At 72.3% G+C, this 55332-nt stretch carries 55 protein-coding genes and 1 pseudogene (1 of these 56 only partly in view); 27 read left to right on the forward strand and 29 right to left on the reverse strand.

All coding sequences use genetic code 11. The annotated features are described in order from the left end of the window. The first annotated feature begins 257 nt into the window (after positions 1–257). The 3 genes and pseudogenes from AC07EQ_RS02860 to AC07EQ_RS02870 all read left to right on the forward strand — a co-directional run bounded on the left by AC07EQ_RS02860 (position 258) and on the right by AC07EQ_RS02870 (position 1953). On the forward strand, positions 258–938 hold the full coding sequence (locus tag AC07EQ_RS02860) for a FadR/GntR family transcriptional regulator (protein ID WP_478386240.1): 681 nt from the start codon (positions 258–260) through the stop codon (positions 936–938). Positions 939–944: 6 nt separating this feature from the next. Further along, positions 945–1085, forward strand: a pseudogene (locus AC07EQ_RS02865) (AsnC family protein); the annotation flags it as partial. A gap of 70 nt (positions 1086–1155) precedes the next feature. Continuing rightward, the gene (locus tag AC07EQ_RS02870) at positions 1156–1953 is read left to right on the forward strand and encodes an Lrp/AsnC ligand binding domain-containing protein (protein ID WP_478386241.1); all 798 of its coding nucleotides are present in this window, start codon (positions 1156–1158) and stop codon (positions 1951–1953) included. 14 nt (positions 1954–1967) lie between these two features. Here the strand turns inward: AC07EQ_RS02870 and AC07EQ_RS02875 are convergent, their stop codons facing one another. Continuing rightward, positions 1968–2204 (reverse strand): hypothetical protein, encoded by a 237-nt coding sequence (locus AC07EQ_RS02875; RefSeq protein WP_132491312.1) that lies wholly within the window; start codon positions 2202–2204, stop codon positions 1968–1970. Positions 2205–2346: 142 nt separating this feature from the next. Between AC07EQ_RS02875 and AC07EQ_RS02880 the strand changes: the two genes are divergently transcribed. From AC07EQ_RS02880 to AC07EQ_RS02890, 3 genes are all read left to right on the forward strand, one after another. Continuing rightward, positions 2347–3555 (forward strand): dipeptidase, encoded by a 1209-nt coding sequence (locus AC07EQ_RS02880; protein ID WP_478386242.1) that lies wholly within the window; start codon positions 2347–2349, stop codon positions 3553–3555. A gap of 96 nt (positions 3556–3651) precedes the next feature. Continuing rightward, entirely contained in the window at positions 3652–4545 is an 894-nt protein-coding gene (locus AC07EQ_RS02885; RefSeq protein ID WP_478386243.1) for an oxygenase MpaB family protein, read from the forward strand. Further along, on the forward strand, positions 4542–5153 hold the full coding sequence (locus AC07EQ_RS02890; protein ID WP_478386244.1) for a TetR/AcrR family transcriptional regulator: 612 nt from the start codon (positions 4542–4544) through the stop codon (positions 5151–5153). The genes AC07EQ_RS02885 and AC07EQ_RS02890 overlap by 4 nt, the downstream gene beginning before the upstream one ends. On the opposite strand, the gene AC07EQ_RS02895 is transcribed toward AC07EQ_RS02890, so the two are convergent. Genes AC07EQ_RS02895 through AC07EQ_RS02935 form a run of 9 tightly spaced genes read right to left on the reverse strand, consistent with a single transcriptional unit; the run spans position 5150 to position 13688 of the window. Further along, complete coding sequence (locus tag AC07EQ_RS02895; protein WP_478386245.1) at positions 5150–5665, reverse strand: hypothetical protein; 516 nt, start codon at positions 5663–5665, stop codon at positions 5150–5152. The two genes, AC07EQ_RS02890 and AC07EQ_RS02895, sit on opposite strands and share 4 nt — an antisense overlap. Beyond that, the gene (locus tag AC07EQ_RS02900; RefSeq protein ID WP_478386246.1) at positions 5665–6783 is read right to left on the reverse strand and encodes an MlaD family protein; all 1119 of its coding nucleotides are present in this window, start codon (positions 6781–6783) and stop codon (positions 5665–5667) included. Before AC07EQ_RS02900 ends, AC07EQ_RS02895 begins: the two co-directional genes overlap by 1 nt. Next, a complete protein-coding gene (locus AC07EQ_RS02905; RefSeq protein WP_478386247.1) occupies positions 6780–7805 on the reverse strand; it encodes an MCE family protein in 1026 nt (341 codons plus the stop codon). Before AC07EQ_RS02905 ends, AC07EQ_RS02900 begins: the two co-directional genes overlap by 4 nt. After that, entirely contained in the window at positions 7802–8875 is a 1074-nt protein-coding gene (locus AC07EQ_RS02910) for an MCE family protein (RefSeq protein ID WP_478386248.1), read from the reverse strand. Before AC07EQ_RS02910 ends, AC07EQ_RS02905 begins: the two co-directional genes overlap by 4 nt. Then, entirely contained in the window at positions 8872–9849 is a 978-nt protein-coding gene (locus tag AC07EQ_RS02915) for an MCE family protein (protein WP_478386249.1), read from the reverse strand. The genes AC07EQ_RS02910 and AC07EQ_RS02915 overlap by 4 nt, the downstream gene beginning before the upstream one ends. Beyond that, a complete protein-coding gene (locus AC07EQ_RS02920; protein ID WP_478386250.1) occupies positions 9846–10847 on the reverse strand; it encodes an MCE family protein in 1002 nt (333 codons plus the stop codon). Before AC07EQ_RS02920 ends, AC07EQ_RS02915 begins: the two co-directional genes overlap by 4 nt. Next, a complete protein-coding gene (locus tag AC07EQ_RS02925) occupies positions 10844–12052 on the reverse strand; it encodes an MCE family protein (protein WP_478386251.1) in 1209 nt (402 codons plus the stop codon). The genes AC07EQ_RS02920 and AC07EQ_RS02925 overlap by 4 nt, the downstream gene beginning before the upstream one ends. A gap of 2 nt (positions 12053–12054) precedes the next feature. After that, on the reverse strand, positions 12055–12879 hold the full coding sequence (locus tag AC07EQ_RS02930) for an MlaE family ABC transporter permease (protein ID WP_358578931.1): 825 nt from the start codon (positions 12877–12879) through the stop codon (positions 12055–12057). After that, positions 12879–13688: an MlaE family ABC transporter permease gene (locus AC07EQ_RS02935; RefSeq protein ID WP_478386252.1), complete on the reverse strand. Its 810-nt coding sequence runs from the start codon at positions 13686–13688 to the stop codon at positions 12879–12881. Before AC07EQ_RS02935 ends, AC07EQ_RS02930 begins: the two co-directional genes overlap by 1 nt. Positions 13689–14090: 402 nt before the next feature. On the opposite strand from AC07EQ_RS02935, the gene hpnC reads away from it, so the two are divergent. From hpnC to hpnH, 7 genes are read left to right on the forward strand one after another with little or no spacing between them, the layout of a single operon-like run. Beyond that, positions 14091–14999, forward strand: coding sequence for a squalene synthase HpnC (gene hpnC / locus AC07EQ_RS02940; RefSeq protein ID WP_478386253.1), 909 nt, complete (start codon positions 14091–14093; stop codon positions 14997–14999). Beyond that, complete coding sequence (hpnD, locus tag AC07EQ_RS02945) at positions 14996–15859, forward strand: presqualene diphosphate synthase HpnD (protein ID WP_478386254.1); 864 nt, start codon at positions 14996–14998, stop codon at positions 15857–15859. Before hpnC ends, hpnD begins: the two co-directional genes overlap by 4 nt. Continuing rightward, a complete protein-coding gene (gene hpnE, locus AC07EQ_RS02950) occupies positions 15856–17217 on the forward strand; it encodes a hydroxysqualene dehydroxylase HpnE (RefSeq protein WP_478386255.1) in 1362 nt (453 codons plus the stop codon). Before hpnD ends, hpnE begins: the two co-directional genes overlap by 4 nt. Next, positions 17214–18215: a polyprenyl synthetase family protein gene (locus tag AC07EQ_RS02955; RefSeq protein ID WP_478386256.1), complete on the forward strand. Its 1002-nt coding sequence runs from the start codon at positions 17214–17216 to the stop codon at positions 18213–18215. Before hpnE ends, AC07EQ_RS02955 begins: the two co-directional genes overlap by 4 nt. After that, positions 18212–20119: a squalene--hopene cyclase gene (gene shc, locus AC07EQ_RS02960; RefSeq protein ID WP_478386257.1), complete on the forward strand. Its 1908-nt coding sequence runs from the start codon at positions 18212–18214 to the stop codon at positions 20117–20119. Before AC07EQ_RS02955 ends, shc begins: the two co-directional genes overlap by 4 nt. 2 nt (positions 20120–20121) lie before the next feature. Further along, entirely contained in the window at positions 20122–20727 is a 606-nt protein-coding gene (locus AC07EQ_RS02965; protein WP_478386258.1) for a phosphorylase family protein, read from the forward strand. Continuing rightward, positions 20727–21728: an adenosyl-hopene transferase HpnH gene (hpnH, locus tag AC07EQ_RS02970; RefSeq protein WP_478386259.1), complete on the forward strand. Its 1002-nt coding sequence runs from the start codon at positions 20727–20729 to the stop codon at positions 21726–21728. The genes AC07EQ_RS02965 and hpnH overlap by 1 nt, the downstream gene beginning before the upstream one ends. A gap of 1 nt (position 21729) precedes the next feature. Here hpnH and AC07EQ_RS02975 read toward each other — a convergent pair whose 3' ends face one another. The 4 genes from AC07EQ_RS02975 to AC07EQ_RS02990 all read right to left on the reverse strand — a co-directional run bounded on the left by AC07EQ_RS02975 (position 21730) and on the right by AC07EQ_RS02990 (position 26453). Continuing rightward, the gene (locus AC07EQ_RS02975) at positions 21730–22473 is read right to left on the reverse strand and encodes an SDR family NAD(P)-dependent oxidoreductase (protein ID WP_478386260.1); all 744 of its coding nucleotides are present in this window, start codon (positions 22471–22473) and stop codon (positions 21730–21732) included. Beyond that, the gene (locus AC07EQ_RS02980) at positions 22464–23384 is read right to left on the reverse strand and encodes a DMT family transporter (protein WP_478386261.1); all 921 of its coding nucleotides are present in this window, start codon (positions 23382–23384) and stop codon (positions 22464–22466) included. The genes AC07EQ_RS02975 and AC07EQ_RS02980 overlap by 10 nt, the downstream gene beginning before the upstream one ends. Then, positions 23381–25753: a wax ester/triacylglycerol synthase domain-containing protein gene (locus AC07EQ_RS02985; RefSeq protein ID WP_478386262.1), complete on the reverse strand. Its 2373-nt coding sequence runs from the start codon at positions 25751–25753 to the stop codon at positions 23381–23383. The genes AC07EQ_RS02980 and AC07EQ_RS02985 overlap by 4 nt, the downstream gene beginning before the upstream one ends. A 70-nt stretch (positions 25754–25823) precedes the next feature. After that, positions 25824–26453, reverse strand: coding sequence for a carbonic anhydrase (locus tag AC07EQ_RS02990; RefSeq protein ID WP_478386263.1), 630 nt, complete (start codon positions 26451–26453; stop codon positions 25824–25826). Between the two features lie 96 nt (positions 26454–26549). Here AC07EQ_RS02990 and AC07EQ_RS02995 point away from each other — a divergent pair, with 96 nt between their 5' ends. Next, a complete protein-coding gene (locus tag AC07EQ_RS02995; protein WP_478386264.1) occupies positions 26550–27098 on the forward strand; it encodes a Chromate resistance protein ChrB in 549 nt (182 codons plus the stop codon). Positions 27099–27135: 37 nt separating this feature from the next. Beyond that, positions 27136–28308, forward strand: coding sequence for an MFS transporter (locus AC07EQ_RS03000; protein ID WP_478386265.1), 1173 nt, complete (start codon positions 27136–27138; stop codon positions 28306–28308). Positions 28309–28617: 309 nt separating this feature from the next. Here the strand turns inward: AC07EQ_RS03000 and AC07EQ_RS03005 are convergent, their stop codons facing one another. The 4 genes from AC07EQ_RS03005 to AC07EQ_RS03020 form a co-directional block, all read right to left on the reverse strand. Beyond that, positions 28618–30114, reverse strand: a complete 1497-nt coding sequence (locus AC07EQ_RS03005; RefSeq protein ID WP_478386266.1) for an LCP family protein — start codon at positions 30112–30114, stop codon at positions 28618–28620. A 172-nt stretch (positions 30115–30286) separates the two neighbouring features. Continuing rightward, complete coding sequence (locus AC07EQ_RS03010; protein WP_478386267.1) at positions 30287–30853, reverse strand: GNAT family N-acetyltransferase; 567 nt, start codon at positions 30851–30853, stop codon at positions 30287–30289. Between the two features lie 191 nt (positions 30854–31044). Beyond that, positions 31045–32340, reverse strand: a complete 1296-nt coding sequence (locus AC07EQ_RS03015) for a nickel pincer cofactor-dependent isomerase, group 22 (RefSeq protein WP_478386268.1) — start codon at positions 32338–32340, stop codon at positions 31045–31047. A 130-nt stretch (positions 32341–32470) separates the two neighbouring features. Continuing rightward, positions 32471–33292, reverse strand: a complete 822-nt coding sequence (locus AC07EQ_RS03020; protein ID WP_478386269.1) for a universal stress protein — start codon at positions 33290–33292, stop codon at positions 32471–32473. Positions 33293–33405: 113 nt separating this feature from the next. Here AC07EQ_RS03020 and ilvA point away from each other — a divergent pair, with 113 nt between their 5' ends. Next, positions 33406–34659: a threonine ammonia-lyase IlvA gene (ilvA, locus tag AC07EQ_RS03025; protein WP_478386270.1), complete on the forward strand. Its 1254-nt coding sequence runs from the start codon at positions 33406–33408 to the stop codon at positions 34657–34659. 33 nt (positions 34660–34692) lie between these two features. On the opposite strand, the gene AC07EQ_RS03030 is transcribed toward ilvA, so the two are convergent. From AC07EQ_RS03030 to AC07EQ_RS03040, 3 genes are all read right to left on the reverse strand, one after another. Beyond that, entirely contained in the window at positions 34693–35313 is a 621-nt protein-coding gene (locus AC07EQ_RS03030; protein WP_478386271.1) for a dioxygenase family protein, read from the reverse strand. Positions 35314–35479: 166 nt separating this feature from the next. Further along, complete coding sequence (locus tag AC07EQ_RS03035) at positions 35480–37345, reverse strand: sensor histidine kinase (protein ID WP_478386272.1); 1866 nt, start codon at positions 37343–37345, stop codon at positions 35480–35482. Further along, positions 37329–38036 (reverse strand): response regulator transcription factor, encoded by a 708-nt coding sequence (locus tag AC07EQ_RS03040; RefSeq protein ID WP_207954650.1) that lies wholly within the window; start codon positions 38034–38036, stop codon positions 37329–37331. The genes AC07EQ_RS03035 and AC07EQ_RS03040 overlap by 17 nt, the downstream gene beginning before the upstream one ends. A 205-nt stretch (positions 38037–38241) precedes the next feature. Here AC07EQ_RS03040 and AC07EQ_RS03045 point away from each other — a divergent pair, with 205 nt between their 5' ends. Both AC07EQ_RS03045 and AC07EQ_RS03050 read left to right on the forward strand, forming a co-directional pair. Beyond that, on the forward strand, positions 38242–38628 hold the full coding sequence (locus AC07EQ_RS03045; RefSeq protein WP_478386273.1) for a hypothetical protein: 387 nt from the start codon (positions 38242–38244) through the stop codon (positions 38626–38628). 11 nt (positions 38629–38639) lie between these two features. Then, positions 38640–39266, forward strand: a complete 627-nt coding sequence (locus AC07EQ_RS03050; protein WP_478386274.1) for a class F sortase — start codon at positions 38640–38642, stop codon at positions 39264–39266. Positions 39267–39282: 16 nt separating this feature from the next. Here the strand turns inward: AC07EQ_RS03050 and AC07EQ_RS03055 are convergent, their stop codons facing one another. After that, positions 39283–40089 carry a UbiA family prenyltransferase gene (locus AC07EQ_RS03055; protein ID WP_478386275.1) on the reverse strand — a complete coding sequence of 269 codons (807 nt, stop codon included), beginning with the start codon at positions 40087–40089 and terminating at the stop codon, positions 39283–39285. Positions 40090–40116: 27 nt separating this feature from the next. Here AC07EQ_RS03055 and AC07EQ_RS03060 point away from each other — a divergent pair, with 27 nt between their 5' ends. From AC07EQ_RS03060 to AC07EQ_RS03075, 4 genes are read left to right on the forward strand one after another with little or no spacing between them, the layout of a single operon-like run. After that, positions 40117–40824 (forward strand): class I SAM-dependent methyltransferase, encoded by a 708-nt coding sequence (locus AC07EQ_RS03060; protein ID WP_478386276.1) that lies wholly within the window; start codon positions 40117–40119, stop codon positions 40822–40824. Positions 40825–40830: 6 nt separating this feature from the next. Next, on the forward strand, positions 40831–42024 hold the full coding sequence (locus tag AC07EQ_RS03065; RefSeq protein ID WP_478386277.1) for an acyl-CoA dehydrogenase family protein: 1194 nt from the start codon (positions 40831–40833) through the stop codon (positions 42022–42024). Then, positions 42021–43058, forward strand: a complete 1038-nt coding sequence (locus AC07EQ_RS03070) for a type III polyketide synthase (RefSeq protein ID WP_478386278.1) — start codon at positions 42021–42023, stop codon at positions 43056–43058. The genes AC07EQ_RS03065 and AC07EQ_RS03070 overlap by 4 nt, the downstream gene beginning before the upstream one ends. Before the next feature lie 2 nt (positions 43059–43060). After that, a complete protein-coding gene (locus AC07EQ_RS03075) occupies positions 43061–43750 on the forward strand; it encodes a YqjF family protein (RefSeq protein WP_478386279.1) in 690 nt (229 codons plus the stop codon). A 66-nt stretch (positions 43751–43816) separates the two neighbouring features. Here AC07EQ_RS03075 and AC07EQ_RS03080 read toward each other — a convergent pair whose 3' ends face one another. Continuing rightward, the gene (locus tag AC07EQ_RS03080) at positions 43817–44338 is read right to left on the reverse strand and encodes a lytic polysaccharide monooxygenase auxiliary activity family 9 protein (RefSeq protein WP_132491412.1); all 522 of its coding nucleotides are present in this window, start codon (positions 44336–44338) and stop codon (positions 43817–43819) included. Positions 44339–44877: 539 nt separating this feature from the next. Here AC07EQ_RS03080 and AC07EQ_RS03085 point away from each other — a divergent pair. The 3 genes from AC07EQ_RS03085 (at position 44878) to AC07EQ_RS03095 (ending at position 48169) form a co-directional block, all read left to right on the forward strand. Further along, a complete protein-coding gene (locus AC07EQ_RS03085) occupies positions 44878–45918 on the forward strand; it encodes an LLM class flavin-dependent oxidoreductase (protein WP_478386280.1) in 1041 nt (346 codons plus the stop codon). 102 nt (positions 45919–46020) lie between these two features. Then, positions 46021–47145 (forward strand): MFS transporter, encoded by a 1125-nt coding sequence (locus AC07EQ_RS03090; protein ID WP_478386281.1) that lies wholly within the window; start codon positions 46021–46023, stop codon positions 47143–47145. 229 nt (positions 47146–47374) lie between these two features. Then, entirely contained in the window at positions 47375–48169 is a 795-nt protein-coding gene (locus AC07EQ_RS03095; RefSeq protein WP_478386282.1) for an endonuclease I family protein, read from the forward strand. A gap of 42 nt (positions 48170–48211) precedes the next feature. On the opposite strand, the gene AC07EQ_RS03100 is transcribed toward AC07EQ_RS03095, so the two are convergent. The 6 genes from AC07EQ_RS03100 to AC07EQ_RS03125 form a co-directional block, all read right to left on the reverse strand. After that, a complete protein-coding gene (locus tag AC07EQ_RS03100) occupies positions 48212–49066 on the reverse strand; it encodes an alpha/beta fold hydrolase (protein ID WP_478386283.1) in 855 nt (284 codons plus the stop codon). A gap of 50 nt (positions 49067–49116) precedes the next feature. Beyond that, the gene (locus tag AC07EQ_RS03105) at positions 49117–49659 is read right to left on the reverse strand and encodes a PadR family transcriptional regulator (RefSeq protein WP_478386284.1); all 543 of its coding nucleotides are present in this window, start codon (positions 49657–49659) and stop codon (positions 49117–49119) included. A 4-nt stretch (positions 49660–49663) separates the two neighbouring features. After that, positions 49664–50644, reverse strand: a complete 981-nt coding sequence (locus tag AC07EQ_RS03110) for an NAD(P)H-dependent flavin oxidoreductase (RefSeq protein ID WP_478386737.1) — start codon at positions 50642–50644, stop codon at positions 49664–49666. Positions 50645–50747: 103 nt separating this feature from the next. Then, on the reverse strand, positions 50748–51524 hold the full coding sequence (locus AC07EQ_RS03115; RefSeq protein WP_478386285.1) for an SDR family NAD(P)-dependent oxidoreductase: 777 nt from the start codon (positions 51522–51524) through the stop codon (positions 50748–50750). A gap of 22 nt (positions 51525–51546) precedes the next feature. Next, positions 51547–53079 carry a long-chain-fatty-acid--CoA ligase gene (locus AC07EQ_RS03120; protein ID WP_478386286.1) on the reverse strand — a complete coding sequence of 511 codons (1533 nt, stop codon included), beginning with the start codon at positions 53077–53079 and terminating at the stop codon, positions 51547–51549. Between the two features lie 158 nt (positions 53080–53237). Continuing rightward, on the reverse strand, positions 53238–53864 hold the full coding sequence (locus AC07EQ_RS03125) for a TetR/AcrR family transcriptional regulator (protein ID WP_478386287.1): 627 nt from the start codon (positions 53862–53864) through the stop codon (positions 53238–53240). A 142-nt stretch (positions 53865–54006) separates the two neighbouring features. Here AC07EQ_RS03125 and AC07EQ_RS03130 point away from each other — a divergent pair, with 142 nt between their 5' ends. Together AC07EQ_RS03130 and AC07EQ_RS03135 are read left to right on the forward strand one after the other, a co-directional pair. Continuing rightward, a complete protein-coding gene (locus AC07EQ_RS03130) occupies positions 54007–55206 on the forward strand; it encodes an acyl-CoA dehydrogenase family protein (protein WP_478386288.1) in 1200 nt (399 codons plus the stop codon). A 35-nt stretch (positions 55207–55241) separates the two neighbouring features. Next, positions 55242–55332, forward strand: partial view of an acyl-CoA dehydrogenase family protein gene (locus tag AC07EQ_RS03135; protein WP_478386289.1) — the 5' end (the start) only. The gene runs 986 nt beyond the window's last position; 91 of the gene's 1077 nt are visible here — the first part of the coding sequence; its start codon is at positions 55242–55244; the stop codon falls past the right edge of the window.

The following is a 55332-nucleotide window of genomic DNA, read 5'->3' on the forward strand; positions in this document are numbered from 1 at the left end:
CAACGCTTTCGACCTCGCCTTCGACGGACGCCTGTCCGCCGCACGCAACTAAGCCAGATCATCAAACCCAGTTACACCCAAAACTGGACAGCCCCGAGCACTGCCCTCGCAGCACCGCGAGTACCTCCGGGAGCTCATCCCCTCGCCATGGGGCTTGGCGGGCGCGGCATGATGCCCAGGTGGGTGTGGTCGTGGTGAGGACGTCGGACGTAGGATGTTCGGGCAACGTTGGTGGTGCTTGATCGGTGGAGGGTTTGATGGCGGGTGGCGGCAAGTTGCTTCAGGACAAGGTCGTCGACCTGATCCTGGAGTCCGGGCTGCCGCCGGGCGCTCCGCTGCCGAGCGAGCCGCAGCTGATGGCGCAGTTCGGGGCTAGTCGCAACTCCATCCGGGAGACGCTGCGGGCGTTGCACACCCTCGGCATCGTGGACATCCGGCACGGGTACGGGACCTTCGTCGGCGAGGCGCCGGTGACCGCGCTGCTTCCCGGGCTGCTGTTCCGCGCTCGGCAGTCCGCTCGGCAGGATGCCTCCACGCTGGCCGACTTCCTCCAGCTGCGGCGGATCCTGGAGACCGCGTTGATCTCCGAGGTGCCGCAGCGTGCCAACGACGAGCTGATCGGCGAGCTCGAATCGTGCATCGCCGAGATGCGCACCGGCGACGTCGTCGAGGCCGATCGGCGGTTTCACCAGGCGCTGTACCGGCCGGTCGGCAACGAGATCGCGGTGCAGCTCATCGACCTGTTCTGGACCGTCTACCACCGCGTGGAAGCCGAGATCGATCCGCCCGAGGTGGTGCGCGACGAGATCGGCGACGAGCACCAGCGCATCGTCGACGCCATTCGCGCCGGTGATTGCGACGCGGCAGCCGAGGAAATGGCCAGGCACTTCTCCGACATAGAGCGGCGTTCGCGGCGCTTCGTCGACGAGCAGCAGTAGTCCGCCGTGGAGCAGCTAGACGACCTCGATCGCCAGATCGTGGCCGCCCTGCAGGTCAACGGCCGGGCGAGTTGGACGGACATCGCGGGCGTGGTGGGCACTTCGGTGACCACGGTCGCCCGGCGCGCGCAGCAGCTGCTGGCCGACGGGATCGTGCGGATCACCGCGCTGACCAGGCTGCAGCAGGGCGGCGACGGCGACTTGTTTCCTGGTCCGGGTGTCCTGTGCGGCCGGTCAGCAGTTGGCGACGGCCGCTGCGCTCGCGGACCGTCCGGACGTCCGCTTCCTGGCGGTGCTGACCGGCGAACACGACCTGATCGTCGAGGTCCAGGTCCCGAACGGGGCCGGGCTGCACGCGCTGCTGGTAGAAGAGCTGCAGGGCATCCCGTGGGTGCGGGACAGCGTCGCCGACCTCGTGCTGCACACCTACAAGATCGGGCAGGACTGGAGTCGCCAGCTCCTCGGCAGCGCCGGCGTGCCGTCCGAGCCGCGCACGCTGCACCTGTGCGAAGACTCGCACCTCGACGAGCTCGACAGTCGGATCGTCGCGCTGCTGCACGAGAACGGTCGCGCCGGTTTCCAGAGCCTTGCCAAGCAGCTCGGCGTCAACGAGAGCACCGTGCGGCGGCGCTGCGAGGCGCTCTTCCGCCAGGGCTGCGTGGAGACCGTGACGCTCGTGCCTGCCGCCGCGCTCGGGTACGAGGCCGAGGTCCTGCTGTTCGTTTCCGTCGAGCCCTCGAAGCTGGAAGCCGTCGCCGCGCAGCTTTCCGAGCATCGTGGCGTTCGGTTCGTCGCCGCCCTGCTGGGCCAGTACTCGCTGGTCTGCGAGGTGATCATGCCGACCACCGCGGACCTCTACCGCTTCGTCACCGGCACCCTCGGCCGCATCGACGGGGTCCGCAGCTGGCAGGCGAACGTGGAAGCGCTGACCGTCAAACGCGGCTTCGTCGTGGTGCCCTGGGCGCAGGCCGCGCTGGAGAAGGCCCGGAATACTGCCGCCGGCTCAACGGATTAGGCCGTCGATTCTGCCTACGGGCCGCGGACCTCCTGCCACTCGACCGCCGAACCTTCCCCCGCTGGGTCGCGCACCGGCGGGGTCAGGCGGGCGATCTGCTCGTCGATCAGTTCGTCCAGCTCCGCCAGGCGGGCGCGCAGCTCCTCGGTGCGGCGGCGCGACGCGCCCGGCAGCTGCGCCGCCAAGTGCCCGTACTCCGCGAGCACGCTGGGCAGGTCGCTGCCGTCCTGCTGCCTGGGGATGTGGTCCATGCCTTGATGGTGCGGGCCGTGGCGGGATTCGTCGATTCGATCAGGCGGCGTCGAAGCGTCGCCGTCGAGGCCCTCCGAGCCCGGATATGCTCGCCGGAGGTTCACCCGGTGTGATGATTTTTTGGAAGGTTGGGGTGTGGAGATGACCGACACGGCCGCGCTGGAGCGGGCCCGGGCGCTGCTCGCCGAGCACCCGGTGATCGACGGCCACAACGACCTGCCCTGGGCGCTGCGCGAGAACGTCGGCTACGACCTGGACCGCTGCGACATCTCCCAGGACCAGTCGGCGTTGCTGCACACCGACCTGGCGCGGCTGCGGGCCGGCGGCGTCGGCGGCCAGTTCTGGTCGGTGTACGTCAAGGCCGAGTTCCAGGGGGACAAGGCGGTCAGCGCGACCATCGAGCAGATCGACTGCGTGCGCGCCCTCGCCGCGCGCTACCCGGAGCACCTGCAGCTGGCGAACACCGCCGACGAACTCGTCGCGGCCCGCGCCGCCGGCCGGATCGCCTCGCTGATGGGCGCCGAGGGCGGGCATTCCATCGCGTGCTCGCTGGCCACCCTGCGCGCCCTGTACGAACTGGGCGTCCGCTACCTCACCCTCACCCACAACGACAACGTGCCGTGGGCGGACTCGGCCACCGACGAGCCTGCTGCGAACGGGCTGACGCGGTTCGGCGTCGAGGTGGTGCACGAGATGAACCGGCTGGGCATGCTGGTCGACCTCTCGCACGTCGCCCCCGACACCATGCGGGACGCGCTGCGCGCCACCCGGGCGCCGGTGATCTTCTCGCACTCCTCGTCCCGGGCCGTCTGCGACCACCCGCGCAACATCCCCGACGACGTGCTGGCCGAGCTGCCCTCCAACGGCGGCGTTGCGATGGCGACCTTCGTGCCGAAGTTCGTGCTCCCGGCGGCGATCGAATGGAGCAAGCAGGCCGAGGCCGTCTTGGCCGAGCGGGGCTTCCACCCGCTGGACACGACACCCGAGGCGCTGGAGGCGTTGCGGGCGTACGAGGACGCCACCCCGCGGCCGGTCGCCACCGCCGCGACCGTGGCCGACCACCTCGACCACATGCGCGAAGTGGCGGGCATCGACCACATCGGCATCGGCGGCGACTACGACGGCGTCGCCTTCACCCCGCAAGGACTGGACGACGTCGCCGGCTACCCGAACCTGATCGCGGAGCTGCTGACCCGCGGCTGGTCCGAGACCGACCTCGCCAAGCTCACCTGGCACAACGCCGTGCGCGTGCTCCGGGACGCGGAGGCCGTCGCCCGCGACCTCCAGCGCACCGAGCGCCCGTCGATCGCGACCATCGAACAGCTGGACGGCGCCGACGGACCTCGTTAGACCATTGGGGCGGGACGGTGAGACACCTGTTGACCAGGTGTCTCACCGTCGATAGCTTCGGGGCGTCGAACACCCGCCCGAGACGAGGTGCTGCGAATGAGGCGTTTCGACCGGCTGGAGCGGATCCTCCAACTCGATCCCGACCGCGACTGCGAGGAGATCTACCGGCTGCTCGCCGAGTACGAATTCCCCTGGGACATCACGAAAGCCCTGGAATTCGCGCTGTTCCGCACCTACGCGGTGCCCAGCATCGGCCGCCTGCTCGACCGCACCGGCGAGTTCACGCGTGCCGCGCAGAAGCGCTACGACGACACCGTGCTCATCCTGTTCGAGATCTTCCACTGGGGCACCGAGAGCGACCGCGGGCGGCAGGCGCTGGAGCAGCTCAACGCCATCCACGGCAGGTTCCGGATCAGCAACGAGGACTACGTCTACACCCTGTCGACGTTCGTCGTGACGCCGGTGCGCTGGATCGACCAGTTCGGCTGGCGGAAGCTGCACCCGCGCGAGGTGCGGGCGCTGACCAACACGATGCGCCGGCTCGGCGAGGGCATGAACCTCTCCGGCATCCCGGAGACCTACGCGGAGTTCGAGCGGCTCTTCGACGACTACGAGCGCGAGCACTTCGCGTTCGACGCGGGCGGCCGCCGGGTCGCCGACGCGACGCTGGAGCTGTTCGGAGCCTGGTATCCGAGCCTGCTGTCGCCGGCCGTGGCGCGCGCGGCGCGCTTCCTGATGGAGCCGCACCTGCTGACCGCGTTCGGCTTCCCGCAGGTCGCGGGCGTCGGCCGCAAGGCCGCCGAGACGGCGCTGAAGGCGCGCGCCGGGCTGGTGCGAATGGGTCCGGCCCGGCCGGATTCCCGCCCGGTGGCCCCGGATCCGCTGTCCTATCCGGACGGTTACGAGATCGCCGACCTCGGCCCGGACTCGCTCCACCGCCACCAGGCCAAACGCCGGGCGAAGCAGGCTGCCTGCCCGGTGGCCACATGACGCCCGAAGCGCTGGAAGGCGCATTGCGGCGCCCGTTCGCGGAACCGGCGAACGATCGAGTGCTGGATGCGGCGCGGGAGGCGTTCGAGGACGTCGGCATCCAGCGGACGACGATGCGCGACATCGCCCGCCGCGCAGGGCTCGGGCGCGCCACGGTGTACCGGCGCTACCCGGACCGGGACGCGGTCGTGGCGGCCGTGCTGATGCGGGAGGTCCGCGTCTTCCTCGCCTGGCTGGACGAGCGGATCGACCCCATCGAGGATCCGGCCGAGCAGATCGCGGAGTGCTTCGTCGCGGTCGTCACCGGGCTGCGCGGGCATTCGCTGCTGAACCGGCTGCTGACGCTCGAACCGGCGGCGGCGCTGCCGGCGTTGACCGTGGACGCCGGTGCCGTGCTGGCAGTCGCCCGCGGCTACGTCGCCGCGAAGCTGCGCGAGCACCAGCAGGCCGGTCGGCTGCGGAGCTTCGATCCCGAGCCCGCCGCGGAGGTGTTCGTGCGGCTGGCGCACTCGATGCTGCTCAGCCCGCCGGGCTGCATCCCGGCGGACGACGACGCGCGGTCCCGCGCCTTCGCCCGCGCCCACCTGGTTCCCGTGGTCACCGGTTAGAGCAGCTTGATGTCGTCGATGAGCCAGCGGTCGTCGATCTGCACGAGGGTCATCTGCATGCGGTTGCGGTCGATGCGCGGCTGCGGCGTGTTGACGTTGGTGATCTGCTGGTCGACGAACAGCGCCACCACGGCGCGCTGCTGATCCGACTCGACGATGCCCGCCGCCAGCACCGAGCCGTGCGAGACCGCCCGGTTCTGCTTGATCAGCTCGGTGAGGCCGGCGCTGATCTGCTTGTACTGCTCGGCGAACTGGCCGTGCGAGTTCGCGGTCACCGCGGCGAAGTTCCGGTCCAGCTCGTTGAAGTCGTAAGTGGACAGATCGGCGGCGTAGGTGCGGGCCGCCTCCAGCGCACTGGAACGGGCTCGCGCGGCCGAGTGCTCCTGGAGCAGCTGCCAGCCGAGGTAGCCGACGGCGCTCAGGATCACGACCACCAGCGCGAGAACCGGTAGCGGCCTGCGGAGCGGTCGGGGCTCGACGTCGTGATCGGCTGCGGTGGCGGTGGCGGTCATCAGCGAACTCCTTGCAGCGGAATCGAATACCAGGGACCCGGGCGCGGTGCGTTGGCCGCGCCGCGCTGGCCGAAGTTCGGCTGGTCGGCGGGGCAGTGCCAGTCGAGCCCGGCCTCGCGGGGCGCCACTTCGGTGGGGGAGCGGCGGTCCTGCGGCGTGGCGCAGATCGGGCCCTGCGTGCCGACGAGGTAGAAGTCCGCGGTGTCGCCGTGCACCACGCCGCCCAGCCCGGACAGCCCGGCGGGCAGCGAGATGATCAGCTGCTCCAGCGCCGGCGCGCGGACGGCGACGATCTGGCTGGTGGTCACCAGGTTGCCCAGCAGGGCGGTGGCCGCCGGATCGCTGCGCGCGAACAGGTCCGCGAGCTGCCTGGTGGCGCCGGGCGCGGTGTCCAGGATCCGGTTGATCTCCGGTTCGCGGTCCCGGATCTGATCGCTCAGCGAGCGCAGGCCCGCCGCCAGGTCGCGGATCCGGTCGCTCTGCGCGCCGTCGGGGCCGACGAGCGTCCGCGTCCCGTCGACCACGCTTTGCAGCTGCGGTCGCCGTTCCCGCAACACCTTCAGCAGCGTCGCCGAGTCGTCCAGGATGCGGGCGAGTTCCGGGCCGGCGTCCTGCAACCCGGTGGCGAGGGCGTCGGTGACCGTCGCGACGTCCTCCGGCCGCAGCTGCTCGCTGAGTTCGGTGAAGTGCACCAGCATGGTTTCCAGCGGCATCGGCCGTTCGGTCCGATCCCGCTCGATGACGCTCCCGTCGTGCAGGAAGGGGCCGGAGTCGTGTTCCGGTTGCAGGTCGACGGTCTGCAGCGCCAGCGGCGTGGCCATGCTGACCACCGCCCTGGTGTCGGCCGGAACCCGGACATCGGGATTCAGCGCCAGCCGCACCGAAACCCCGCCACCGCCCGGGTCGAGCCGCACGTCGGCGACGGTCCCGATCACCACGCCCCGGTAGGTGACCTGGGAGGTCGGCGTGATCGACGCGCTGTCGGCCATCCGCATGGTGACCTGCATCGGCTCGTGCAGCGCCCGCGGGCCGGCCACGTTCGCGACCACGTAGTACGTGCAGGCGATGCTGATCACCAGGAACAGCGCGAGTTGGGCCAGGGTGAGGCGGCGGTTCATCGGGTGCCTCCTCGCAGGATCGCGCCCGCGCCGCCCTGGCCGGGCGGTGGCATCGGGGCGCCGGGGGCGAGCAGCTGCACGACGGTGCCCGGCACGTCGAGCGTGCCGTTGAACATCAGGTAGTCGCCGGGCGCGGCCTGCTGGAACAACCCGTAGAACCGGCGCAGCGACTGCACCGTGGTGCCGATGCTGCCGTCCAGGGCCTGCAGATCCGCCAGCACCGGCCGGAACTGCTCGACCTGCCTGGTCAGGGACTCGTCGGTCTGGTCCAGCAGGGCGGCGGTGGCGTTGCTCAGCGACGCGGTGTCGTCCAGCAGCCCGGTGAACCGCTCGCGCTCGGCCAGCAGCACGTCGATCGCGGGCCGGACCTGCGTCAGCGCCGCGTCCAGGACGGCCTGGTTCTCCGCCAGGTGCCGCGAGGTGGCGTGCACCGAATCGATCAGCCCGGTGAGCTCGTCGCGGTGCCGGTCCAGCGAGGTCAGGATGTGCTCCAACCGGCCCAGCAGGTCCCGCGTCTGCTGTTCGCGGCCGGCGAGCGCGGTGTTGAGCTCGGTGACGATGGTCCGCGCCTGATCCAGCCCGGATCCGTTGAGCAGGGTGGCGACCGCGGCGAGCGCGTTCTCGACGTCCGGGCCCCGGGAGGTCTGCTCGATCGGGATGACCGACCCGTCGCCGAGCGCTTCGCCGTCCGATGTGGACGGTGGCTGCAGGATGACGAACTCCTCGCCCAGCGGGGAGGCCAGTTCCAGGCGAGCGGTGGTGCCGGCGGGCAGGCGGACGTCCTGGTCGATGTCGAGAGTCACGACGGCGCGGAAGTCCGCGGTGCCGATGTCCGATACCCGGCCCACCACGGCCTGCCCGATCCGCACCGCGCCGCCCATCGGCAGCCGCCCGGCGTCGGAGAACACCGCGGTGACCTGGTACCCGGAACCGCCGTCGCCGACCGGCAGGTTCTGCAGGCTCAGCCCGCACGAACTGGTCAGGAGCACCGCCGCGAGCATCGTGGGCGCGGACCGGTTCATCGGCCACCTCCGAGCAGCGCGCGCAGGGGTTCGACGTCCGGCGGGAACGGAACGGGGTTGGTGATGCCCGCTCCGGTGCACAGCGGCAGCGGCAGCCGGCGGCACAGCTGCGCGGTGGTGTCGAACTGGCTGAGGTTGGCGGAGATGTTCAGCCGCAGCCGGAGGCGTTCGTCCTCGGTGGTCGCGCGGTCGAAGTTGTCCATCGCCAGCGGCATCGTGTCCAGCGTTTCGGCGAGTTCCTGCTGCCGGGCGGCCAGCGTGCCGGTGAGCTGGGCGAGCCTGCCGACGTCGCCGCCGAGCTGTTCGCCGTGCTGCCGCAGCAGGCCGTCGACGGCGACCAGCACGTTGGAGAGCTTGCCGATGGCGTCGCCGATCTCTTGCTGCTGCGCCTGGAAATCCGCTCCCGCTTGCGCGGTCGAGGCGGCCAGCGACTCCACGACGCCCCGGTGCTGGACGAGGACCCGCACGAGCCGGTCCAGGTTCTCCAGCAGCACGCCGAGATCGCCGCTGCCGCCGGCCAGCACCTCGCTGGCCCGCGCGACGTTGGTGATCGCGTCGCGGATCTGCGGGCCCTGCCCGTCCAGCGCCGACGCGCTGCTGCGCAGCAACCGGTCGAGCACGCCGGGATCGCCACCGGACGGGCCGACTGCGCTCAGCAGCGCGTCCAGCGACTTCGCGAGCTGGTCGAAGCGGATGGGGGAGCGGGTGCGCTCCACCGGGATCACCGCGCCGTCGGCCAGCCGGGGCCCGCCGGTGTAGGCGGGGCCGAGCTCGACGTAGCGGTCGCTGATGATCGCCGGGCTCATGATGTAGGCCTGCGCGTCGGCGGGCAGCGCGGTGTCCGCGGGCATGCTCATCCGCACCCGCACCGTCGCGCCCTGCGGCTGCACCGACTCGACCCGGCCGACCTCGACGCCGAGGATCGCGACGCGGTTGCCGGGGAAGATGCCGTCCGCGAGGGCGAAATCGGCCGAGATCTCCAGATCGGCGCGGGGCGCCAGCACTCCAAGCCAGCCGCCGGTGACGAGCGCGACCAGCACGACGCACGCGATCAGCGTTCTGCGGCTCATCGGCACCCCTTGAACAGTCCGGCGGCGCACAGCACGTTGTCCGGGACCGGGCCCAGCGGCGCGGTGACCTCGCCCCACGGGCCGTTGCCGGTGGCGTTGGTCAGGTAGCGGCTGGCCGGACCGAGCCGCCGCAGGCTGTCGTCGATGGCCTGGTCGTTGCGCGCCAGCGAGTCGGTCAGCGCGTGCAGGTCCGCCAGCAGCGGATCGAGGACGTCCCGGTTCTCCCGGAACATCCGGTCCAGCTGGTCGGTGATGGTGTGCACGTCGGTGATGAGCTGGCGGATCACGGTCCGGCGCTGTTGCAGCGCGTCGACGATCAGCTGCGCGTCGCCGAGCAACGCGACCAGCGTGTCCTGCTGCTCGACCAGCGTCGTGGTCAGCATTTGCGTGCCTCGCAGCAGTTCCTGCACCTGCGCGCCGCGTTCCCCGACGATCGCCGATGCGGCCGCGATGCCGCCCAGCGCGTCGCCGAGCAGCCGCGGGTCGTCCGGCGACACCTCGTCGAGGGTGTCGATCATGGCGCGCAACTGCGGGAGGTCCAGGCCCTCGGCGGTGGACTTCGCGGCCGTCTGGAGTTCGTCGAGGCTGTAGGGCACCGAGGTGTGCGACAGCGCGATGGTGTCGCCGGGCGAGAGCCGGCCGGGACCGGCGGAATCCACGCTCAGGTAACGGGTTCCGAGCACCGTGCGCAGCTTGATCGCGGCGCGGGTGTCGCGGCCCAGGGCGTGCGCGTCGTCGAGCCGGAACGACACGCGCACCCGGTCCCCGGCCAGTGCCACCTCGGTCACCCGGCCCGCGGGCACCCCGGCGACCATGACCTGCGTGCCCACCGAGAGCCCGGCGGCGTTGCCGAACTCCGCGTGGAACTCGTTGGTGCGCAACAGGAACAGCACGCGCGGCACGGCGACCGAACCGGCCAGCAGGAGCAGCACCACGACCGCGCCGATCGCGCCGTTGACCAGCACCTTCCTCATCGGCACACCTCCGTGTGCGGGCCCACGCCCAGCTCGACGGGATCACCGGCGACGTAGACGCTGAGGTTGCAGAGGTAGACGTTCGCCCACGACCCGTAGCCGGTGGTGCGGTTGAGGGTGCCGAGGAACGCGGGCATCTCCCGCACGGCGCCGTCGATCTGCTGCTGGTTGCGCACCAGCATCGCGGTGATCTCCCGCACCGAACGCACATCGCGGGACAGGCCGGGCCCGAGATCGCCGAGCAGCTCCGCCAGCGAGCGGGCCACCGCCGAACCGCTGTCGATGGCGGCCGTGATCTGCTCGCGGCTGGCGGCGGTCTCCGAGGCCAGCCGGGCCAGCCCGTCGACCAGGCCGCGCAGCTCGTCGCGCCGCTGGTTCATGGTGCCCAGCACGGCATTGAGGTTGTCGATGACCTCGCCGATGACCTCGTCGCGGCCGGCGAGGGTGGCGGTCAGCGAGACGATGCGCGACAGCAGCGCGTTGACGGTGGACCCTTCGCCCTGGAAGACCGCGACGATCTCGGCCGCCAGCTGGTTGACCTGCCCCGGCTCCAGGGCCTCGAACAGCGGCTTGAACCCGTTGAACAGCGCGGTGAGGTCCAGCGCCGGGCGGGTGCGCTCGACCGGGATCGTCGCGCCGGCCGGCAGCGGCGGCCCGCCCTGCCCCGGAGCGAGCGAGAGCGCCCGGGCACCGGTGAGGTCCGCGTAGCGGACGACGGCCAGCCCCGAGGCGGGAATCCGCTGGTCGGCGACCACCTCGAAGGACACCCGCGCGAGGCCGTCGCGGGCGGTCACCTCGGCGACCTCGCCGACCCGCACCCCGGCGACGGTCACGGCGCTGCCCGGCTGCAGCCCCGTCACGTCGGTGAAAACCGCGTGGTAGGTCACCGACGGGCCGGTCATCGGATCGGTCAGGGTGTTCACCACGACCACGCCGGAGAACACCGACGCGGTGACGAAAGCGGCGAGCCGGATCAGGGCGGAGCGAGCTGTCTTCACGGCGTGACGACCTCCGATCCGCGCACCACCGGGCCCAGCAGCAGGCCCAGCACGTCGGGCGACGGCGGGGCCGCCGCGGGCGGGACGGGCAGCAGCGGTGCCAGCTGCCGCATCGCGTCGAGCTCCTGCGGACCGCCCACCGGCCCGATCGGCCCGCGAGGCTGCTCCGCGCCGCAGTTCGGCCCGGCCAGCCCGGGGTAGCGGGGGCAGTCCGCGGACGAGTACGGGTACGGGCGGTCCAGGGTGCCGGACATGCGGATCTTCAGGAATCCGGTGGCGAAGGCGCGATTCGCGCCGTCGAGGAACGCGTCCAGGCCGCCGACCCCGTCGCGCACCGCGTCGGGATACCGGCCGACGACCGCGGCGATCGGGTCGGTGGCGCGCACGATGTGGATGATGCGTTGGGCGTTCTCGTCGACGAACCGCTGCGACCGGTCGGTGAGCGCGAGCCCTGCGCCGAGCAGGTCGCCGATCGCCTGCTTGCGCTGCACGATCGTGCCCGACAACGCGACCGCGTTGTCCAATGCCCGCACCGCATCCGGTGTCGCGGCGGCGATGTCCGCGCTGAGCGCGGAGATCGCCTGCACGTCCTCGCCGAGGTCGTCGAAGGGCGGTCCTGAGGTCAGCTGCGCGGCGTCGTCGAGCACGCTGCCCAGCTGGGCGCCCCTGCCGCGCAGCGCTTCGGCGAGCGCCGACAACGCGACCTGGAGCCGGGCCGGTTGCAGGGAATCGACCAGCTCGTAGAGGCGGGTGTACGCGTGGTAGAGCTGCATCGTCGGGCGGGAGTCGTCCGCCCGGAGCTCCGCTCCGGATGCCAGCGCGGTGCCGCCGGGCGATTCGGGGGCGACGAGGTCCAGGTACTGGTCGCCGAAGACCGTGCGCGGCATCAGCCGCACCCGGACATCGCCCGGGATGGCGGCCAGTTCGTCGGGATCCAGCCGCAGCGTCAGCCGCGAACCGCCGGAGCCGGGCTCCACGCCGGCGAGCCGCCCGACCCGGACACCGCGGTACTGCACCGGTGTTTCCGGCCGGACCAGCCCGGCGGCAGCGGGCAGCACCGTGGTGACCTCGGGGTCCGACCGGAACGCCCCGGCGCCGCCGAGCACCGTCGCGGTCGCGGCGACGAAAAGCACGAGCAGCGCGACGAATCCGCGCACGGCCAGCACGTGGCGGCGTCGCGCTGCTGATCGTCGCGGCCCGGCCACCGCTACATCCCCAAGGCCGGCAGCGTCGGGCGCACTCCCCAGAACGCGATGCTCAGCAGCACGTCGGCGACGGTGATGGCGACGATGCTGGTGCGCAGCGCGCGCCCGGCGGCCTTCCCGACGCCCTCCGGGCCGCCGGCGGCGTAATAGCCGTACGCGCAGTGCACCAGCGTCACGACGACCGCGAACGCCACGGCCTTGAGCAGCGAGAACAGCACGTCCTCGGGTGTCAGGACGAGCCGGAAGTAGTAGTTGTAGGTGCCTTCGGAAACGCCGTTGATGGACACGACCGCGACCCCGGTGGCCAGGTAGGAGGCGAACAACCCCACCAAGTACAGCGGAATGACCGACAGGAACGCCGCCACCATCCGGGTGCTCACCAGGTAGGGCAGTGACCGCACCGACATCGCCTCCAGCGCGTCGATCTCCTCGGCGATGCGCATCGCGCCGAGCTGCGCGGTGAAGCCGGTGCCGACCTTCGCGGCGAGCGCGATGCTGGCCACCAGCGGGGCGATCTCCCGGGTGTTCACCAGCGCCGCCGCCAGCCCGGTCATGGGGGACAGGCCCAGCAGGTCCAGGCCGCGGTGCCCCTCCAGACCCACCTGGGTGCTGGAGACGAACGACATCGCGAACACCACGCCGATGGTGCCGCCGCCGGCCAGCAGCGACGCCGAACCCAGGCTGATCTCGCCGACCAGCCGGGCCACGTCGCGCCGGTACCGGCGCAGCACGTGCGGAATCGCCGCGATCGCCCGGAGGTAGCAGGTGAAGTGCAGCCCCACCGCGGCGAGCACGTCCACGATGGAGCGCGACCGGGGCGGCGCCATCAGTACTCACCCTTGGCGGGGACGAGCACCGGGTACAGCTCGGTGATCACCGTGTTCGCGATGAAGACCAGGATGAACGAGATCACCACGGCCTCGTTGACCGCCGTGCCGACGCCGCCCGGACCGCCCTTGGCGGTCAGCCCCTTGAAGCAGGACACCAGCGCGGTGAGCACCGCGAACACGGCGGCCTTCAGCAACGCGACGACGAAGTCCGGCACCCGGGAGAACTGCGTCAGCGTGCGCAGGAACGCGCCCGGCGCGTCGCCGAGCACCCACACCTGGAACAGGAACGTGGTGGCGATCCCGACGAGCAGCACGATGCAGGCCAGCAGCGCGTTGACCACGGCCGCGGCCACCACGCGAGGCACCACCAGGCGCTCGATGACCGGCAGCGCCATGACCTCCAGCGCGTCGACCTCGTCGCGGATCTTGCGGGCGCCCAGGTCGGAGCACATCGCCGAACCGCCGACGCCGGAGATCATCAGGGCGCAGATCAGCGGGGCGGCCTGGCCGACGATCACGAACGCCACCACCGCGCCGCCGTAGCCCTGCGCGCCGAGCTGCCCGGCCAGCGAGCCGACGTTCAGCGCGACCACCACGCCCAGCGGGATGGTCACCAGCAGCGCGGGAAGCGTGGTGACGGCGGCCAGGAACCAGGCCTGCTGCAGGAATTCCGTCCAGCTGAACCGGGCCCGGCGTACCGACCGGAAGGCGGCCGCGGCAGTGCGCACTGCGAAGTCGAGCAGCAGCCCGGCTTGCAGGAGGGCGTCGCTGATCGGGCCTCGGACGGTGGGCAACCCCCGGTACATCCCGCGCTCCCTCCCCGTGGGGATGGTTCAGGACATTGAACGAGCGTGCGGCTTCGTCGTTACGCGTGCTGCCAGGCTGATCTCGAAGATTGCGATCAACGCTGTGGGGTTGCCGCCGCGATGTCAATGCCCGCCACCCGAATGCCGGTAAGCGCCGGAACCGCTCGCGCGAGCATGTTCACCGGGGCCCGCGATCTGCACTGTCCACTGTGGTCTCAAGGTGCTTCGGGCGGGTTGTGGTCGGTCGATCTTGAGTCCTATGTGGAATAACTCGGCCAGGTGTCGAACAGCGTTACGAATCACGGGAAAACGGATCGCCCGTTGCTCGCCCTGCGGTGCCGCTGAGGTGCTCATACGATTGCCGTTTGCGCCTCCTGCGCCGGCGGATGGGAGGAGGGGTCGATGGTCTTGTCGCTGCCTGATGGCGCGGTGACCGGCGGGGATTCCGAACACGCGGACGGGATGCCACGTTCGGGTGATTTTCCGCGCAGTGCCGCGGTGCTCGCCCGGATGCGGTCGGAGAACTTCCCGGTCGCCTCCCGGATCCTGCCGCGCGGGCTGCGGCGACACCTGCACGCGCTGTACGGCTTCTTCCGGCTGGTCGACTACGCCGGGGACGAGGCGCCGGGCAACCGCGCCGCGCTGCTGGACTTCCTGGAAGTCGATCTCAAGCGCGCCTACCACGCAACGGCCCGGATCCCGATGCTGCAGGCGCTGACGCCCACGGTTGCCGAGTGTGCCATTCCGTACGACGTGCTGGTCAAGTTGATCGACGCCAACCGGCAGGACCAGCGGGTGCGGCGCTACCGCACCTTCACCGAGCTGCTCGACTACTGCGCGCTGTCGGCGAACCCGGTGGGCGAAGCGGTGCTGCACGTCTTCGGGCGCGCCGAACCCACGCTGATCACGCTGTCGGACCGGGTGTGCAGCGCGTTGCAGGTCCTGGAGCACTGCCAGGACATCGCCGAGGACTACCGGCAGGACCGCGTGTACCTGCCGACCGAGGACATGCGCCGCTTCGGCTGCCAGGAACAGGACCTGCTCGCCGACTGCGCCTCGACGCGGCTGTGCGGGCTGATCAGGTACGAGGTGGACCGCGCGCGCCGGATGCTCGAAGCGGGCGCGCCGCTGGTCGGCGAGCTGTCCGGGATGGCCCGGGTGGCGGTCGCCGGCTACGTCGCGGGCGGCCGCGCCACCGCGGCCGCGTTCGTCGCGGCGAAGCACGACCCGCTGCGTGTGGACGTGCGGCCGGGGCGGTGGCGCACGTTCGCCGAATGGGGGCGGTTGTACGTGTTGGGGGGAACCTGGTGACCGAGTGGGCCCGGATTCGGGACGCCTACCTGGAGTGCGAGCGGATCACCCGGGAACAGGCGCGGAACTTCTCCTACGGGATCCGCCTGCTGCCCGTGCCGAAGCGGCGGGCGCTGTCGGCGGTCTACGCCTTCGCCCGCCGCGTCGACGACATCGGCGACGGCGACCTGCCGAGGGACGAGAAGCTGCGGCGGCTCAAGGAGGCCCGCCGGGCCGTCCACGCGGCGAGCACCGACGCCGCCGACCCGGTGCTGGTGGCGCTCGCGGACTCCGCCGCGCGCCTGCCGGTGCCGCTGGCGGCCTTCGACGAGCTCATCGACGGCTGCGAGGCCGACGTCCGCGGCGTGCGGTACGGCACCTTCGAGGAGTTGCTGCACTACTGCCGGTGCGTGGCGGGCTCGATCGGGCGGCTGTCGCTGGGCGTGTTCGGCACCATCGATCCCCCCATAGCGGAGGCGCGCGCGGACGCGCTCGGCGTCGCCCTGCAGCTGACCAACATCCTGCGCGACGTCCGCGAGGACCAGCTGTCCGGCCGGGTCTACCTGCCCGCCGACGACCTGGCGCGGTTCGGCGTCCGGCTGGAGCCGGGCAACGGCGCGGCCGAGGACCCGCAGCGGTGGGACGGGCTGATCCGCTTCCAGGCCGCCCGCGCCGAGCAGTGGTACGCCGAGGGGCTCCGCCTGCTGCCCATGCTCGACCGGCGCAGCCGGGCGTGCTGCGCGTCGATGGCCGGCATCTACCACGAGCTGCTGGCGCGCATCGCCGCCGACCCGCGTGCCGCGCTGGAGCAGCGGACCTCCCTGTCCGGCTGGCGGAAGGCGGGCGTCGCGGCGCGGTCGCTGGCGGGGATGGCGCCGTGAGCCGGGGGCGGGTGGTGGTGGTCGGCGGCGGGCTGGCCGGCGTGACGGCGGCGCTGCGCTGCGCCGAACTGGGCTTCGAGGTCCGGCTGCTGGAGGCGCGGCCGCGGCTGGGCGGCGCGACCTACTCCTTCGTCCGCGGTGAGCTCGTGGTGGACACCGGGCAGCACGTGTTCCTGCGCTGCTACACGGCCTACCGCGGCCTGCTGCGGCGGCTCGGCGTGGCCGACTCGATCAGCATGCAACCCCGGTTCCGCGTCCCGGTCCTGAGCCCCGTAAGCCGGCCTTCGGTGCTGCGCCGCTGGAACCTGCCGGCCCCGGCGCACCTGGCCCCGTCGCTGCTGGACTACCGGATGCTGACGGCGGCGGAACGCGCGCGGGTGGCGCGCACCGCGCTGGCGCTGCGGCGACTCGACCCGGACGATCCCGCGCTGGACGACATCAGCCTCGGGCAGTGGCTGCGGCAGCGCGGCGAGTCACCGCGCGCCGTCGACGCGCTGTGGGGGCTGCTGGCGGTGGCGGCGCTCAACGCCGAGCCGGAGGACGCGTCGATGGCCTTGGCGACGAAGGTCTTCCGCACCGGCGTGCTGGATTCCACCGACAGCGCCGACATCGCGATTCCGCAGGCGCCGCTCGGGCAGTTGCACGGCGAGGCGTCGCATCGCGCGCTGCTGGCGGCCGGAGTCGACGTCCGGGTCCGCTGCAAGGCGCGCACGATCCACCGCGCGGGCACGGGCTTCCGGATTCCGGTGCGGGATGGAACCGGGGACGCCGTGCTGACCGCCGACTCGGTCGTCGTCGCCGTGCCGCACCGCGCGGCGGCGCCGCTCGCGGCGGACCTGCCCGTGCCGGGCGTGGCGGCGTGGGAGCGGTTGTCGGCGGCGCCGATCGTCAACGTGCACGTGCTCTACGACCGCCGGGTCACCGGGCTGGAGATGGCCGCGGTGCTGGATTCGCCGCTGCAGTGGGTCTTCGACCGGACGGCCATCTCCGGCGCACCGCGCGGGCAGTACCTGGCCATCTCGCTGTCCGCCGCGCAGGAGCACATCCACGCCCGCACCGAGGACCTCCACGACCTGTTCGTCCCCTCGCTCCGGCAGGTCTTCCCGCACGCCCGCGCCGCGCGGGTCCTCGACTTCTTCGTCACCCGCGAACCCAACGCGACCTTCCGGCAGGCGCCCGGCACCGCCGCGATCCGGCCCCCGGCCCGCACTCCGGTGCCCGGTCTGGTGCTCGCCGGGGCGTGGACCGCCACCGGCTGGCCCGACACGACGGAGGGAGCGGTGCTCAGCGGCACGCACGCCGCCGAGGTAGTGGATCTCGACCAGCGATCGCAACGCGGCGTGGAGGTGACCGCATGACGACCGTCCTGCCACCAGCCCTGCACACGGCCAGGGAGGCGGTGGATCCGGCGCTGCGCGCCGCGGTGGCCCGGCTCGACCCGCACACCCGCCGGGTGTGCGAGTACCACTTCGGCTGGAGCAACGCCGACGGCACGCCGGACGGCGGTGGTGGCAAGGCCCTGCGGCCGGCGATGGTGCTGCTCTCCGCGCGCAGCGTCGCCGCGGAGGATCCGGTGGTGGCGGCGGCCGCGGTCGAACTCGTGCACAACTTCTCCCTGCTGCACGACGACGTGATGGACGGCGACACCTCCCGCCGCCACCGGCCGACCGCCTGGACCGTCTTCGGGAAACCGGCCGCGCTGCTGGCCGGCGACGCGCTCCTCGCACTGTCCACCGAGATCCTGCTGGAGGCGTCGTCGCGGCACGCGGCGGCGGCCGCCCTGTCGCTGACCACCGCGACCCGCATCCTGATCGCGGGGCAGGCCGCCGACCTGGACTTCGAGCGCCGCGCGGCGGTGGGGCTAGACGAATGCCTGCGGATGGCGCACGACAAGACGGCCGCGCTGCTCGCGTGCGCGTCCTCCATCGGCGCCCTTTTCGTCGGCGCGCCGAGGGAAACCGTGACCCGGCTGCACGCCTTCGGCACCGAGCTGGGGATGGCGTTCCAACTCGTCGACGACCTCCTCGGGCTCTGGGGAGATCCCGAGGTCACCGGCAAGCCGGTGCTCTCCGACCTGCGCACCCGCAAGAAGTCGGCGCCGGTCGTGCACGCGCTGAGCTCCGGGACCGCGGCCGGGGACCGCCTGCACCGGCTGTACGCGCAGGCCGAACCGCTCACGGAGGACCAGCTGCACGAGGCCGCCGAGATGGTGCAGCGCGCCGGTTCGGCGGAGTGGACCCGCCTGGAGTGCCGGCGGCGGCTGGCCGCCGCCTACGAGCGGCTGCCCGACGGGCAGCGCGCCGCGACCGAATCCCTGACCGAGCTGGCCGAATTCATCGTGCGGAGGAAGCTTTGACCGATCAGTTGCAGCAGGCCGCCCGCGCGGTCCCCGCCGCGGACGCCCGGACCGCGCTGGCCGCCGCCCGCGACCACCTGCTCTCGCTGCAGCACCCCGACGGCTGGTGGAAGGGCGAGCTGGAGACCAACGTGACGATGGACGTCGAGGACCTGCTGCTGCGGCAGTTCCTCGGCATCCGCACCGCCGTCGAGACCGAGCAGGCCGCCCGCTGGATCCGCTCGCAGCAGCGCGCCGACGGCACCTGGGCGAACTTCCACGGCGGCCCCGGCGACCTGTCCACCACGGTGGAGGCCTACACCGCCCTCAAGCTCGCCGGCGACGACGTGGCCGCCGGCCACATGGTGGCGGCCCGCAACTGGATCCTGTCGCGGGGCGGCCTGGAGGCCACTCGGGTGTTCACCCGGATCTGGTTGGCGCTGTTCGGCGAGTGGTCCTGGGACGAACTGCCCGAGATGCCCCCGGAACTCGTGCTGCTGCCCAAGTGGTTCCCGCTGAACGTGGCCGACTGGGGCTGCTGGGCGCGGCAGACCGTGGTCCCGCTGACCGTGGTGTGCACGCTGCGGCCGCGCCGGGATCTCGGCATCACCGTCCGCGAACTGCGCACCGGCCGGCCCGCCGAACGCGTCCGTCCGCAGTGGTCGTGGAAGTACGCCTTCCACTCCCTGGACCGGATCCTGCACCGCTACCACCGGAGACCGGTCAGGGCGCTGCGCGAGCACGCGATGCGGCGCGCGGCCGAGTGGATCGTGGCCCGGCAGGAGGCCGACGGCTCCTGGGGCGGGATCCAGCCGCCGTGGGTGTACTCGCTGCTGGCGCTGCACCTGCTCGGCTACCCGCTGGACCACCCGGTGCTGCGGCACGGCCTGGCCGGGCTGGACCGCTTCCTGATCCGCGAGCAGACCCCGGCCGGTCCCGTGCGGCGGCTGGAGGCGTGCCAGTCGCCGGTGTGGGACACCGTGCTCGGCATGCAGGCGCTGCGCGACGCGGGGGTGCCCGGCGACCACCCGTCGATGCTCCGGGCGGTGGACTTCCTGCTGGCGGAGGAGATCCGGGTCAAGGGCGACTGGTCGGTGCGCCGCCCGGACCTGCCGCCCGGCGGCGGCTGGGCGTTCGAGTTCGACAACGACGGCTACCCGGACATCGACGACACCGCCGAAGTGCTGCTCGCGCTGAACCGGGTGGACCACCCGGACCGCGCGGCGGTGCTCGGCGCGATGCAGCGCGGCGTCCGCTGGCTGCGCGGCATGCAGTCCGCCGACGGCGGCTGGGGCGCCTTCGACGCCGACAACACCCGCCAGCTGGTGCGCAAGCTGCCGTTCTGCGACTTCGGCGAGGTCATCGACCCGCCGTCGGCCGACGTGACGGCCCACGTGGTGGAGGCGCTCGCTGTGCTGGGCAACGACGACGAGGTGCTGCGGCGGGGTGTGCGGTGGCTGCTGGACAACCAGGAGGCGGACGGCTCCTGGTTCGGGCGCTGGGGCGCCAACCACGTCTACGGCACCGGCGCCGTGGTTCCGGCGCTGGTGCGGGCCGGGCTCGCCCCTGGGGACCGCGCGCTGCGGCGGGCGGTGCGATGGCTCGAGGACCACCAGAACGCCGACGGCGGTTGGGGTGAGGACCTGCGTTCCTACGACGATCCGGAATGGATCGGCCGGGGCGATTCCACGGCGTCGCAGACCGGGTGGGCGCTGCTGGCGCTGCTGGCGGTGGGGCGGCACGACACCGAAGCGGTGCGCCGCGGCGTGCAGTACCTGGCGCACACCCAGCGAGCCGACGGCGGCTGGGACGAGTCGCAGTTCACCGGCACCGGGTTCCCCGGCGACTTCTACATCAACTACCACCTGTACCGGGTGATCTTCCCGCTCACCGCGCTCGGGCGGTACAACGCGGCCGGAGGCTAGCGATGCGATTGCTGATCTGTGCTCCGCTGGGCCTCGAAGCCCACGCCTTGCGGGCGGCCCTGGGCCGGGATGCGGTGCGCCGCACGGGATGCGGCCCGCGCCGCAGCGCCCGCGCCGCCGCCGCGCTGGCCGGGGCCGACTTCGACGTGCTGGTCGTCGCTGGGTTGGCAGGGGGCGTCGCCGCCGAGGTCCGCAGCGGCGACGTGATCGTGGCCGACGAGCTTCGCGGACGCGGAGGCACCGTGCACTGCCCGGCGGCGGCGTCGTTGGCGGCGCACCTGCGCCGCGCCGGATTCCCGGTGCGCTGCGGCCCGATCGTCACCGCCGACCACCTAGTGCACGGTTCCCGGCGCAGCGAGCTCGCCCGCACCGGAGCGCTCGCCGTCGACATGGAGTCCGCGGTGCTGGCCCAAGCCGCCGGCGGGCGGCCGCTCGGCGTCGTGCGCGTCGTGGTCGACACCGCGCGGCAGCCGCTGCTCCGGCCCGGCACGCCGAGCCGGGCGCTGGCCGCGCTCGCCCGGTTGCACGCCGTCGGCTCGTGCCTGCCGCGCTGGGACCGGGCCGTCCTGCCCGAGAACCGATTCGTCGCACCCGAGGAGGTGTCCTGATGGGCATTCCGATGCGCCAGGCCATCCGCGTCGGCGCCTACCTGGTGAAGCAGAAGCTCGCGCGCCGCGAGAAGTTCGCCCTGACCCTGGAGCTGGAGCCGCTGTTCGCCTGCAACCTGGCGTGCGCGGGCTGCGGCAAGATCCAGCACCCGGCGGGCATGCTCAAGCAGCGGATGCCGGTCGCGCAGGCCATCGCGGCGGTGGAGGAGTGCGGCGCTCCGGTGGTGTCCATCGCGGGCGGCGAGCCGCTGATGCACCCCGAGATCGAGGTGATCGTCGACGAGCTGATCAAGCGCAAGAAGTTCGTCTACCTGTGCACCAACGCGCTGCTGCTGCCACGCAAGATCGACAAGTTCCGGCCGTCGCCGTACTTCGCGTGGGCCGTGCACATCGACGGCCTGGAGGAGCGGCACGACGCTTCGGTGTGCAAGCAGGGCGTGTTCGCGCAGGCGGTGGACAACGTCAAGGAGGTCCAGCGGCGCGGGTTCCGGGTCACGACCAACTCGACCTTCTTCACCTCCGACACCCCGCAGTCGGTGATCGAGGTGCTGGAATACCTCAACAACGACCTCCGGGTCGACCAGATGATGCTGTCGCCGGCCTACGCCTACGACAAGGCGCCCGACCAGGAGCACTTCCTCGGCGTCACCGAGACCCGCGAGCTGTTCCGGAAGGTCTTCGCCGACGGGCGGCGCAAGAAGTGGCGGTTCAACCACTCGCCGCTGTTCCTGGACTTCCTGGAGGGCAAGACCGACTTCCAGTGCACGGCCTGGGCCATCCCGTCCTACTCGCTGTACGGCTGGCAGCGGCCGTGCTATCTGATGAGCGACGGATACGCGGGCAGCTACCAGGAGCTGCTGGCCGACACCGACTGGTCCGCCTACGGCCGCGGCCGCGACCCGCGCTGCGCCAACTGCATGGCGCACTGCGGCTACGAACCGACCGCCGTGCTGGCGACGATGGGCTCGCTGCGCGAGTCGATCCGCGCCGTGCGCGGCTGACTCAGCCGAAGCGCCGGGCGAGGCGGTGGAACGTGCCCGGCAGCGCACCCTGCAGCCGGGCGGGCGCGACGAGCCATTTGGGGACGAACACCTCCGCCTCGCCGCGCTCCACGCCGCGCACCAGCGCCTCGGCCACTTCCCGCGGTCCGACCATGCGCGGGAAGCGGCGGTCGTAGCGGCGGCCGGCGAAGAACGGCGTGCGGACCGCGCCCGGGAAGACCGTGGTCACGCCGATGCCGTCCTGGTGGCGAAGGCCCGCGGCGAAGGCCCGCAGGCCCGCCTTCGTCGCCGAGTAGACCTCCTCGCCGGGCACTCCCACGACCGCGATCGAGGCGACGAACACCACGTGCCCGCGCCGCCGCAGCAGCTGCGGGAGCGCCGCGCGGGTCAGCAGCATCGGCGCGGTCAGGTTCACCGCCGCGAGCGCCGAGATCCGCTCCGCCGGCATCGAGTCCAGGTCGCCCGCCCAGCCGATGCCCGCGCTGTGCACCAGCAGATCGGCCTCGCGGGCGGCCGCGGCGACCCGGTCGAGCCCGGCCGGATCGGTCAGGTCGGCGGGCAGCGGCTGGCCGCCGGTGCGCCCGGCGACCTCGGCCAGCCGGCGCTCGTCGCGGCCGACCAGCACGACCCGGCACCCGCGCGAGCTCAGCTCGGCGGCGGTCGCCGCGCCGATGCCCGAGGACGCGCCCGTGACCAGCGCGGTCCGCCCGCGCACCGGCAACCCCGCGGGCCGGTTCAGCCCCACGTCGAATCCCCCGCGTCGCGGTCGTCCTGGTCCATCGCGCGGCGCAGCTGCTCGCCCCGGCGGGTCAGCACCACGATGCCGCCGATGATCACCACGACGGCGATGACCTCGCCGGCCAGGATCGCGGGGGAGGACTCGATCCGCTCGCCCAGCCAGTTCACCCCGATCGCGGCCGCCACCAGCGGATCCACGGTGGTGATCACGGCCAGCGCGGGCGACATCAGCCGGCCCCGCTGGAAGGTCTGCTGGCTCAGCAGGAAGCCCATCGGCCCGATCACGCACACCGCGTACAGCGTCCAGTGCTGGAACGGCTCGGCCAGGCCGCCGCTGCGGAACTGCCCGGCCACCACCTTGATCAACCCGGCGGTCACCCCGTACAGCACGCCGGTGGCCACGGCCATGCCGATCACCCCGACCTCGCCGGGCAACCAGCGCGCGGCCACCAGTGACAGCGCCACCAGCAGCCCGAGCGCCAGCGCGAGCGGCAGGATCGACGCGCCGGTGAACTCGGCGCCCTGCCCGGACGGGCGGCCCAGCACGAGGAAGGCGGACAGCCCGCCCACGCAGGCCAGCCCGCCCAGCGCCAGCACCAGGTCCATCTTGCGGTGCGCCAGCAGCGCCGCGAAGCCCGCGCCGAAGAGCACCGAGGTCACCAGCAACGGCTGCACCAGCACCAGCGGGCCGAAGGCCAGCGCCACCACCTGCAGCGACAGCCCGATGAGCACGGTCACGATGCTGAGCACCCAGATCGGCTTGCGGACGAGGTCGAACAGCATGCGGGGGCTCAGGGTGCGCACCTCGGGGACCTGCTTGGTGACGCGGTGCTGGATCGCGCTGGCCAGCCCGAAGCTGGCCGCGCCGACGACCGCCGCCGGAACGGCGATGACCAGCACCGTGCCCTGCGTGCTCACCGCCGCGCTCCCCGCAGGTCGGCGAAGGCGTCGCGGAGGTGACCGGCGAGCGCGACGGCCCGCGGGGCCAGCCCGGTGTCGGTGGTGATCCCGACGCCGAACCGGTCGCCCCAGCCGATCACGCCGACCGCCACGCCCACGCCGTCGGCCAGCGACAGCACCGGCACCACACCCGCGATGCGCAGCGGGCCGATGTGGGCGGGCCGCCGCTGCCCGGGCAGCACGGAAACGACGGCGTTGAAGAAGCGACGCTGGTAGATCTGCCGCACGACCCAGGCGTGCAGGGGCGCGGGCAGGACGCCGAGGGCGGCGAGCACGGCTCCGGCCGCGGCGGTCTGGCCGGTGCGGTCCGGCTCGGCGAGCCCGGCGGCGACCTCGGCGACGCGGCGGGCCGGCGACATGGGCCCGACCGGCAGGTCGATCGACATCGACGCGGTGTGGTTGCCGGGCGCGCTCGTGCCCGCACCGCCGCGCGCGGTTCGGGCGGTGCGCGGCACCATGACCCGGAACCGCTGGCCCGCCGTGGTGTCGCCGAGAGTGCGGTGCAGCGCCTCCGCCAATACGCCGAGCAGGAATGCGGTGCTGCTCACCCCGTGCGAGCGTGCGCTGGCGCGCACGTCGGCGGCCGGGAACTCGACGTCGGCGAACGACCGGTTCGGTGTGCTGCGCCCCACCAGACGGCTGGCCGGCGCGGGCCCGGCACCGGCCAGGCTCACCAGGCCGCGCAAGACCTTCGCGGTACGGCGGTACCACGGCCGACTGCCGGAGCTCGGCGACGTCGTCGGCTGCGGGCCGTCGGCCAGCAGCCGCAGCAGGGCGCTGGTGACCGCGACGCCATCGCCGAGCGCGTGGTGCATCTTCGCCAGCAGCAGGACGCGGCCGGTGTCGATGTCGTTGAGCAGCAGCAGTTCCCACGGCTGCCGGTCGGTGCGCACCGGGGTGCTGAAGAACTCCTCTACGACCGGGTCCGCGGATCGCCCGTCGCGCAGCTCGACGCACCGCAGGTGATCCCCGGCGTCCACCTCGTCGTCGGGAGTCCACTGTGGTCGTCGGCCGCGGCGCAGCACCAGGCGACGGGTCAGCATCGGCAATCCCGGCGCGCGCTGGGCGATTCGGCTGCTGATCTCCTCGAAGCATTCCTGTGTGGACAGCCGGGGTCCGTCCAGTTGCAGGATCGCGCCGGTCTGCTGCGAGACGGCAGGGGTCGTGGCGTACACGAAGAAGGCGTCCTGCGGGCGCAGCGGGCGGCGGCCGTGGTGGCGGGGCAGCTGTGCCAGCGCGGCCACCTGGTCTGTGAAGTCCGCGGCCCGACTGTGCTTGAGAGCTCGGTCTTCCCGCTGCGCGAGCAGGTGCGGCTCGGCGACCCAGCGGCGCAGAGTCGCGGTCAGGTCGTGCTCGCGCGGGCACAACTCGGCCAGCTCCGCATCGGCCATCAGTTCGGCGTTCGCGCGTCCGTGCCCGGCGATCGGCTCGAACATCACCACGGCCCGGCCGCAGGCGAGCGCCTCCAACGCCGTGGCACCGCCCGCGTTGGTCACCACGACGTCCGCGGCGGCGAGCAGGCCGGGCATCTCGTCCACCCAGCCCAGCGCGACGATCCGGTCGTCCGCGCGCGCGGCGAAGCGCCGCCGCAACGCCTCGTTGCGCCCGCAGATCACGACGACGCGGTCGACACCGGCCCGGAGCGCGGCGTCCGCCGCGCGCTCGACGGAGCCGAAGCCGAGGGAGCCGCACGAGATCAGCACCGTGAAACCGGTCTCCGGCAACCCGAACGACCGCCGCGCCGCGGTTCGGTCCGCGGGCCGGAATGCCGACACCACCGGTGGCACGCAGACCGCGCCCACGGCGTCCGGTTCCGCGCGCCGCATCGCCCGCAGGCTCGCGTCGCTCATCACGTAGTGCAGGTCGGCCTCGGGGTAGACCCAGAACGGGTGTGGCGAGAAGTCCGAGACCACCGCGGCCACCGGCACGCCGAGCCCGCCCCGGCGGCGCAGCCGGTCGAGCCCGGCGGTGCCCAGCGGGTAGGTCGAGACGATCAGGTCAGGGTCGTGCGCGGCGATGGCACGGCGCAGCCGCCGCCCGCTCCACGCGCCGACGAACCGGCGGGAGGCGTTAGCGAACCAGCGGTAGCGCCACAGCGAGTCGTAGAAGAAGTCGTAGAGCCACGGCGTGGACTCGACGTTGGTGACGTAGATCCAGTTGAACGTCGCGGGCACCCACCGGCCCATCGCGCGCAGGGCGTCCAGCCAGGACACCTCGCACCCCGGCCATGCCCGCCGGGCCGCCTCCTCGACGGCTCTGGCGGTCGCATTGTGCCCCTCGCCGATGGTGGCGCTGATCAGTAGCACTCGACGCGGCTGGACGGTCACCAGGCTCGATCCTTTCGCCCGACCCGTGCCTTCGCAGGCTAACGTGGGCGACCTGGATCGGCCGGTCCGATCAGTCCGCGGGCAGCAGCGGTCCGTGGCTGCCGACGAGCCGCACGGTGCCGTCCGCGAGCCGGTAGGAGAGCCCGGCCACCGCGCAGCGCCCGGCGGCGACCTCCTGGGCCAGCAGCGCGGAGCGCTCCAGCATCAGGTCGCCGGTGCGCTGGATGTGCACGTCCACGATGTCGTCGACCTCGGTGACACCGCCGGCGCGGGCGGCCAGGACGCTCGGCGTCACGCGCTCCACGACGTCGCGGATGTAGCCCTGCGGCGCGGTGCCCTCGATGCACGCCTCCCGCGCGGCCGTGACGGCGCCGCAGGAGTCGTGGCCGAGCACCACCACCAGGCTCGCGCCGAGCACGCCGACGCCGTACTCGATGCTGCCGAGCACCTCGGCCCCGATGACGTGACCGGCCGTGCGGACCACGAACAGGTCGCCGAGGCCCTGGTCGAAGATGATCTCCGCGGCCAAGCGGGAGTCGGAGCACCCGAAGAGGACGGCGAAGGGGCGCTGGCCCGGCGCGAGGGAGGCGCGGTAGTCGGCGTCCTGGTTGGGGTGCAGGAACTCGTTCTCGACGAATCGCCGGTTGCCTTCCAGCATCACTTCGTAGGCGTGGGCGGGCGAAGAAGGCTGATTCGGCATGCCGAAACGCTAACGCACGGGGGTTCGAAAAGAACCCGTCCGCGTGCTCCTTATGGGCGACATCACGCCGATGTAACACCTGATACATTTTGTTCCGTGACAGATGGACACCCGACGCGCTGGCTGGTCCTCGTGGTGCGGCTGCCCGCGCAACCGTCGCGGCACCGCGTGGCGGTGTGGCGGGAGCTGCGCCGGGTCGGTGCGCTCTCGCTGGGGCAGGGCACCTGGACGCTGCCGGACGTGCCCGGCGTCGCGGCCGGGGTGGCGCGAGCGATCGAGCTCGCCGAACGCGGCTCCGGCGAGGTCGTCGTGCTGGCCGCCACCGGGCGCGAGGAGCCCGATTCGGCGCGGCTGGCGGAGATGTTCACGGCCGAGCGACAGGAGGAGTGGTCGGAGTTCCTGGCCGACTGCGGCAAGTTCGACGCCGAGATCGACAAGGAACTGCGCAACGGCAAGCTCACCATGGCCGAGCTCGAAGAGGAGGAGCAGAGCCTGGAGCGGCTGCGCCGCTGGCACCGCGACCTCAAGGCGCGCGACGTCTTCGGCGCCCCGGCGGCCGCCGAGGCCCAGGAGCGGTTGCGGCACTGCGCCGACCGGCTGGCCGACTACACCGAGCAGGTTTTCCAAGCCCTGCACCAGATGTGACCGGAAGCGCCACAGTGGACGACGAGGAGGCGGTCGGATGTCCGGCACCGAGCCGGTGACCCGACGCGGGGTCCGGCAGGTCCTCCCGCTGTACGCGGCCGGATTCGTCACGGCCTTCGGCGCGCACAGCATCGCCGCCGGGCTCGGCGCTTACACGGGCTTCGCCTCGCTGCTCGCGCTCGGCCTGCTGCTGGCCATCTACGACGGGGCCGAGGTGATCCTCAAACCGGTCTTCGGCGCGGTCACCGACCGGATCGGCCCGCGCCCGGTGCTGATCGGCGGCCTGCTCGCGTTCGCGGCGGCCTCGGCGGCGTTCGTCCTCGCCGGTGACCCGGCTGCGGTCGGCCTCGCCCGCTTCGGCCAGGGCGCGGCTGCCGCCGCGTTCTCCCCGGCCGCCGGGACGCTGGTCGCCCGGCTGGCGCCGGACTCCCAGCACGGCCGCGCCTTCGGCGGCTACGGCGCCTGGAAGGGCCTCGGCTACGCCCTCGGCCCGGTGCTCGGCGGCGTCCTGATCACCTTGGGCGGGTTCGACCTGCTCTTCGGCGCGCTGGCGGCGCTCGCGCTCGCGGTGCTCGCCTGGGCGGTGCTGATCGTGCCGAAGGTGCCGCCGCTGCCGCGGACCCGGCAGACCCTGCTCGACCTGGGCCGCCGGTTGACCGCGCCCGGTTTCCTGCGGCCGACGGCGGCCCTGGCCGGTGCGACGGCCGCGCTGGCGGTGGGCGTCGGGTTCCTGCCGGTGGTGGGTGCGGGCGACGGGCTGGGCCCGCTGGCCACCGGCGCGGCGGTGTCGGTGCTCGCGACGACCGCGGCGCTGGTGCAGCCGTGGGTGGGCCGGGCGCGCGATGCGGGACGGTTGCCCGAGGTGCCCGGCATGACCGGGGGACTGGCGGTGGCGGCGGTCGGGTTGCTCGCGGCGACGGTGGTTCCCGGCCTGCCGGGACTGCTCGTGGCCTCGGTCGCCATCGGCGTCGGCACCGGCGTCGTCACGCCGCTGGGCTTCGCGCACCTGGCGGCGTCGACGCCGCGGGAGCGGCTCGGCCAGACGATGGGCTCGGCGGAGGTCGGGCGCGAGCTGGGCGACGCGGGCGGCCCGCTGCTGGTCGGCGCGATCGCCGCCGCGGCCTCCCTCGGGCTGGGCCTGGCCGGTCTGGCCGCGGTGCTGCTGGTGCTGGTCGCCGCGTTGTGGGTGGGCACCCGGGCGCGTCGCTGAGGCCGGTTTTTGACCTCGCAACCAACGTCGTCGCGGCGTATCGTGGGCGAGCGGTGATTCGCTCCGGACCACAGCCGTCGCATGGTGCTGGGCTGTTGAGCGGTTGCCGTTGATCGAGGGATGGATGCTCGCTTGGTGTCCGGAGTCCGGGCGGATGTGCCCCACGCGAACATCCGACAACCGGGGCGGGGTCGGCGTTGGTGGCCCCACCGGCTGGCGGTTTGTTCACTGGGGGTAGCCACCAGTCGAGCCAGTCGGTGGTGAGACGGGCGAGGGGGCCGCCTCACCACCGGCGTTCCCGCTCTTCGCTCAGTTGACGCACGGGACGCCGTCGGCGGTGATCGGCTCCGCGCCGGTGCCGGTGGCCTGCTGCCGGTGCGGGCCGTCGAGCCGGACGGCGCCGGGCGGCGCGAAACCCGGCGCGGCGGGTCCGTGGTAGTCGCCGCCGATGATCACCTGGACCCGGCCGCGGGGCAGCGACCCGTCGGCCTGGACCGGCAGGCCGCCGAGCAGCGACGCGATCCGCTCGGCGGAGTCGCCGCCGTCCTGGCCGTGGCGCACGACCGATTCCGTTCGGGACGGCGCGTTGCCGACCTGGCTCACCGGCACGCCCCGGTTGGCGAGTTCGGTGCGAACCCGCTGGGCCAACCCCGATGTTTTCGTCGCGTTGAGCACGTCCACCGCCGAATCGGCTTCGGCGCCGGCCGTTGCGGGGTCGATCGTGCTGCTGATCGCGGCCTTCACCTTGCGGGGATCGACCAGGATGGCGTCGCCGTCCTCCGGCGTCTCGTAGTCGGCGTCCTCGATGGGGATCGTGGTGAACCGGACCGCGCCGCCGGCCAGCCCGCGCAGCCGGTCGGCGAACGCGAGCACGTCCCAGTCCCGGTCGAGCACCACGGATTCCTGCAGCGACCTGATCAGGTCGCGCAGCCGGGCCGGGTTGGCCAGCACGCCGCCGGAGAGCACCGATTGCGTGAGCCCGGCGAGGAAGGCCTGCTGGCGCACCACGCGGTCCAGGTCGCCGCGCGGCAGGCCGTGCCGCTGGCGGACGAACGCGAGCGCGTCCGTGCCGGCGATCGTCTGCGGCCCGGCCGGGAAGTTCGCGCCGGAGTAGGTGTCCCGCGCGGGCGCCAGCAGGCACACCGGGACGCCGCCCACCGCCTCCGTGATCCGCGCGAAGCCGAGCAGGTTGACCTCGGCGTAGTGGTCGATCGACACGCCGGTCAGCTGCTCGACGGTGCGCACCAGCAGCTTGCGCCCGGCGTCGCCGCCCAGCCGCGCCAGCTCCGCGGGATCGGTGGGGCCGCGCTTGGTCTGCGCCGCGATGGCGGCCTCCTTGCCCCGGCCGTACGCGGAATTGATCTTGTGCCGGCCGAACCCGGGGATCTGCACGAACGCGTCGCGCGGGAAGGAGAAGCCGACCGCGCTGGAACCGTCGTTGGGGATGTGCAGCAGGATGATCGTGTCGGTCAGCGCCGCGTCGTTGGCGCCCGCGCGCAACTCCCGGAGGACCGCCTCGGGCAGCGGGTTGCCGTGCGCGTCGGTCCGGCTGTCCATGCCGACCAGCAGGACGTCGGTCGCCCCGTCGGCGCCGACCCCGTCGATGACGTCGCTGGTCGCGAGGCCGTCGAGCAGATGCCGGTAGTTGGACCACGCGTATCCCGTCACCACCAGGATCAGCACCGACAGCATGGTCACCGCTGCGCGCGCACCCGCGCGGGCGCGCGCAGCCGCGCGCCGGGCCTGCGGCCGGCGGGGCGCGACGGGTCGGCGGGCGGCCGGGCGGGCGTTGCGGTGCGGTGGCACGGTACCTCCGGCGGGTGCGCCCCTGGCGCTGCTCGAACTCCGGTGACCCCTCAAGCATCGCATTCGCCCGGGCATCCAGCAGATCATCCGATAGCGGATGATCTAGCGACGCACGGTAACTGGCGCATTCGTCCACTGCGGACGATGCGACCGGCCACAGTGGATCGCGGGGTCAGTCCTCGGTGCCTCCGGAGGCGGCTTCGCCGGGCAGATCGCCCTGCCGGATGCGGTAGACCTGCAGCGCCGTGTCGTAGTACTTGGTGGTTTCGCCGACCCACTCCATGCCGATGCGTTCCGCGGTGGCGATCGCGCGGGTGTTGTCCGGCCGGGCCAGCCCGAAGACCTCGTCGATGTCGAAGGTGAACGCCCAGCGGAGCAGCGCGGAGGCGGCCTCCGTGGCGTAACCGTGCCCCCAGGTCTCGGGGCGCAGCTGCCAGGTCAGCTCCAGGTCGTGGTCGTACGGCGGCAGCATCCGCAGCACCAGGCCGCCGATCACCGCGTCGTCGGACCGGCGCTGCATCGCCCACCGGCCGGTGGGCGGCACCAGGCTGGGTTGCGACTCCGTCCAGGCCTGCACCACGGCGCGCATCGCGGCGAGGTCGGCGACGTTGGCGATCACCGGGGTGAGCCACTCGGTCACCTCGGGGCGGCCGTAGAGGGCGAGCGCGGCCTGCACGTCGGCGTCGCCGGTGGTCCAGTCGCGCACGATCAGCCGCTCGGTTGTCAAGGGAGGCTGCATGGCGGCCCTCGCCTTCGCCGAAGCAGGGGAGAACCTCCCGATTCTAGTTCGAGGGGTCCACCGGAGCGCATAGCGTTGATTGCACCTATTACTTCAGTGCCAATCGAAATCAATTTCCGGCCACCCGCCGAGTCGGTTGGATCCGCAGGTCGCGGCGGGTGGGTACGTCGGGTTCCGGTTCGAGTGACCGGTCAGTGGTGCGCCGGTAGGGGTGGCAGGGTGCCCGTGGCGTTGAAGTCCCAGTCGTGGGGTTCGCCGAGGGCGACCATGTCCGGGTGGCCGGCGACCTCCTGGGCGTAGGCCTCCGAGACCTCGATGCGGGGCATCGACAGGGTGTTTCGGATGCGCACCACCCGCGCCGGGCGGTCCTCGGTGCCGCGGGACATGTGCAGCGCCGCGATGATCGCGTCCCGGTCGTTGGCCAGCGCCATCGGGATCCGCGCGCCGTCGGGCACGCCGGAGGTCAGCGAGTTCGTGTAGAACGAGCCGAACTCGATCTGGTCCACGCAGCGCTGGGTGGTCACGTCCGCCATGCCCAGGCCGCAGGCGTTGCCGTTGGTGTGCTCGGTGAGGCCGAGGACCACGATCCGCTTGATCGGCACCGCCTTGAACTTGTCCGCGTTGACCGGGGCGCGGCCGGTGATGTTCGGGTCCATGCCGGCGCCGCTGATGTCCTTGCCGATCTCGTCGACGACCAGCACGTCGATGTCCGACACCAGCAGCTTCGGCATCAGCCGCTTGGCCTCGACCAGCAGCTCCGCCTCGCGGGCCAGCAGCTTCTCGGCCGGCACCAGCTCGATGCGCGCGACGTGCTCGTAGGCGTTCTCCACCACGGCCATGCCGAACTCGATCGGCACCACGTCGAGCACCGCCTCGGCCACCGCCGGGATCAGCCGGTCGAACGCCTCGAAGCCGTGCGTGTGCAGGATCGTCGCGCCGCGGTGCTTGCCGAGGCCGATCGCGATCATCTTCGCCAGGCCGCTCTCGTGGGTGCCGCGGAAGTCGGTGTGCGGCTTGACCCGGCCGAGCACCACCACGCCGTCGGCCTGGGCGGCCTCGGCGTCGAAGTGCGCCGGGGTGCCGTCGGGCAGCTCGGCGACCACGACCGTGTCCATCGACGAGACCACCGGCGCGCCCACCGTCTCCTCGGTGATCCCGTATTCGGCGAGCACCTGCCGCTGGCCTTCGGCGGTGCCGCCGCCGTGGCTGCCCATCGCGGGCACCACGAACGGCTTCGCGCCGTGGCCGGCCAGGGCGTCGACCAGGGTGGCGACGATGCGGTCGATGCGGGCCACGCCGCGGCTGCCCGCGGTGATCGCGATCCGCTTGCCGGCGACCGGGTTCGCGCGGTCGTGCTCGGCGACCTGGTCGCGGATGGCGGCCTCGAGGTCCTCGACGGCCGCCGCGGCGAACCGCTGCTCGATCGGGATCATCCTGGGGAGTTCGATGTCTGCGCCGGCCAACCGGACATTTTCGACGTTGAACATGCGGCGATCCTTCTGCGCGTTGACCGGGAGAGTGGTCTGAACAGTTGACCGCGATCTTCGCATGCGGGACAGCCCGGCGGAAGGGGGTGAGCCGTGGGCTGGGCGGGTGCCAGCGCCAGGCGCCACCGGACTAGCCGGGGCTGCGGACCACCGCGACCGGGCACGGCGCGTGGTGCAGGACGCCGTTGGCGACCGAGCCGAGCAGCAGCCCGGCGAAGCCGCCGCGGCCGCGGTGACCGACCACCAGCAACTGCGCCCGCCGGGCCGCCTCGCACAGCGTCGCGACCGGATGCTCGTTGGCCACCTCGCGGCGCACCGTGACGTCCGGGTAGTCGGCGCACCAGCCCGAGAGTTGTTCGGAGAGGTGCAGTTCGGCCCGGTTCTGGATCTCCTGGCGGTCGGGCACGGGATAGGTGCCGGCGGTGAAGTAGGCATCGGGCAGCGCCTGCACCGCGAGCAGGCCGGCGTGCCGCCGGCTCGCGGCGCCGAATGCGTAGTGCACCGCGACGCGGTTGACCGCCGAGTTGTCGACACCGACGACGACCGGGCCCGAGGCGGCCGCGTCACCGCGCACCACGACGACCGGGCAGCGGGCGTGCGCGGCGACCGAGGTGCTGATCGCGCCGAGCAGCGCGTCCCGGAACACCCCGTGCCCGCGCGACCCGACGACCAGCAGCTGGGCGCTGTCCGAGCGGCGGACCAGCTCCTCGGCGGGGTGCCCGGTGGCGACCTCGTCGGTGATCGCGACCTCGGGCCGCTCGCGGTGGCAGCGTTCGGCGACGTCGTGGACCACCTGCTTGGCGAAGCCTTCGCGGGCGGGATCGTCGTTGACCACTACCAGGTGCACCGGAACGCCCAGCCGCACCGCCTCGGCCGCGGCCCACAGCGCGGCCTGCGCGGACGATTGCGAGCCGTCGACACCCACCACCACCGACTGCTTCGCCCTGGTCATCGCCCATCGCCTCCTCCGCACCACTGTGCGCATCCGTCGGTGATGGCGAGTAGGGCCGATGTGCCCCGGGCCGCCCCGCCCGGGTCCTGGCCGACCAGCGCACTTAGTATCGGTTGGTGTCCGATGAGCTGAGTCCCGCAGCGATCTTCCGCGCCGGAACCCGCCTGCGGCAGGTGGTCCGCCGCACGCCGCTGGAAATGAGCAGCCGCCTGACCGGCGAACTCGGCGTCCCGGTGCGGCTCAAGCGGGAGGACCTGCAGGTCTGCCGCTCTTACAAGGTGCGCGGTGCGTACAACCTGATCTCCTCGCTGAGCCCGGCCGAGCGCGAGCGCGGCGTCGTGTGCGCGAGTGCGGGCAACCACGCGCAGGGCGTGGCCTTCGCCTGCCGCGAGCTGAAGATCAAGGGCCGGGTGTACCTGCCGGCGAACACGCCCCGGCAGAAGCGGCGCCGGATCGCCGCGCTCGGCGGCGAGTGGGTCGAGCCGGTGATCGTGGGCAGCTCCTTCGACGAGGCGAGCGCGGCGTCCAAAGAGGACAGCCAGCGCACCGGCGCGGTCTACGTGCACCCCTTCGACGACCCGCGGACCATCGCCGGGCAGGGCACCGTCGGCCTGGAGATCGCCGAGCAGCACGACGGCCCGATCGACACCGTGATCGTGCCGGTCGGCGGCGGCGGGCTGCTGGCGGGCGTGGTGCTGTGGCTCAAGGAGCACTTCCCCGAGGTCCGGGTGATCGGGGCCGAGCCGGCCGGCGCGGCGAGCATGCGCGCCGCGCTGGACCACGGCGCGCCGGTCGCCCTGCCGTCGGTGGACACCTTCGTCGACGGTGCCGCGGTCGGGCGCGTCGGCGATGCCGGGTTCCAGGTGGTGCGGGAGCTGGTCGACGAGCTGGTGGCGGTGCCCGAGGGCGCGGTGTGCACCGAGATGATCGAGCTCTACCAGACCGAGGGCGTCATCGCCGAGCCCGCCGGTGCGCTGGCCAGCGCGGCGGCCCGGCTGCCGCTGGAGCGCCCGGCCCGCGGCCCGGTGGTGTGCGTGGTCTCCGGCGGCAACAACGACCTCAGCCGCTACGGCGAGGTCGTCGAGCGCTCGCTGGTGCACGAGGGCCTGCGGCACTACTTCCTGGTCACCTTCCCGCAGGAGCCGGGCGCGCTGCGGCACTTCCTCGACGACGTGCTCGACGACGGCCAGGACATCGTCGCGTTCGAGTACGTGAAGAAGAACAACAGGGAGACCGGCCCGGCGCTGGTCGGCATCGAGCTCGACCGCGTCGACGAGCTGGACGGCCTGCTGAAGCGGATGAAGGACTCCCCGCTGCAGATCGAGCAGGTCCCACCGGGCTCCCCGCTGTTCTCGTTCCTGATCTGAAAATTCCAGACGCCTGCGTGGTGGGGGGTCAGGTCAGGGCAGGTTGAGGACGAAGTCGAACGTGGCGATCTTGCCCTCCGGGCCGTCCTGGACCGCCATCAGCAGCGCCGGGTCGAAGATCTGGTCCCAGTTGTTGCCGGGCTCGCCGGGGAAGTACAGCTGCGTGGTGAGGATCGGCTGGTTCGGGGCCTGCGCCTTGACGTGGATGTGCCTGGTGCGGCCCGGGTACAGGCCGGCCACGATGGTGTCGAGCCGGAAGCGGCCCTCGGCGTCGGTGAACTGGTGGCCGCGCAGCGTGTAGCCGGTGTTGTCGTACACCCCGGCGTTGTCGGCCTGCCAGAAGTCGAGCAGCACGTTCGCCAGCGGCTTGCACGAGATGCTGTAGACGAAGCCGCTGACCACCAGCGGGGTGCCGGGCATGCCGGGGTCCCGCAGGTCGGCGCGCTCGGGCGAGTTGGGCTTGAAGTACGGGCCCTCCATCTGCTCGTGGGTCGGGCCGTCGCCGTCGTCGCACATCGGCGTCGGGGTCAGCGGCCCGGCGTCGGCGCGCGGCGCGCGCAGCACCTCGCCGGCCACCGCAGGTATCGCGGCCGCCGTCACCAGGCCCGCCTTCAGGAACGTCGCGCGGCGGATCCGTCTCTCCTCGTCGGTCATGTTCCGACCTCCGTTTTCAAGTGGAACTTCATTGGTGTAAACCATTTCAGATGGTTGTTCTTCGCATTTCGACCGCGAAAAGCATGAATAGGGATCGGCAGAAAGCATTACGGCGCAAGGGAAAAGGCGACGTTCGGGGTAAGCGCCGCTGGGGTGCCCGGCCGCGTCAGGCGCGCGCCGGGCCCTCGGGCGCCGTCGCCGGCAGGTGGATGGTGAAGGTGGTGCCGACGCCGACGGTGCTGCGGACCGCGATGTGGCCGCCGTGCACGTTCACGAGGTGATGGGTGATGGCCAGGCCGAGGCCGCTGCCGCCGCCGTGCCGGTTGCGGGACTTCTCCGCCCGCCAGAAGCGGTCGAACACGTGCGGCAGCGCGGCCGCGTCGATGCCGACGCCGGTGTCGGCCACCTCGATGGCCACCTCGCCGCCCGCGCGCCGCGCCCACAACGTGACCCGGCCGCCGGATGGCGTGTAGCGCAACGCGTTCGACACCAGGTTGCCCAGCGCTTGCCGCAGCCGGGTCGGGTCGGCGGTGAGGTCGGGGTCGTCCTCGACGGTGACGACCAGTTCGACGCCGCCCGCATCCGCCCGGCCCCGGTGCGCCGCGGCGACGTGCTCCAGCAGCGCGCCGACGTGCACGGGTTCGGGGTACACGCGGAGCTTCCCCGCGTCGGCCAGCGCGAGGTCCTGGAGGTCGTCGATCAGGTGCTGCAGGAGCAGGGTCTCCTCCAGCAGCGAGGCCACCAGCGGTTGGTCCAGGGTGGCGACGCCGTCCTGCGAGGCCTCCAGCCAGCCGCGGACGTTCACCAGCGGCGTGCGCAGTTCGTGCGCGATGTCGCTGACCATCGTCTTGCGCTGCTGTTCGGTGCGCTCGACCTGCTCCGACATCGCGTTGAACGCGGCCGCCAGCTCGCCGATCTCGCCGCGCGCGCTCGTCCTCACCCGGGCCGACCGGTCGCCGCCGCCCATCCGCCGGGCCGCGGTGGTGATCGCGTCGATCGGGCGGACCAGGCGGCTGGCGGCGAGCGCGGTCATGCCGACGGTCAGCACCAGCACCACCAGCGCGGTCCACGCGATCCGCGCGGTGCCCACAGTGGACAGATCGGTCGCGGCGCGGTTCCCGCCGGGCCTGGTGATGAACAGGTGTGCGGCGGGGGAGACGTAGGAGCCGAGCTGTTCCCGGCGTCCGGAGTCCACGCAGCGCTTGGCGCCCGGATCGGTGCGGAGTTCCTCCGGTGAGGTCACCGCCGCCGACTCGGCGGGCAGCGGATCGAGCCCCTGCCGGGCCAGGCATGCGTTGACCAGGGCGAACAATTCGGCGCCGGCCTTGAGCTCGGTGTCGGTCGCCACCTGCGGCGCGGCACAGCGCGCCGGTGAGGCGCTGGGCGTGGCGGAGGTGGACTGCTCCGGTGCCGGGGGCGCCGACGCCACCGGTCTCTTCGACGGCGCCGGTTCCTTCGGTGGAGTCGGTGCCGCCTCGTCGGCCGGGGTGAGCTGGACGACCGGGCGGCCGTTGGGGCGTTCGACGATCACGCCGTCGTCGCCGATCCGCTGCAAGCACGCCAACTCCTGCTGAGCGGCCTCGCGCAGCTCGTCGTGCTCTGCGGCGGTCAGCCGGAACGGGCCGACGGCGCGCGGATCGATGCCCGCGGCCGCCGCATCGGGCTTGAGCACCGGGTCGACCGCGAGCGGATCCACCACCGCGGACGGGGTTTTCGGCAGCTCGCCGTCCTGCGGCCCGCCGGAGTCGGCGATCGGCGTCCGCGACGTGGTCGTCAGCGTGATGCGCCGCCCGGTCTGCGCGGCGAGGTCCGCCACCACCTGCTGGACCCCGGACCACTGCGGATTCGCCGCCGCGTAGCCGAGCAGCGAATCGTAGATCTTGGCGTCGGTGGCCAGGGTTTCGCCGAGTTCCTGGTTGATCGCCCCGCTGGTGCTCTGCGCGGCCAGCCACGCGGTGGCGCCGATGGAACAGCCGGCCACCACCACCGACATCGCCAGCAGCCGGGCGAGCAGGCTATGCCGGCGCGCCATCGGCGGAGCCGTCCTGGAGCTTGTAGCCGACGCCGTACACGGTGAGCAGGTGGATCGGCCGCCGGGGATCGGGTTCGAGCTTGCGGCGCAGGTTCATCACGTGCACGTCGATGGTGCGCTCGGTGATGAACTTGTCCATGCCGAAGGCCTGGCTGAGCAGCTGGCCGCGGGTGAAGACGCGGCCGGGCTCGGCGGCCAGCACCGCGAGCATCCGGAACTCCGCGGGAGTGCAGTCCAGCGGGGCGCCGCCGAGGGTGATCTCGTGCCGCTGCTGGTCCACCACCAGATCGCCGACGCGCAACGGCTGCTGGTCGTTGTCCTGGCTGCGGCGCACGCGGCGCAGGATCGCGCGGATGCGGGCGGCGAGCTGGCGCGGGCTGTAGGGCTTGGTCACGTAGTCGTCGGCGCCGAGGTCCAGCCCGAGCAGCACGTCCTCCTCGGTGGTCCGCGCGGTGAGCAGCACGATCGGGACGTCCGATTCGGCCCGCAGGATCCGGCACACGTCCAGGCCGTCGACCTTGGGCATCATCACGTCCAGCACGATCAGGTCGGGTGCGCGTCGCCGAGCCTCGTCGATCGCCGCGCGACCGTCGTGCACGACCACCACGCGGTGGTTGTCGTGCTCCAGATATCGACGGATCAACTCGGCCTGCTTCGGGTCGTCCTCCGCGACCAGCACCTGTGCGCTCACATCGCGCATTATCGCCTTCCGCCCGCGCGGCGGGTGATCCGCCACCGGACCTTGACCGCGACTGAACAGGATCTTCACATTCCGGCGCCCGGCCCGGAATCCGAACAGGTTCTTCACATCGATCAGACGGGATCTTGAAAAGGCCGCCGCATTCTGGTCCTCGTCCGGGATTCCGGGCGAACAGCAGAATGGAAGGACTCGATAGATGAAGCTTGGTCGTACGTGCGCGGCAGCTGCTCTGCTCGGCGCGGCGGCGCTGCCGCTGGCGGCGCCCATCAGCTGGGCCGACGAGAACGGCAGCGCGCCGGTGCACGCGCAGCAGGCTCCGGAGCCGCCGAAGGAGTCGACCCCGGCCGGGCCGGAGAGGACCCAGCCCGCGCCGGAGCCGAGGGAGTCGACCCCGGCCAGGCCGGAGGCGAAGACCCCCGGCGACCAGGTGAGCCAGCGCCCGGTCGGTGCGCCGGAAACCGGTGGCGGGCCGGTGGAATCGGGCTTCGGCCCGGCCGCTCTCGGCGGTGCCGCCGCGGCCGTCGCGGTCGCCGGTGGCGGGGCCGCGCTGGTGCTGCGCCGCCGGCGCGCGGGCGCGAACTGAGGCGCACCCGCATGAGCGTGCATCCCCGAGCACGGGGGAGCCGGGGTGGTCGCGGCGTTGCCGCGGCCGCCCTGGTCCTCGCGGCCCTGACGCTTTCCGGTTGTTCTGCGGGCGGGCAGCAGTCCATCGACCTCGTCGCGCCCGCTTCGGCGCCGGTGCTGGAATCGCCGGCGGTGCCGCGATCGGAACCGGCGTGGATCGAGATACCCCGGATCGGCGCGCGGTCGTCGCTGGTCCCGCTGGGGCTCAACCCGGACCGGACGATCGAGGTCCCGTCCGTGCACCAGCCGATGCAGGCCGGTTGGTACGAGCACGGCCCCACGCCGGGCGAAACGGGACCGGCGGTGGTCCTCGGGCACGTCAACGGCGACGGCCAGGACGGGATCTTCGCGCGGCTGCGCGAACTGCGGCCCGGCGACGAGATCCTCATCGGCCGCCAGGACGGGCGGGTCGCCAGGTTCGTCGTGGACCGCATGGCGCAGCCGCCGAAGACCGGGTTCCCCGCCGACGAGGTGTACGGCAACACCGCCGGCCCGGAGTTGCGGCTGATCACCTGCGGTGGCTCGTTCGACCACTCGGCCCGCAGCTACCGCGACAACATCATCGCCTTCGCCGGCCTGACCGGAATCGTCGGCTGAGGGCCGTCCACTTCGGTCACGAAGGCTGGATGCCGGTGCTCAGCAGCATCGCGACGTCGAGCAGGGCGACGAGGACGACCGCGTGGAAGGCGGTGCGGGAGCCGGGGCGGCGGCCTAGCAGGACACCGGCGCCGAGCACGGCCGCCGCCAGCGGCAGGACCACCCAGCTGGACACGCCTGCCAGCACCGCCGACGCGGTCAGCACCAGCAATGCCGCCGCCGCAGTGCTTTTCGCCGCGCCGAGGCGGTGCGGCAGGCCGCGGACGCCGGTGGCCGCGTCGTCGGCCAGATCCGGCAGCGCGTTCACGAAGTGCGCGGCCGAACCGAGCAGCGCTGCGGCGAGCATGAGCCGCACCGGTGGGGGGCCGGTGCCGCCCAACGCCACGAACGCGGGCAGCAGGCCGAACGACACGGCATAGGGCAGCACCGAAAGCGGGCCGGCCTTCACGCCGAGGTCGTAAGCCCACGCCGACACCAGCGCGACGAAGTGGACGGCCGTCGCGGCGACGCCGAACGGCAGCGACAGCACCACGGCCGCGGGCGCCGACACCAGCACCGCGATCAGCACCGCCCGCCGCGAGACCTCCCCGGTCGCCACCGGCTTGCCCCGCCGCCGGACCCGGGCATCCCGGTCGGCATCCACCAGGTCGTTGAGCCACCCGACGGACAGCTGCCCGGCCAGCACCGCCGCGGCCGTCAGGAGCACGCCGCCCGCCTCGCGCCCGGTGGTGGCCGCGAGCCCGGCGGCGATCGCGGTGACCGCCACCGCCGGCCCCGGGTGCGAGGCCCGGAGCAGCGAGGACGCCGTTGCGAAGTGCCGCACCCGCCCGAGTGTGCCAGCCTGGAGCGCATGGCACGCTCCGGCCGGACCGTGCGGCGCAACGATCCTTTGCTGTACGAGGTTTTCGCCGACCAGTGGTGGCAGCCGCGTGGCGTCTTCGCGATGTTGCACTGGCTCGCCGCCGCACGCGGCGCACTGATTCCCACCGCCGCGCGAACCGGCGCGGTGCTGGTGGATCTCGGCTGCGGGGCGGGCCTGCTCGCCCCGCACGTGGCGGGCAAGGGATACCGGCACATCGGCGTGGACCGGTCGCCGACCGCGTTGCGGCAGGCCGCCGAGCACGGCGTGCAGCCCGTCGTCGGCGACGTCCTCGCGGTTCCGCTGCCGGACGGGTGCGCGGACTGCGTGGTGGCCGGGGAGGTGCTGGAACACGTGACCGATCTGCCCGCCGCGGTGGCGGAGGCCTGCCGGGTGCTGCGGGCCGGGGGCCTGCTGGTGCTGGACACCCTCGCGGCGACGGCCCTGTGCCGGGTGGTGGCGATCGGGATCGCCGAACGCTTGGTGGTGCGCGGCGTGCACGATCCGGCGCTGCTGGTCGATCGCGCCGAGTTGATCGCCGAGGCGGCCCGGCACGGCGTCGCGCTGCGGCTGCGCGGCGTGCGCCCGTCGTGGCTGGACCTGCTGGCGTGGGCCGCCGGTCGCCGGGGCGGCGTCCGGATGCTCCCGTTCTCCTCCACCGCCGTGCTGTTCCAGGGCATCGGCCGGAAGAAGGGGTGAAAGCCGTTGTCGCTGTTCGTGGAACCGTCTTCGCCGACCGCCGCGCACGAGGCGGCGCGCGACCTGGTGCCGCGCATCGCCGCGCGCGCCGGGCACTACGACGCCGAAGGTGCCTTTCCCCGCGAGGATTTCGCCGATCTGCGCGCCCGCAGGCTGCTGGGGCTCATGGTTCCGGTGGAACTGGGCGGTTTCGGCGCGTCGTTCGCCGACTACGCCGCGGTCGCGACCGAACTGGCCGGCGGCGCCGGCTCCACGGCGCTGATCTTCAACATGCACGCCTCCGTCACCGGCGCGCTCGCACACACGCCCGAAGAACTGCTGCGGCAGCTGGGCGCGCCGGAGAGCTGCTTCGCCGCGCGGGACCGGCTGCTCGCGGCGGCCGCCGACGGCGCGCTCTACTCGGTGGCGATGAGCGAGCGCGGCACGGGCTCGCGGCTTTCGCGCACCACCACGGTGTTCCGCCGCCGCGACGGCGGATATCGCATCACCGGCAGCAAGGCGTTCGTCTCCGGCGCCGGTCATGCCGACGCGTACCTGGTCACCGCCAAGGACGCGGACGCCGCCGAGCCGAAGGTGTCCTACTTCCTGGTTCCGGCCGGCGAGGGCATCCGGGTGGAGCCGACCTGGGATTCGCTGGGCATGCGCGCCACCGGCAGCCACGACGTGCACTTCGAGGTGTCGGTGGGCGCCGACGCGCTGCTGGGCGGGATCGAGGGGATCACGCTGCTGGTCGCGCAGGTGATGCCGCAATGGCTCGTCGCGTCGTACGCCGCGGTCTACGTCGGCGTGGCGCGGTCGGCGCTGCGCGAAGGCGGCGCACACCTGCGCGACCGCGGGCTGCACACCCTGCCGGCCGTGCGGTCCCGGATGGGCCGGGCGGATGCGGCGGTCGCCGCGGCCGACGCTGTGGTCCGGGAGACCGCCCGGCGGGTGGCGCTGCAGCCAGGGGAGCCGGAGACGAACCGCTGGGTGTGGCGGGCGAAGCTGATCGCAGGCGACACCGCCGCTGCGGTGGCCTCGTCGGTGCTGGAGGCGGCCGGGGCGTCGGCGACGCGGCGCGGCCACCCGCTGGAGCGGATCTACCGCGACGCCCGGTGCGGCGCGCTGCAACCGGCGACCTCCGATGTCTGCGCCGACTGGCTCGGCGTGGCCGCGCTCGGCGGCGACCCCGACGACGAGACCGAGTCGCCCCGTTGGTGACGCCGCTGATCGCCGGACTCGGCTCGGCGCTGCCGGACACCGCCGAGCAGCAGGCGCTGTGGGACGGCTTCTTCCAGGAGCACTTCCGCGGCAGCCGCCTCGCCCGGCGGGTGTTCGCCGGCGCCGGGGTGCGGCGCAGGCACACCGTGGCCAACCCGATCAAGGAAGACCTCTCCGGTTGGTCCACGGCCGCCCGGATGCGCCGCTTCGACGAGGAAGCCCCGCGGCTGGGGCACCAGGCCGTCGCCGCCGCGCTGGAGGACGCCGGGATCGGCGCGGACGAGGTCGGCCTGCTCACCGTCGCCACCTGCACCGGCTACGGCACGCCGGGCCTGGACATCAAGCTCGCCACATCCCTGGGGTTGCGCCCCAACGTGCGGCGGCTGTTCGTCGGGCACATGGGCTGCTACGCGGCCCTGCCCGCACTGGGCGGCGTCGCGGATTTCGTCGCGGCGCACGGCCGCACAGCGGTGCTGCTCTGCCTGGAGCTGACCTCCCTGCACATCCAGCCGCCGACCGACGATCCGCAGCAGGTCGTCTCGCACGCGCTCTTCGGCGACGCGGCGGTGGCGGCGGTCCTGCACCCGGCGGCGGCCGGGCTCGCGGTCGTGGACATCGCCGCCTTCACCGACGACACCGCGAGCGCGCACATGACCTGGGAAATCACCGATCTCGGCTTCCGGATGGGGCTTTCGCCGCAGGTGCCGGAGGTGCTGGCCCGGCACCTCGGCCCGGTGCTCGACGACCTGCTCGGCCGCAACGGCTTGCGGCGCGCCGACGTCCGGGGCTGGGCGGTGCACCCGGGCGGTCCGCGCATCCTCGACACCGTCGCGGACACCCTCGAACTGCCACCTGCCGCTCTGCGGCCGTCGCGCGAGGTCCTCGCCGAACACGGCAACTGCTCGTCCGCGACGCTGCTGCTGGTCCTGGAGGAACTCCTGGCAGGTGGGCTCCGCGACGGGAACCACGTCGTCGCGCTGGCCTTCGGCCCCGGCCTGACGCTTTACGCCGCGCTGCTGAAAGTCATCCTGTAGTCATGGAACCCGAACCGCTCACGCCGGTCGCGCCACACCGGATGCGTTGCTCGTTCAGCAAGCAGGTCTGGAGCGACGTCGTGTTCGCGCACTGGCCTTGCCCGGAACGGAACATCGCGGCGCTGCTGCCGCCGCGCACCAGGCCCGACCTGTTCGACGGCACGGCCTGGGTCGGCGTGGTCGGCCTGGGGATGTCGGTGCGCAGCCCGCTGCGGGCGCGGTTCGCCGAGCTCAACGTGCGGACCTTCGCCGTCGACGAGCGCGGCCGCCGCGGGCTGGTGTTCTTCTCCCTGGAGGCGTCGCATCCGGGTTTCGTCCGCGTGGCCAGGACCGTCGGCCGCCTGCCGTACCGGTCGGCGGTGGTCGAATGCTCGAAGACGGCGACCGAAACCGCCTACCGCGTCGAACGATCCGGCGTCGGCCTGGGCCTGCGCATCCGGCGCGGCGGCCGGATCGCGCCGACCGGCGCGGACCGGTTCCTCACCGAGCGCTGGCGGATGTTCTCGACCTGGTACCGCCGGCCCATCGAGGTCCCGGTGGCGCACGAGCCCTGGGCCCTGGATTCCGCGGAGCTGCTGGAGTTCACCGACACCGGTCTGCTCGCCGGGTTCGGGATGGCCCCGCCGAGCCGGCCCGTCGTCCGGTTCGCGTCCAGAGTGGACGCTCGGTTCGGCCTGCCGGTGCCGTTGTGACGCGGCGGGCCCGGCTCCGAGTGGAGCGCGGGCCCGCCGGTTCAGGGGAAAAGCCGCTGGAAGAGATCACTTGCCGCCGACGTTGAGGTCGATGCAGGCGTAGAAGGCGTTCGCCGTGTCGGCGACGTTCCAGACCGCCAGCACCTTCTGCTTGCCGCTGACGCCGCCGAGGTCGACGGTGTGCGACAGCTGCGACGGCGGCTGCTGGCCGCCCTGGTCGAACACGGCGACGCGGTTGCCGCCGATGAAGTACTCCCAGGTCGACGTGCGGTGCGCGGCGGTGAGCGTCCAGTTGAAGGTGACGGAGTTGCCGACCGGCGTCGCGGTCCAGCCCTTGCCGTCGTCGTCGAGCTCCGCGAAGCCCGCGTTGCCGCCGCTGCAGCTCTGCAGGCCCTTCGGGCCCTCGACGCTCTGCGGCTCGTACTTGATGGCGCCGCACGGGACGGTGCCCTGGGCGCACTGGGCCTGCCGGCTCGGCGGCGAGTTGACGTATCCGTGCGCGCTGGCGGTGCTGGTGGGGATCGCGACGAGGGCCGGGGCGAGCGCCGCGCCGACGATGGCTGCGGCGAGTTTCGGCTTCTTGTTCATCTCAGCTCCTTCGGAGGGAACCGCCTGGTCGCCGAGGGTGGTGCCGGACCGGCGGTGCTGGGTGGAACTTGGCCGAGGAAGGGAGAGGGGACTCCGACGACCACCGGCCCCGGCGGGTCGGACCCCGCGTTGAGCCGATGGTCTGGACCATAAGTTTCCGGCGTCGTGGCGGTCAAGATTTGCCCGGTCCGCGTTTTTCCCAGCACGTTTGCCAGTTTTCACCTGACGTTCATGTGGCGGACCCCGTACCGCCAATGTCCACTATGGACTTGGGGTCGTGCTGCGCAGCGCCTTCGGGAGCCGGTCCGCGTAGTGGGACGATCGGTGCGTTCGTTGACACCGGCGCCGGGCCGCCCGACGATTGCCCGGTGCTGATCACGTTCACCTGCCGCCGGCACGTCGACCTCCGTCGCGTGGCGAGCCAGGCGTGTCGCCGATGATGCCGCGCAGCGCGGCACATCGAGCTTTCCAGTCCGAAGAGGACACTCCAATTCCGGATCGTTTCCCGGGTCGCCGCCGGTGGCCCCATCTGGAGGTGCGTGGACGTGCAGTTGGGCATCCTGAGTCTGGGCAGCACGCAGCCGGACCCGCTGACCGGTGAAACCCGTTCGGCCACCGAGCACTTCGACGACGTCGTGCGGCTGGCCGAGTTCGCCGAGCGGCTGGGCCTGGACTACTTCGGCTTCGGCGAACACCACGCCGGCCGGACGGTGGCCACGGCGCCGCCCGTGGTGCTCGCCGCGATCGCGGCCCGCACCAGCCGGATCCGGCTGATCACCACGGTCACGCTGCTGAGCACCCTCGACCCGCTGCGGGTGGCGGAGGACTACGCCACCCTCGACCACCTGTCGCACGGCCGGCTCGAGCTGATCGTGGGCAAGGGAAATTCCGCCGACCCCTACACGATGTTCGGCTACGACCGCGAGCACCAGTGGGAGCTGCAGGCCGAGCACTACGAGCTGCTGCACCGGCTTTGGCGCGAGGAGGACGTCACCTTCAGCGGGAGGTTCCGCGGCCGGCTGGAGGGAGTCACCAGCCTGCCGCGGCCGCTGCAGACCCCGCCGCCGGTCTGGCACGGCGTCGCCACCAGCCAGGCCTCGCCGGACCTCGCCGCCCGCTTCGGCGACCCGATCTTCGTCGCCAACGCGATCCAGCCGATGGAGAACTACGGCAAGCTCGTCGACCACTACCGGGAGTGCTGGGCCGCCTACGGCCGCGACCCGGCGCAGGCCGGGGTGGGCTCCGGCGGATTGTTGTTCGTCGGCAAGACCTCCCAGCAAGCGAGGGACGACCTGCGCCCGTACTACGAGGCCCAGTGGGCCGACCGCGACCCCACGCGGGACCGCGGCGGGGTCGGCGACGAGCCGGCCGGGCAGACCCTGGAGAGCAACATCGCCGCCGGCGGGCTGTTCGCGGGCAGCCCACAGGAGATCGTGGACAAGGTCGGCGCCTACCGGGAGCGGTTCGGGCACGACCTGATGATCTTCGGTCCGCAGATCGGCGGCATGCCCTACGGGCTCGTCGCTGACTCCCTCGACCTGTTCGCCGCGGAGGTGGCGCCGCACCTGCGATCGCTCTGACCCGCGGCCCGGGCAAAACGGACGCGTTCGGGCCCACTGCTCGACTCCGCACTCGTGCTGTGATCGACTGCCGGGAGATCCCGTGCGGCGAAGGGCGGTTTGGTGAACGCGCGCGTCGCCCTCTACATCGGCGGATTGCTCGGGCCGTTCGGCGGCGGCGTCGTCTCCGCCATGCTGCCGGAGCTCAGCGGCGAATTCGGTGTGTCGCAGGGCATCGCGGCCACGTCGCTGACGGTGTACCTGCTGCCGTTCGCGATCGTCATGCTGGTCTCCGGCGGCCTCGGCGAGCGGTGGGGCATGAGCCGCAGCATCCGCGTCGCCTACGTCGGATACGCGGTCGTGGCGTTGCTGGCCGCCCTCGCCCCGTGGTTCTGGCTCTTCCAGACCAGCCGCGCCTTGCAGGGCATCGCGAACGCGTTCACCACGCCGCTGCTGCTGGCCAAGCTCGCCGCTGTCACGCCGAAAGAGCGCCTCGGGCGGGCGCTGGGCACCTACGGCGCGATGCAGGCGATCGGGCAGACGTCCGCGCCGCTGGTCGGCGGGCTCGCAGCGGAAGGCGCCTGGCAGTGGGCCTTCGTCGGCCTCGCGGCGGTCGCCGCGGCGCTGGCGATCAGCCCGCTGCCGCCGGATTCGCGCGACGGCGCGGCGCAGCGGCCCGCCGCTTTGCGGGACGCCTGGCGGAAATCCGTGTTGCTGACCGGCGGCGTCGCCTTCGTCGCCTGGGCCTGCCTGGCGGGTCTGCCGTTCCTGGTCTCGTTCCGGTTGGACGACGCCTTCGCGCTGAGCCCGGGCGCGCGCGGCCTGGTGCTCACCGCCTACGGCGTGGCGGGCGCGGTCGGCGCCCGGTTGACCGGCGGGGCGGTGGACCGGTTCGGTCAGCGCGCCATCGTGTGCGTCGGGTTGCTGTTCGGCGCCCTGGCGGTCGGGGCCGTCGGCCTGGTCTCCTGGCTGCCCGCCGTCGCGACCGCGTGGGCGGTCGGCGGCGTCTGCGGGCAGCTGATCCTGGTCGGCATCCACGCCACGGTGCTCACCGGCGGGGCGAGCGGGCGTGGCGGGATCATCTCCGTGGTGACCGCGCTGCGGTTCCTCGGGATGTCGGCCTCCCCGGCGGTGTTCACCGGCCTCTACCGGCACGACGCGGCGCTGGGGTTCCTGATCCCGGCCGCGTTGCTGGTGCTGACAATTCCCGTTGTTGCCGTTTGGTGGCCGCGCAAAGCGCCCGGTTGATCGATACCGGCGTCGGCATTTTCCCAGTTTGCGTCGGATCCGCGCCGATCCGGACACCGTGCGTTACCGAATCCGATCACCGTCCGACACCGGACCGCGCCAATTGGTTCACCCAATGGTGATCGTTCGTGTGGCAGGCTTCGTCCTGCTTTGAACGACAGTCCTGCCGGTCGGGCACGGGCGCGGATGTTGTGCGGCGCGGCCGGCGAAGAGGCGAGAGGACACGCCCGTGAAGATCGCCCGTTGGAAACCGCTGACCCTGTTATTCAGCGCCGCGTTGGTGGTCGTGCCCACGACCGCCACGCTGGCGGCCCCCGATGCGACGGCGGATTCCGCCGTCGAGGACTACTACCAGGACGCGATCGGCAAGACCGGTCCCGAGCTCAAGACCGCCCTGCACGGGATCATCAGCAACGGCACCACGACCCTGAGCTACGACGAGGTCTGGGATGCGCTGAAGGTCACCGACGAGGACCCGAACAACAACGCCAACGTGATCCTGCTCTACACCGGCCGGTCGCAGGGCAAGGACACCAACGGCGGCGACGCCGACGACTGGAACCGGGAGCACGTCTGGGCGAAGTCCCACGGCGACTTCGGCACCTCGCCCGGTCCCGGCACCGACGTGCACCACCTGCGCCCGACCGACGTCACCGTGAACTCGGATCGCGGCAACAAGGACTTCGACATGGGCGGCACCGAGTCCGAGGAAGCGCCCGGCAACTTCACCGACGGCGACTCCTGGGAGCCGCGCGACGAGGTGAAGGGCGACGTCGCCCGGATGATCTTCTACATGTCGGTGCGCTACGACGGCGGCGACGGCTTCGCCGACCTCGAGGTCAACGACAACGTCGACAACGGCAGCGCGCCGTTCATCGGCCGCGTGTCGGTGCTGAAGCAGTGGAACGAGCAGGACCCGCCGGACGCCGGGGAGCAGCGCCGCAACCAGCTGATCTTCGACCAGTTCCAGCACAACCGGAACCCGTTCATCGACCACCCCGAGTGGGTCGCCGAGATCTGGTGACGGACCTTTGTCGAGGGGCGTTCTCCGCGCGGAGGGCGCCCCTCAGTCCGTTGTGCGGGACAAGAAGTCGGCGAGGATTCCGTTCAGGCGGGCGGCATTCCCGGTCGGCAGCGCGTGGTGGCCGACGCCGGGCAGCATCGCCGTGCGGACGCCGGGCACCACGCGTTCGGCCTGTTCGAGCAGGCGGTGCGGGTCGTGGGCCTTGCTGTTCTCCGCCGCCAGCACGAGGGTCGGCACCGTCAGACGCGCCGGGTCGGGATTGGGGCTGGTGACCGGCTTCGCGGCCCGGAACTCCGCGCCGCGGGCCTGCAGTTCGAGGCAGGCCGGGTCGATGCCGACGCCGCCGGTCTCCCAGCGCAGGAAGTCGCGCGTTCGCCGCGGCGCGGGCCGCAGCAGCATCGGCAGGGCGCGCAGCAGGTAGCGCGGATTCCAGCGGGTGAAGCACGCCGTGGGATCCAGCAGCGCGAGGCTGCGCACCCGGGGCGAGTGGAGGGCGTAGTGCAGGGCGATCCACGCTCCGTAGGAATGCCCGCACAGGTCCGCCGCCTCGACGCCGAGGTGGTCGAGCACCTCGTCCAGCCAAGCCATCTGGTCGCCGACGCCGGAGACCGCTTTGCCGCCGGCGACGCTGCGCCCGGCCTCGCCGATGAGGTCGATGGCGAAGATCCGGTGCCGCTCGCCGAGTTCGCGGACGTTGGCGAACCACACCGCCGAGGTGGCTCCGCCGCCGGGCAGGAGCACCAACGGCGGGCCGTCCGGCGCGCCGCAGGCGTGCACGCGGGTGCTGCCGTAGGCCGTCGGCACTTCGAGCGCGTCGACCGGGGCAGGCCACTTCGCCAGCACCGCGTCGTAGGCGGCGAAGAAGTCATCGGCGCCGCGGGAGGTCCGGAAGCCCATCGTGCACCTCGCTCGTCGAGTAGCCCGGTGTTCGAGAGACTAGCGCTCCCTCAGCCCCGATCGGCGCGCATTGCCGCCAGAATCTCGTCACACCAGGCCAGCATCGACTCCTCGGTGCGGATGCCGCCGCGCAGCACCAGGTACTGGTGCAGCTGCTGTCCGGAAAGCCTTTGCGGCGCTGGGAAATCCCGCTCCTCGATCGCGCGGTAGACGGCCAGCCGCTCGTCGTGCCCCCGGCGGTGCCGGGCGACCTCCTCGGCGACCCGCCCGGTGTCGCCGAAGGACGCGCCGCGGATCTTCACCGACAGCTCGTTGCGGACGGCCGGCGGGTCCACCGGTTCGGCGAGCCAGCGCGCCAGCTCGGCGGCGCCGGACTCGCTGACCCGGTAGACCTTCTTGTCCGGGCGCTTGTCCTGCGCGATCTCGTCGCAGGACACCCAGTCCAGCTCGACCATCCGCTTCAGGCTCCGGTAGATCTGCTGGTGGCTGGCCGACCAGAAGTAACCGATGGACTTGTCGAACCGGCGCGCCAGCTCGTACCCGGATCCCGCGCGCTCCTGCAGCGAGACCAGGATGGCGTACTCCAACGACATCGGTTCAGTCTGCCACGCCGATCAGCCCGCCCAACCGCGCCCGGATCAGCCCGGCGGCCTCGCGCACGATGCGCTCCACCAGCTCGCCGACCGGGGGCACGTCGTTGATCAGCCCCTGCACCATGCCGGCGCTCCAGATGCCGAGCTCGGGGTCGCCCTGCTCGTAGACCTGGCGGCCGCGGGCGCCGGCGACGAGGTCGCGGACGTCCTCGAAGGCCGCGCCGTCGGCCAGCTTCGCCACCACTTCGCGGCTGACGGCGTTGCTGGCGACCCGCGCGGTGTTGCGCAGCGGCCGGAAGATCAGCTCGGTCTCCAGCTCGCTGGCCTCGGCGATCCGCTTCTTGACCGCGTCGTGGATCGGCGACTCGGCGGTGCACATGAAGCGGGTGCCCATGTTGATGCCGTCCGCGCCGAGCGCCAGCGCCGCCACCAGGCCGCGGGCGTCGGCGAAGCCGCCGGAGGCGATGATCGGGATGCTGAGCTCGTCGGCGGCGCGGGGGATCAGCACCAGGCCGGGGATGTCGTCCTCGCCGGGGTGGCCGGCGCACTCGAAGCCGTCGATGCTGACCGCGTCCACGCCGAGCCGCTGCGCCTTGAGCGCGTGCCGGACGCTGGTGCACTTGTGCAGCACCCGGACCCCGGCGGGCTTGAACGCGGCGACCTGCTCGGCCGGGTTGGACCCGGCGGTCTCGACGATCCCGATGCCGGATTCGATGATCGCCTGCCGGTACTCCGCGTACGGCGGCGGCGTGATGGTGGGCAGGATCGTCAGGTTGACGCCGAAGGGCTTGTCGGTCATCTCGCGGCAGCGCGCGATCTCCTTGACCAGGTCCTCCGGCGTCGGCTGGGTGAGCGCGGTGATCATGCCGAGCGCGCCGGCCTCCGCGACCGCCGCGACGAGTTCGGCCCGGCCGACCCACTGCATGCCGCCTTGCACGATGGGGTGTTCGACGCCGAACTCCTCGGTGAACCTGGTTCGAAGCACGTTGCTCATCGCTCGCCTCCCGCTGCGCTGCCGACGCGGGCGCCGAGGCGCCCGTGCCGGTCAAGCTACTATGCAACAAGATGCAATGCAACGAGTTGCATAGCTAGAAGGAGATGTAGCCGCCGTCGACCGTGATGGCGTCGGCGGTGTGGAAGGCGCTCGCCGGGCTCGCCAGGTAGACCGCCAGCGCGCCGAAGTCCGAGGGCGCGCCCCAGCGGCCCACCGGCATCCGGGGCAGCACCTTGCGCTGGAACCCCTCGGACTGCAGCGCCGGGTCGGCCAGCGGCGTGCTCACCCAGCCCGGCAGCACCGCGTTGGCCCGGATCCCGTGCCGGGCCAGCTCGATCGCGATCGACTTGATCATCGAGATCAGCGCGCCCTTCGACGCGGCGTAGGCCTGGCCGCGCGGTTGTCCCTGCCGCGCCGCCAGGCTCGACGTGCCGACGAGGCTGCCGCCCTCGCCCTGCGCCAGCAGCCGGCGAGCCGCCGCGCGCAGCGTGAGGAACGCGCCATCGACGTTCACCCGCGTCACGTGGTGGAAGTCGCTGAGCTCGGTGTCCACGAACCGGGCCTTGCCGCCGCCGACACCGGCGTTGGCGAAGCACGAATCCAGCCGCCCGAACTCTTCGACGGTGCGCGATATCGCCGCCTCGACCTGCTCCTCGTCGCCGACGTCGCAGCGCAGCGCGAGCACCTCGCCGCCGTGCTTCTCCAGCTCCCGGGCCGCGGTCTCGTTGCGCTCGGCGTTGGTGCCCCAGATGCAGACGCCCGCGCCGGCGGCGGCCAGCGCGTCGGCCATCGCCAGGCCGATACCCGAATTGCCGCCGGTCACCACGGAAACGTGCCCGGTGAGATCGAAGGGGTTGGCGGTGTCGACCATGTTTCGTGCCTCCTGGGTGGGATCAGTGCTCGCCGTGCTCGCGGCGCAGCTGGGTTTTGAGGACCTTGCCGCTGGGGTTCCGCGGCAGCTCCGCGACGACCGCCAGCCGGCGCGGGCGCTTGTAGCCGGCGAGCCGCTGCTTGCACCAGTCCTCGATGTCGGCGAACGTCGGCGGATCGGCCGGGTCGCGCGGCGCGACGACTGCCAGCGGCGTCTCGCCCCACCGCTCGTCCGGCACCCCGATCAGCGCGGTCTCGGCGACCTTGGGATGCGCGGCGAGCACGTCCTCGACCTCGGCACAGTAGATGTTCTCGCCGCCGGAGATGATCATGTCCTTCTTCCGGTCGACCACGTAGAGGTAGCCCTCGTCGTCCTGGCGCACCAGGTCGCCGGAGTGGAACCAGCCGCCGTGGAACGCCTCGGCGGTCTCCGCCGGTTTGCCCCAGTACTCCCGCATCACGGTGGGCCCGCGGTAGACGATCTCGCCGACCTCGCCGCGCGGTACGTCGTTCATGTCGTCGTCGACCACCCGGGCCTCGACGTTGAGCATCGGGGTGCCGACGGAGCCGATCTTGCGCAGGGCGTCCTCGCCGCGCAGCATCGTGGTCACCGGGCTGCACTCGGTCTGCCCGAACGAGGTGGTGATCTCGGCCTGCGGGAACGTGTCGATCATCTTGCGCAGCAGCGTCGTCGACGCGGGCGCGGCGCCCCAGCTGATCCGCTGTAGCGCCGAGAGGTCGTGGTCGCCGATGTCCGGCAGGTCGCAGATCGCCTGCCACTGCGCGGGCACGAAGAAGCACGACGTGATCCGCTCCCGCGCCAGCATCCGCACCGTCTCGGCCGGGTCGAACCGGCCCGACGCGCTGATCACGATCCGCCCGCCGAGCAGCAGGTACGGCAGCATCCCGGACACCCCGGCGATGTGGAACAGCGGCACGCCCACCAGCCAGACGCGGTTGTCCGCGGTGACGCCGTTGTGCGCCATCGAGCTGAAGCTGTGCATCAGCAGGTTGTGGTGGGTGAGCACGGCGCCCTTGGGGCGGCCGGTGGTCCCGGAGGTGTACATGATGAACGCTGGCGACTGCTCGTCCACGACGGTCTCGGTGTACTCGTCGGACGCCGCCGCGAGCGCCGCGTCGTAGTCCTCGGTGCCCTCGCCCGCGCCGCCGCCGATGACCAGGCAGACGCGCACGCCGGGCGCCTTTTCCCTGGCCTTGGCCATGGTTTCGAGCAGGAACGAGTCGACGATCGCCGCGGTGGCGCCGCTGTCGCCGAGCGCGTAGGCGATCTCGTCGGCGACCAGCCGGAAGTTGATCGGCACGCAGATCGCGCCGATCCGCGCGCAGGCGAGGTAGGACTCGACGATCTCCAGCCCGTTGAGCCCGGCCACCGCGATCCGGTCGCCGGCTCCGATGCCGCGGTCGCGCAGCGCGTTCGCCAGCCGGGTGACCCGCTCGTCGAACTCCCGGTAGCTGCGGCTGACGCCCTGGAAGCGCAGTGCGATCTCGTCGGGGATCTTGCGGGCATGCCGGGCCAGCTGATCGCTGGCGGTCATGCCTCGGCCGGTCACGGATTGCGCAGCAGCGGACATCGTTACCTCGCCGGTGAGGGTGACGTGACGGGCTCATACTGCGTTGCCGGACCTTCGCGGTCAACCCTGACTGTGGGGTTAGGACCGGAGGTGGCAATGCTTGGCGCGCAAGGGGAAACCGGTCAGGAGTCGAAGAGCAGCCGCCGGGTGATCGACTTCCAGACCTTGAGATGCGCGCAGCGGGCGGGGGAGCGGTCCTCGAAGGCGTAGGCCATCGCCGCGCCCCGCATGCTGGTGAACAGCATCTCGCGCAGCTCGGGGTACACCGGGTGGCTGCACACCGTCGGCCCCCAGATGCGGTCGCTGACCGAGCGGATCGCCTGGCGCAGCCGCCGTTCCTCCGGGCGCAGCGCCGCGCTCAGCGCCGGATTGGTCCGGGCGGCGGTCCACAGCTCCATGGCGGCCCAGAAGTGCGGCTCGTGGAAGGTCTCCCACAGCAGGTCGATGCAGCGGTCCACGCGGCGCGGCCCCTCCTGGGTGCCCGCCAGCTGCTGCGCGACCCGTTCCTCCGTCTGCGCGAGCCGGTCCTTGGCCAGGTGCTGGGCGGCGGCCACCAGCAGCCCGTCCCGGGACGGGAAGTGGTGCAGCAACCGGCCCCGCGAGACACCGGCCTTCGCCTGGATGGCCAGCGTCGACGCCCCCGCGTAGCCGAACTCGATCAGGCAGTCGACGGCCGCTTCGAGGATCAGGGTGCGGCTGTCGGCCGCCCGTTCCTGCCGGGTGCGCCGGACCTGCTGGCTCTGGACCACGACGCCAGCGTACCCGCTTCGCCCGCCGAAAATATCCACTGTGGACTCAAAAATCGATGGGTGCTGTGAGCGTGTCGGGTCGGTTACAGTCAGCGTTGACCGATTCGGTTGCCACCGCACTGCCGGGGTGGAAGGAGACCACGTGAGCGTCGACGAGTTCCATGCCAAGGCGCGGGAATTCCTGGCCGGCAACGCGCCGGGACCGCTGGGCGACCGCGCCCCGGCCGAGCAGCTCCAGGAGGCCAAGCGCTTCCAGGCCGCCGCCTACGACGCCGGCCTGATGGGCATCACCTGGCCGGCCGAGTTCGGCGGGCAGGGCCTGACCGCGGCCGAGCAGCAGGCCTACAACGAGGAAGCCGCCCACCACGACCTGCCGAGCTCGCCGTTCATGGTGGGGATGGGGATGTGCGGGCCGACGCTGCTGGACCTCGGCACCCCGGAGCAGAAGTCCCGGTACCTGCCGAAGCTGCTGCGCGGCGACGAGATCTGGTGCCAGCTGTTCTCCGAGCCCGGCGCGGGCTCCGACGTCGCCAGCCTCCAGACCCGCGCGGTGCGAGAGGGCGAGGAGTGGGTGATCAACGGCCAGAAGGTGTGGACCTCGGGCGCGCAGTTCTCGGACTTCGGCGCGCTGCTGGCCCGCACCGACCCGGACGTCCCGAAGCACCGGGGCATCACCATGTTCGTCGTCGACATGCACGCGCCGGGCGTCACCGTCCGGCCCCTGAAGGACATGACCGGCCGCGCGCCGTTCAACGAAGTCTACTTCGACGACGTGCGGATCCCGGCCGATTCGGTGATCGGCGAAGTCGGCGGCGGCTGGCTGGCGGCGGTCACCATGCTCGGGCACGAGCGGGTGTCGATCGGCGGCTCGGTGCGGCGCGGCGGCGACCCGCTGGCCTACGACAACCTGGTGGAACTCGCCCGTCACCACGGATGCGCCGACGATCCGGTGGTGCGCGGCCGGTTGGCCGAGATCTACGCCCAGGAGAAGGCACTCGGGCTGTTCAACAGCCGGTTGCGGCAGGAAGCGGAGGCGGGATCGCCGCCCGGTGCCCGCGGTTCGGTCTCGAAACTCGCCGGCGCGCTGCTGCTGTGGCGCGCGGTGGACACCGCAGGACTGATCGCCGGGCCGTCGCTGACCGCGTGGGAGCCGGGCGACGCGGCGGCCGAGGAGATGGCGATCGCGATCAACTCCACCCCGGCGTCGAGCATCGCCGGGGGCTCGAACCAGGTGCAGCGCAACATCATCGGGGAGCGGATCCTCGGCCTGCCGAAGGAACCCCAGGTGGACCGCGACGTCCCGTTCCGGGAGCTGAAGGTGGGCACCCAGCGGCCCGCGTGACCGCGGTGATCAGGTCGACTTCCAAGGAGTGCGCAATGCAGCTGGTTTTGACCCAGGAGCAACGAGAACTGCGGTCCGCGGTCCGGAAGTTCCTGGCTGAGCACGCGCCGCCTGCGCGGGTGCGCG

It is taken from the genome of Saccharopolyspora sp. NPDC045839 (assembly GCF_056431645.1).

Excerpts from the sequence above, each read along its gene's own strand:
- AC07EQ_RS02860 (WP_478386240.1), top strand. The coding sequence starts at position 258 with ATGGCGGGTGGCGGCAAGTTGCTTCAGGACAAGGTCGTCGACCTGATC.
- AC07EQ_RS02875 (WP_132491312.1), bottom strand. The coding sequence starts at position 2,204 with ATGGACCACATCCCCAGGCAGCAGGACGGCAGCGACCTGCCCAGCGTG.
- AC07EQ_RS02880 (WP_478386242.1), top strand. The coding sequence starts at position 2,347 with ATGACCGACACGGCCGCGCTGGAGCGGGCCCGGGCGCTGCTCGCCGAG.
- AC07EQ_RS02885 (WP_478386243.1), top strand. The coding sequence starts at position 3,652 with ATGAGGCGTTTCGACCGGCTGGAGCGGATCCTCCAACTCGATCCCGAC.
- AC07EQ_RS02890 (WP_478386244.1), top strand. The coding sequence starts at position 4,542 with ATGACGCCCGAAGCGCTGGAAGGCGCATTGCGGCGCCCGTTCGCGGAA.
- AC07EQ_RS02895 (WP_478386245.1), bottom strand. The coding sequence starts at position 5,665 with ATGACCGCCACCGCCACCGCAGCCGATCACGACGTCGAGCCCCGACCG.
- AC07EQ_RS02900 (WP_478386246.1), bottom strand. The coding sequence starts at position 6,783 with ATGAACCGCCGCCTCACCCTGGCCCAACTCGCGCTGTTCCTGGTGATC.
- AC07EQ_RS02905 (WP_478386247.1), bottom strand. The coding sequence starts at position 7,805 with ATGAACCGGTCCGCGCCCACGATGCTCGCGGCGGTGCTCCTGACCAGT.
- AC07EQ_RS02910 (WP_478386248.1), bottom strand. The coding sequence starts at position 8,875 with ATGAGCCGCAGAACGCTGATCGCGTGCGTCGTGCTGGTCGCGCTCGTC.
- AC07EQ_RS02915 (WP_478386249.1), bottom strand. The coding sequence starts at position 9,849 with ATGAGGAAGGTGCTGGTCAACGGCGCGATCGGCGCGGTCGTGGTGCTG.
- AC07EQ_RS02930 (WP_358578931.1), bottom strand. The coding sequence starts at position 12,879 with ATGGCGCCGCCCCGGTCGCGCTCCATCGTGGACGTGCTCGCCGCGGTG.
- AC07EQ_RS02935 (WP_478386252.1), bottom strand. The coding sequence starts at position 13,688 with ATGTACCGGGGGTTGCCCACCGTCCGAGGCCCGATCAGCGACGCCCTC.
- hpnC (WP_478386253.1), top strand. The coding sequence starts at position 14,091 with ATGGTCTTGTCGCTGCCTGATGGCGCGGTGACCGGCGGGGATTCCGAA.
- AC07EQ_RS02955 (WP_478386256.1), top strand. The coding sequence starts at position 17,214 with ATGACGACCGTCCTGCCACCAGCCCTGCACACGGCCAGGGAGGCGGTG.
- AC07EQ_RS02965 (WP_478386258.1), top strand. The coding sequence starts at position 20,122 with ATGCGATTGCTGATCTGTGCTCCGCTGGGCCTCGAAGCCCACGCCTTG.
- hpnH (WP_478386259.1), top strand. The coding sequence starts at position 20,727 with ATGGGCATTCCGATGCGCCAGGCCATCCGCGTCGGCGCCTACCTGGTG.
- AC07EQ_RS02990 (WP_478386263.1), bottom strand. The coding sequence starts at position 26,453 with ATGCCGAATCAGCCTTCTTCGCCCGCCCACGCCTACGAAGTGATGCTG.
- AC07EQ_RS03000 (WP_478386265.1), top strand. The coding sequence starts at position 27,136 with ATGTCCGGCACCGAGCCGGTGACCCGACGCGGGGTCCGGCAGGTCCTC.
- AC07EQ_RS03010 (WP_478386267.1), bottom strand. The coding sequence starts at position 30,853 with ATGCAGCCTCCCTTGACAACCGAGCGGCTGATCGTGCGCGACTGGACC.
- AC07EQ_RS03015 (WP_478386268.1), bottom strand. The coding sequence starts at position 32,340 with ATGTTCAACGTCGAAAATGTCCGGTTGGCCGGCGCAGACATCGAACTC.
- AC07EQ_RS03020 (WP_478386269.1), bottom strand. The coding sequence starts at position 33,292 with ATGACCAGGGCGAAGCAGTCGGTGGTGGTGGGTGTCGACGGCTCGCAA.
- AC07EQ_RS03030 (WP_478386271.1), bottom strand. The coding sequence starts at position 35,313 with ATGACCGACGAGGAGAGACGGATCCGCCGCGCGACGTTCCTGAAGGCG.
- AC07EQ_RS03035 (WP_478386272.1), bottom strand. The coding sequence starts at position 37,345 with ATGGCGCGCCGGCATAGCCTGCTCGCCCGGCTGCTGGCGATGTCGGTG.
- AC07EQ_RS03045 (WP_478386273.1), top strand. The coding sequence starts at position 38,242 with ATGAAGCTTGGTCGTACGTGCGCGGCAGCTGCTCTGCTCGGCGCGGCG.
- AC07EQ_RS03050 (WP_478386274.1), top strand. The coding sequence starts at position 38,640 with ATGAGCGTGCATCCCCGAGCACGGGGGAGCCGGGGTGGTCGCGGCGTT.
- AC07EQ_RS03060 (WP_478386276.1), top strand. The coding sequence starts at position 40,117 with ATGGCACGCTCCGGCCGGACCGTGCGGCGCAACGATCCTTTGCTGTAC.
- AC07EQ_RS03075 (WP_478386279.1), top strand. The coding sequence starts at position 43,061 with ATGGAACCCGAACCGCTCACGCCGGTCGCGCCACACCGGATGCGTTGC.
- AC07EQ_RS03080 (WP_132491412.1), bottom strand. The coding sequence starts at position 44,338 with ATGAACAAGAAGCCGAAACTCGCCGCAGCCATCGTCGGCGCGGCGCTC.
- AC07EQ_RS03100 (WP_478386283.1), bottom strand. The coding sequence starts at position 49,066 with ATGGGCTTCCGGACCTCCCGCGGCGCCGATGACTTCTTCGCCGCCTAC.
- AC07EQ_RS03105 (WP_478386284.1), bottom strand. The coding sequence starts at position 49,659 with ATGTCGTTGGAGTACGCCATCCTGGTCTCGCTGCAGGAGCGCGCGGGA.
- AC07EQ_RS03115 (WP_478386285.1), bottom strand. The coding sequence starts at position 51,524 with ATGGTCGACACCGCCAACCCCTTCGATCTCACCGGGCACGTTTCCGTG.
- AC07EQ_RS03120 (WP_478386286.1), bottom strand. The coding sequence starts at position 53,079 with ATGACCGCCAGCGATCAGCTGGCCCGGCATGCCCGCAAGATCCCCGAC.